The following is a 57292-nucleotide window of genomic DNA, read 5'->3' as shown; positions in this document are numbered from 1 at the left end:
GGGTCGAGCCACCGCTGCCCGATGAACTGCTGCGCCTGGTCGAACGTGAGGGTCCACGCCTGCACGGTGAGCAGGGCGGCGCCGATGTACGAGAAGTAGACGAGCACGGCGACGAGCAGGCCGAAGACCGCGTACGTCCAATAGCTGCCGCGGTTGACGATCGCCGCGAGCAGCGCGAACCCGACGAATGCGGCGATGATCGGCACCCAGTACACGGGCCGCGAGACGAACGTGACGAAGACGCTCGCCGCGTCGCCGCCCTGCGCGAGCAGCAGCAGGTAGGCGACGCCGGCGTAGAGCGCGGCGAACACGACCGCCCCGATCGCGGCGACGAGCACGCCGAACCCGCGGTTGCCGCGGTTGCGCGGCGGCGCGGGCGCCTGCACGTAGACGGTCTGCGGTGCCTGGACGTCGGCTCCGACACCGGGCGCGGTCGCACCGGCGGCGGCGGCACCCGCGGCGGCGGCGCCCGCGACGCCGGTCGACTCGTCGGCCGGCACGAAGGTCTCGCGGCGCACGGGCTCGGCAAGCGGCTCAGGCTCGCGCAGCGATTCGGCCGGAACCGGTGCGGGCAGGGCGTCTTCAGGCAGCGGGACGGCGCTCGCCCGCTGCACCGCCTCGTCGAGGGCAGCGCGCTGGGCGGCCTCGGCTGCGGCGCGCTCGGCAGCCTCGTCGATGACCGGCTCCGCGACGATGACGTCGGATGCCTCGGGCTCGACGACCGGGTCGGGCTCGACGGGCTCGGATGCCTCGTCGGCCGCGGGCTCGTCGAAGATCGTCGGCTCGTCGGCGAGGGCGTCGGCTTCGACGGCCACGGGTTCCGAGGGCTCGACGTCGGCCGAGGCCACGTCGACCGGCCCGGTGCCGAGCGCCTCGTCGGCGACTTCGGTGGACTCGGGATCGCGTCGTTCGGGGTCGGGCCCGTTCGTGGTGTCGCTCATCATCGCGCTCCTTCCGGGCGCGCTGGGCGCCGTCGGTCGCCGATCATGCTAGCAACGCGGACGCCGCGTGCCGCGGAACCACGCGGCATCCGCGCCGATGCTCAGCCGGCTGCCTCAGCGCCCGGCCCGCATGCCGTGTCCGTCGGGCACGGTGCCGTTCGGTCGTGCACGACGAAGGGCTCGCATCCGTACGGATGCGAGCCCTTCGTGCTCAGCGCCTGACGCGCCTCACGCTAGCTGTAGTTGCCCGGCGTGAAGTCGTCGTTCGTGAACGCGTCGAAGTCGACGAAGCTGAGGTCGCCCTCGCTGAACGTCGCGTCGTCGGCGAAGATGCGGTTGGGGTACCGCTCGGCACGAGCCTCTTCGGTCGCCTCGACCGTGACGTTGCGGTACTTCGCCAGGCCGGTGCCGGCCGGGATCAGCTTGCCGATGATCACGTTCTCCTTGAGGCCGACCAGCGGGTCGCTCTTGCCCTGCATCGCCGCTTCGGTGAGCACGCGGGTCGTCTCCTGGAAGGAGGCGGCCGACAGCCACGACTCGGTCGCCAGCGACGCCTTGGTGATACCCATGACCTCCTGACGGGCCGACGCGGTGCGCTTGCCCTCGGTGAGCGCGGCGCGGTTGATCTCGTTGTACCGCGAACGGTCGACGAGTTCACCCGGCAGCAGGTCGGTGTCGCCGTGGTCGACCACGGTCACCTTGCGCAGCATCTGACGGACGATGACCTCGATGTGCTTGTCGTGGATCGGCACGCCCTGCGAGCGGTAGACCTCCTGCACACCGTCGACCAGGTGCTTCTGCACCTCGCGCACACCCTTGACCCGCAGGACCTCCTTGGGGTCGACGGTGCCGACGATGATCTGCTGACCGAGCTCGACGTGCTGGCCGTCTTCGACCAGGAGGGTCGAACGCTTGAGCACGTTGTACGCGATCGGCTCGTCGCCGTTGTCGGGCGTGAGGATGACCTTGCGCTGACGCTCGGTCTCGTCGATCGTGATGCGACCCGGGGCCTCGACGATCGGCGACGCACCCTTGGGGGTGCGGGCCTCGAAGAGCTCCTGCACGCGGGGAAGACCCTGCGTGATGTCGTCGGCCGAGGCCGAACCACCGGTGTGGAAGGTACGCATCGTCAGCTGCGTACCGGGCTCGCCGATCGACTGGGCGGCGATGATGCCGACCGCCTCGCCGAGGTCGACCAGCTTGCCGGTCGCGAGCGAGCGGCCGTAGCAGGCGGCGCAGACGCCGACCGCCGACTCGCAGGTCAGCACCGAGCGCACCTTGATCGACTCGACACCGGCCGCGACCAGCTTGTCGATCAGCACGTCGCCGACGTCGGAGCCGGCCTCGGCGATGACCTCGCCCGCGGCGTTCACCGCGTCCGCGGCCAGCGACCGGGCGAACACCGAGTTCTCGACGTTCGGGTCGCGAACCAGTTCGCCGGTGGCCGCGTCGACCGCCGCGATCGGCAGGTCGAGGCCCTTCGTGGTGCCGCAGTCGTCCTCACGGATGATGACGTCCTGCGAGACGTCCACCAGACGACGGGTCAGATACCCCGAGTCGGCGGTACGCAGGGCGGTGTCGGCCAGACCCTTGCGGGCACCGTGCGTGGCGATGAAGTACTCGGCCACGCTCAGGCCCTCGCGGTACGACGAGATGATCGGGCGAGGGATGATCTCACCCTTCGGGTTGTTCACCAGGCCTCGCATACCGGCGATGTTGCGCACCTGCAGCCAGTTACCACGAGCACCCGACGTCACCATGCGGTTGATGGTGTTGTCGGGGTTGTTCGCGAACTCCTCCTGCATGGCCTTGGCGACCTCGTCGGTGGCCTTCGTCCAGATCTGGATGAGCTCCTGACGACGCTCGAGGTCGGTCGTGAGGCCCTTGTCGAACTGCGACTGGACCTTCGCCGCCTGCTTCTCGTACTTCGACACGATCTCCTGCTTCTGCGGGAGCTCGACGATGTCGGAGAGCGCGACGGTCACGCCCGAACGGGTCGCCCAGCGGAAGCCGGCGTCCTTGATGCGGTCGAGCGTCGCGGCGACCTCGGTCTTCGGGTAGCGCTCGGCCAGGTCGTTGACGATCTGCGAGATCTGGCTCTTGCCGGCCTGCTTGTTGAAGAACGGGTAGTCGGCCGGCAGCGCCTCGTTGAAGATCGCGCGGCCCAGCGTGGTCTCGAACAGGAACGGCTTGCCCTGCTCGAAGCCCTCGGGCTCGTCGCCCTCGGCGAAGTGCAGCCCGTCGAGACGGATCTTCACCTTCGCGCCGAGGTCGAGCTTGATGTCGCCCGGGCGGTTCTGGTCGAACGCGAGGATCGCCTCGGCGATCGACGAGAACGCACGGCCTTCGCCGTTCGCGCCGTCCCTCTGCGTGGTCAGGTGGTGCAGACCGATGATCATGTCCTGCGAGGGCAGGGTCACCGGGCGGCCGTCCGACGGCTTCAGGATGTTGTTCGACGCCAGCATCAGGATGCGGGCCTCGGCCTGCGCCTCGACCGACAGCGGCAGGTGCACCGCCATCTGGTCGCCGTCGAAGTCGGCGTTGAACGCCGCACACACGAGCGGGTGGAGCTGGATGGCCTTGCCCTCGACGAGCTGCGGCTCGAACGCCTGGATGCCCAGGCGGTGCAGGGTGGGCGCACGGTTCAGCAGCACGGGGCGCTCGCGGATGATCTCCTCGAGCACGTCCCACACCTGCGGGCGGCTGCGCTCGACCATGCGCTTGGCGGCCTTGATGTTCTGCGCGTGCTGCAGATCGATCAGGCGCTTGATGACGAACGGCTTGAACAGCTCGAGCGCCATCTGCTTGGGCAGACCGCACTGGTGCAGCTTCAGCTGCGGGCCGACCACGATGACCGACCTACCCGAGTAGTCGACGCGCTTGCCGAGCAGGTTCTGACGGAACCGGCCCTGCTTGCCCTTCAGCATGTCGCTCAGCGACTTCAGCGCACGGTTGCCGGTGCCCGTGACCGGGCGGCCGCGACGGCCGTTGTCGAACAGCGCGTCGACGGCCTCCTGCAGCATGCGCTTCTCGTTGTTCACGATGATCTCGGGCGCGCCGAGGTCGAGCAGTCGACGAAGGCGGTTGTTGCGGTTGATCACGCGACGGTAGAGGTCGTTCAGGTCGCTCGTGGCGAAGCGGCCACCGTCGAGCTGCACCATCGGGCGCAGCTCGGGCGGGATCACCGGCACCACGTCGAGCACCATCGCAGCCGGCGAGTTGCCGGTCTGCAGGAACGAGTTCACGACCTTGAGGCGCTTGATCGCACGGATCTTCTTCTGACCCTTGCCCTCGGCGATCTGCAGGTGCAGGTCGTCGGCCTCGGCCGCGAGGTCGAAGCTCTCGAGGCGCTTCTTGATGGCCTCGGCGCCCATGTAGGCGTCGAAGTACATGCCGAAGCGGTCCTGCAGCTCCTGGAAGACCGAGTCCTCGGGCTTCAGGTCGCCGACCTTGAGGGTGCGGAAGTCCTCCCACACGCGCTCGAGGTGCGCGATCTGCTCGTCGGCCGACTTGCGGACGCCGGCCATCTCCTTGTCGGCGGCGGCCTCGGCGCGCTTGCGCACGTCGGCCTTCGCGCCGTCGGCCTCGAGCTCGGCGAGCTCGGTCTCCTTGCGCTCCATCAGCGTGGCGATGCGCGCATCGCGCTGCTTGCCGATGGTGTCGATCTCGAGCCGGAGCTCGTTCTCGAGGCCGGGCAGGTCGGCGTGGCGGCCGTCCTCGTCGATGTCGATCACCATGTACGCGGCGAAGTAGATGACCTTCTCGAGGTCCTTCGGCGCCATGTCGAGCAGGTAGCCGAGACGGCTGGGCACACCCTTGAAGTACCAGATGTGCGTGACCGGGGCGGCGAGCTCGATGTGGCCCATGCGCTCACGGCGCACGGACGACTTGGTGACCTCGACCCCGCAGCGCTCGCAGACGATGCCCTTGAAGCGCACCCGCTTGTACTTGCCGCAGGCGCACTCCCAGTCGCGGGAGGGGCCGAAGATCTGCTCGCCGAAGAGCCCGTCCTTTTCGGGCTTCAGCGTGCGGTAGTTGATCGTCTCGGGCTTCTTGACCTCGCCGTAGGACCACTTGCGGATGTCCTCGGCGGTGGCCAGGCCGATACGAAGCTCATCGAACGTCGTTGCGTCGAGCAATTTCTCTCCTAGATTCCTGAAGTCGTTTCGTACCTGGCGGATCAGATCTCGTCGATGTTCGACGACTCGAAGCGCGCGGAGATGTTGATGCCGAGCTCTTCCGCAGCCCGGAAGGCCTCGTCATCGGTATCGCGGAGCGAGACCGCCGTGCCGTCGGCCGAGAGCACCTCGACGTTCAGGCAGAGCGACTGCATCTCCTTCATGAGCACCTTGAACGACTCGGGGATGCCGGGCTCCTGGATGTTCTCGCCCTTGACGATCGCCTCGTACACCTTGACGCGGCCGAGGATGTCGTCGGACTTGATCGTGAGCAGCTCCTGCAGCGCGTACGCCGCGCCGTAGGCCTCGAGCGCCCACACCTCCATCTCACCGAAGCGCTGACCGCCGAACTGCGCCTTCCCACCGAGCGGCTGCTGGGTGATCATCGAGTACGGGCCGGTCGAACGCGCGTGGATCTTGTCGTCGACGAGGTGGTGCAGCTTCAGGATGTACATGTAGCCGACCGAGACGGGGTACGGGAACGGCTCGCCCGAGCGGCCGTCGAACAGCTGCGTCTTGCCCGACGAGTCGATGAGCCGCTCGCCGTCGCGGTTGGGCAGCGTCGAATCGAGCAGACCCGCGATCTCGGCCTCGAGCGCGCCGTCGAACACCGGGGTCGCGACCTTGGTGTTCGGGGCGGCCTCGTGCGCCGCCTTCGGCAGGCGCTTGGCCCAGGCCGGGTTGCCCTCGACCTTCCAGCCCTGCTTGGCGACCCACCCGAGGTGGGTCTCGAGCACCTGGCCGAAGTTCATTCGACCGGGGATGCCGAGCGGGTTGAGCACCACGTCGACCGGGGTGCCGTCCGCGAGGAACGGCATGTCCTCGACCGGCAGGATCTTCGAGATGACGCCCTTGTTGCCGTGGCGGCCGGCGAGCTTGTCGCCCTCGGTGATCTTGCGCTTCTGGGCGATGTAGACGACCACGCGCTGGTTGACACCCGAGCCGAGCTCGTCGTCGCCGTCCTGCGCGTCGAACACCTTGACGCCGATGATCGTGCCCTGCTCACCGTGCGGCACCTTCAGCGACGTGTCGCGCACCTCGCGGCTCTTCTCGTTGAAGATCGCGCGGAGCAGTCGCTCTTCGGCGCTCAGCTCGGTCTCGCCCTTCGGCGTGACCTTGCCGACGAGGATGTCGCCGGGGCGGACCTCGGCGCCGATGCGGATGATGCCGCGCTCGTCGAGGTCGGCCAGCAGGTCGGGGCTGACGTTGGGAAGATCACGGGTGATCTCCTCCTTGCCGAGCTTCGTGTCGCGGGCGTCGACCTCGTACTCCTCGATGTGGATCGACGAGAGCACGTCGTCCTTCACGAGGTTCTGGCTGAGGATGATCGCGTCCTCGAAGTTGTGACCCTCCCACGGCATGAACGCGACGAGCAGGTTCTTGCCGAGCGCGAGCTCGCCGTTGTCGGTGGCGGGACCGTCGGCGATGACCTCGCCGACCTCGATGCGCTCACCGGCGTTGACCACGACGCGGTTGTTGTACGACGTGCCCTGGTTCGAGCGGTCGAACTTGCGCAGGTAGTAGGTCTGCGTGCCGCCCTCGTCGAGCTGGATGGTGACGGCGTCGGCCGAGACCTCGGTGACCACACCGGCCTTGTCGGCAGTGATCACATCGCCGGCGTCGATCGCGGCGTAACCCTCCATACCCGTGCCGACGACCGGCGAGTCGCTGCGCAGCAGCGGCACCGCCTGACGCTGCATGTTCGCACCCATGAGGGCGCGGTTCGCGTCGTCGTGCTCGAGGAACGGGATGAGGCTCGTCGCGACCGAGACCATCTGGCGCGGCGAGACATCCATGTAGCCGATCTCGTCGGCCGGGAACAGGTCGACCTCGCCGCCCTTCTTGCGGGCGAGCACGCGGTCTTCCTGGAAGTGGCCGTCGGCCTTCAGCGGCGCGTTGGCCTGGGCGACGATGAAGTCGTCCTCTTCAGCGGCCGTGAGGTAGTCGATCTGGTCGGTGACCTTGCCGTTCACCACGCGACGGTACGGCGTCTCGATGAAGCCGAACGAGTTGATGCGCGCGAACGACGCGAGCGAGCCGATGAGGCCGATGTTCGGGCCTTCCGGGGTCTCGATCGGGCACATGCGGCCGTAGTGCGACGGGTGGACGTCGCGGACCTCGACGCCCGCGCGGTCGCGGGACAGACCACCGGGGCCCAGCGCCGACAGGCGGCGCTTGTGGGTGAGGCCGGCCAGCGGGTTGTTCTGGTCCATGAACTGCGACAGCTGCGAGGTGCCGAAGAACTCCTTGATCGCCGCGACGACGGGTCGCACGTTGATCAGGGTCTGCGGCGTGATCGCCTCGATGTCCTGCGTGGTCATGCGCTCGCGGACCACGCGCTCCATGCGCGAGAGACCGGTGCGGACCTGGTTCTGGATCAGCTCGCCCACCGCGCGGATGCGACGGTTGCCGAAGTTGTCGATGTCGTCGACGTCGAGGCGGATCTCGACGTCCTTGCCGTTGCGACGGCCCGGCAGGGTCGCCTTGCCCTCGTGCAGCGCGGTGAGGTACTTGATCGTGGCGACGATGTCCTGCACCGTGAGCACCGAGTCCGTCAGCGGGGCCTCGAGGCCGAGCTTCTGGTTGATCTTGTACCGGCCGACCTTCGCGAGGTCGTAGCGCTTCGGGTTGAAGTAGAAGTTGTCGAGGAGCGCGCGCGCCGCCTCGGTCGCCACCTGCTCGCCCGGACGGAGCTTGCGGTAGATGTCCTTCAGCGCCTCTTCCTTCGTGAGGATGTTGTCCTTCTCGAGGGTGAGGGCGATCGACTCGTAGCCGGCGAACTCCTCGAGGATCTCCTCCGAGGTGAGGCCGAGGGCCTTCAGGAACACCGTGACCGACTGCTTGCGCTTGCGGTCGATGCGCACGCCGACCTGGTCGCGCTTGTCGATCTCGAACTCGAGCCACGCACCGCGGCTCGGGATGACGCGCGCGGAGTAGATGTCCTTGTCGCTCGTCTTGTCGGGGGTGCGCTCGAAGTAGACGCCGGGCGAGCGGACGAGCTGCGACACGACGACGCGCTCGGTGCCGTTGATGACGAAGGTGCCCTTCGGGGTCATCAGCGGGAAGTCGCCCATGAACACCGTCTGGGTCTTGATCTCACCCGTGAGGTGGTTCATGAACTCGGCGTTCACGTAGAGCGGAGCGGAGTAGGTCTTGCCCTTCTCCTTGCACTCCTCGATGGTGTACTTCTCGGGCTCGAGCTCAGGGTTCGAGAACGAGAGCTGCATGGTCTCGCCGAGGTCTTCGATCGGGGAGATCTCCTCGAAGATCTCCTCCAGACCGGTGGCCTCGGGCAGGTCCTGACGACCCTCTTCGATCGCAGCCTCGACGCGTGCACGCCAAGCCTCGTTGCCGACGAGCCAGTCGAAGCTCTCGGTCTGGAGGGCGAGCAGATCGGGTACGGTGAGGGTGTCGGTGACCTTCGCGAACGAGAGGCGGCTTGCACCGCGTCCGTTCTTCTGGGTGGGCGTCGATGCGTTGCGCGCAGCAGCCAAGGAAATGACCTCCGGGGCCCGATGAAGGGCCGTGTTCACTGTCGATGGTGGTGGAGAGTAGGACCCCTCAGACGGATGCATCTCCGGTGGTCGAGTGACCCCGGACTCGCATGGAAGCCGACCGCAATATGAAGGCAAGTTGGGTCTGGGAGCGCAAACCTCAACTATAAGCGATTCGACGCGCCATGTCCAGTCGGATTCTTGACCTCGTCGCCGATCTCGGGTATAACCCCGCGCGGACGGCTGTTCAGACGGGTCGCGAACGGGCATTCTTGGTGCACGCGGCAGTGCACAGCGGATGTGTCCGCCGCTCGACGAGGAGGCCGGATGCCCGATTCCGAGGCGGCAACGCACCAGGACGACGCAGGAACGCACCAGACGGATGTCACGCCCCGAACGGCCGGCGCGACGCGATTGCGAGGCATCCGAAGAGGTGCGGTCATCGCCCTCGTCGCCTCGCTCGCGATCACCGCGCTCATCGGCATCCTCGTGCTGCTGGGTTCGGATTTCGGCGACGCGCAGATGCGGGTCCTGCTGACCACGCTGCTGGTCGCGGGCTTCAGCGGAGTCGTGCTCTGCCACCTGGCGATCGCCGCACGGGCGGTGCGCGTGGTCGGCTTCGTCGGCCTCGTGGTCAGCGCGATCGCGCTCGTGCTCGGCGTCGTGACGATCTGGCTGCCGTGGTCGCCCGAGGTGGGCGGATTCCTCGACGTCGTCAGCCGCGGATTCCTCATCGCCGGCGTGGGGGCGGTGAGCCTCGCCCACGCCAACCTGCTCCTGCTGCTCGCCGGCCGTCGGCACCCCGCCGTCCGGGTGGCGCTCGGGATCACCCTCGCGGCGGTCGCGGCGGTCGCGGTGCTGATCCTCGTGCCCGTCCTGACCGAGTGGCCGTCGAACCTGGACTACTGGCGGGTGCTCGGCATCGTCGCCATCATCGACGCCCTCGGCACGATCGTGCTGCCGGTCATCGGCGCACTTCTGCGCGACCGGCCCGAGGCGGTCGTGCAGTCCGAACTCGAGCGCCGCATCGCGGGCCTCTCGACCGCGACGGGCCTCGATCGCGATACGCTCCTCGCGGCAGCCCTCGACGCGTTCGAGGCGGCGCAGGCGTCGGGGTCGCGGACGCCGTAGGGCGAGCGGCGCGGTCGCGCCGGTGGCACGATGCCGGTATGGGCATCGAGTTCGACGTGAACGGCATCGCCGGTGGGGTCACCCTGCTCGTCGACGGGCACGCGCAGTCGCACGTCGATCCCGCCGACCCGACGCGGCTGTTCTTCGAGTACGTGCGGCGCATCGGACACGTGATCGACGCGATCGGGCTGCCGGGCGAGCCGATCCGGGCGCTGCACCTCGGCGGCGGCGGGCTCACCCTCCCCCGCTACGTCGAGGCGACCCGGCCCGGCTCGCATCAGCTCGTCGTCGAGCACGACGCCGAACTGGTTCGGCAGGTGCGCGAGCGGCTGCCGCTTCCGGCGGGTGCCGATCTGGCGATCTCGGTGACGGATGCCTCGACGGCGCTGCCGTCCCTCGCGCCCGCGGCGTACGACCTCGTGGTGCTCGATCTCTACACGGGTCTCGAGCCGCCCGCGTTCACGACGGATCGCGGGTTCCTGGCTGATGCGCTCGATCGCGTCGCGGCGGGCGGCGTGCTCGTCGCCAATGTCGCGGATGCCGCGGGGCTCGCCCGACTGCGAGAACTCGCGCGGGTCGTTGCGCGCGTGCGGCCCGGGGCCGACCTGCTCGTCGCCGGCGACCCGACCGTGCTCGGCGGAGCCGAAGAGGGCAATGCGGTGCTCGCCGCGGCGCCCGACGGGCTACCGAGGCTGCTCGAGCAGCGCCTCCGCGAACGCGGTCCGCATCCCGCCGAGGTGCTCGTCGGCCCGCGGCTCGACTTCGTGCTGTGGGATGCGTGCTGAGCCTCGACCGGCGATCGGGGTGAGGGCGTAGCGTGGCATCCGTGCCCGACGCCCCAGAACGCCGCCTCGCCGAGAGCGGCTACCTCGCCCGCCTCGAGCCGTCGCGCCACCAGCCCGGCTCGTGGACCCTCGTCGTCGACGGCACTCCGCAGTCGCACGTCGACCTCGAACGACCCGAGTGGCTGGGCTTCGAGTACGTGCGCCGGATCGGGCACGCGATCGACCTCGTCGCCGCCGAGGGCGAGCCGATCACCGCGCTGCACCTCGGCGCCGGCGCGCTGACGCTGCCACGCTACGTCGCGGCCACACGCCCCGGATCGCGCCAGCAGGTCGTCGAGCTCGAACGCGACCTCGTCGAGTTCGTGCGCGAGCATCTGCCGCTGCCGCGCGGCGAGCAGATCCGGGTGCGCACGGGCGACGCACGCGAGGTGATGCAGAAGCTGCCCGCCGGTCTCGACGGAGCGGTCGACGTCGCGGTGGTCGACATCTTCTCGGGCGCGCGCACGCCAGCGCACGTGACGAGCGTGGAGTTCCACGAGCTGCTCGCCCGACGCATGCACCCCACCGGCATCGTCACGGTGAACGTCGCCGACGGCGCCGGGCTCGCGTTCGCCCGCTCGCAGGCCGCGACCCTGCAGCACGTGCACGCCCACGTCGCGATCGCGGCCGATGCGTCGATGCTGAAGGGCCGCCGCTTCGGCAACGTCGTGATGTACGCATCGGCGTCGCCGCTGCCCTTCGATCGGATGCCTCGCCTGCTCGCGAGCGATCCGGCCCCCGCGAAGCTCGTCGACGGTGACGAGCTGCGCCGCTTCGTCGCGGGCGCCCGCGTGGTGGTCGACGCGACGGCGGTGCCCAGCCCGCCGCCGGCCCGCTCGGTGTTCCTCTCGCGCTGACCCCCGCGCGTCGCGTCGGGTGCCGGCGTCGGCGTCACTCGTGGTGCCGAACCCGCGCGTGACGCCCCCCCCCCCCCGCGTCGGGGTCGCGCCTGACGCCCTCCCCCGGCGTCGGGGACGCTCGTTGTCGGGTCGTGGACGCTCGAGCGGCAACAAGCGACCCCGACGGCAGGGGGCGGGGACGCTCGTTGTCGGGTCGTGGACGCTCGAGCGGCAACAAGCGACCCCGACGGCAGGGGGCGGGGACGCTCGTTGTCGGGTCGTGGACGCTCGAGCGGCAACAAGCGACCCCGACGGCGGGGACGGGGGCGGCGGGGACGGGGACGGGGACGGGGGCGGGGCGGGAGCGGCGGGAGCGGCGGGGGCGGGGCGGGGCGGCGGGGATCAGGCGTGGCGGAAGCGCACGGGCTGGCCCGGCCGCAGCTGCGCCACGGCGTCGAGCGAAGCCTCGGCGACGACCGCGATCACGGGGTACCCGCCGGTCACCGGCCGATCGGCCAACAGGATCACCGGCAGCCCTGACGGCGGCACCTGGATCGACCCGGGCACCGTGCCCTCGCTCGGCAATTCGCCGTCGACGCGGCGCTCGATCGGCACCCCGTCGAGCCGCACGCCGACCCGATCGGCCGCAGGTGAGCAGCGCCAGGTCGCGTCGAACAGCGCCTGCCGCGAGGCATCCGTGAACCACTCAGCGCGCGGACCGGGCCGCAGCGCGAGGGTGACGGGGCCGTCGGGCGGCGGCGCGCCCGCGCCGTCGAAAGCGGGTACGGATGCCTCGGGCTCGGCGCCGAACCGCAGCACTCGACCGGCCGCAACCGGTCGGGGGCCGAGCCCGGCGAGCGTGTCGGTCGAACGCGACCCGAGCACCGGCTGCTCGTCGAGGCCGCCCCGCACCGCGAGGTACCAGCGCAGGCCGCGCTCGGGCGTGCCGAGCTCGAGGATTGATCCGGCGTCGGCGTGCGCGGCCGCGTCGGGTGCGATGCGGCGCCCATCGAGGCGCACCGCGCCCCACGCGCCGGTGACGGCGAACCAGCGCGAAGCGGTGAACCGCGCCCGGAACCCGCCACCGAGCAGCTCGAGGCCGGCCGCGTCGGCGGGTTTGCCGACCAGGCGATTCGCGAACGCGAGAGCGCCGCGGTCGAGCGCACCCGACGGCGCGACCCCGAGGTGCGCGAAGCCCGGCCGACCGAGATCCTCGACGAGCGCGAGCGGGCCCGGCTCGAGCACCTCGAGCGCGGGAGCCTCCGTCGCGCTCGTCGCCTCGAGCCCGGATGCCGCGCTCACGCGCCGACCCGCTCGAATCGCACCGACCGCCCGGGAACGAGCAGCGCCGGGACGGCCGCAGTCGGATCCCACACCGCCGACTCGGTGCGGCCGATGAGTCGCCACCCACCGGGGGTCTCACGCGGGTACGCGCCGGTGAACGCCCCGGCGAGCCCGACCGATCCGGCGGGCACGCGCGTGCGCGGCGACGCGAGCCGGGGCACCTCGAAAGGCCAGCCATCGCCGACCAGGTAGCCGAATCCAGGCGCGAACCCGATGAACGCGACCCGCCACCGCGTCGAGGTGTGCCGCGCGACCAGTTCGTCGGGCGTCACGCCGAGCGACGCGGCGGTCTCGGCGAGGTCGGGTCCGTCGTAGACCACGGGCACGACGAGCGGTTCGGGCGAGGTCTGAACCGAGGCATCCGCGCCTGCGGTCGCACCCGTCGCACCCGACGCACCCGACGCACCCGACGCACCACCCGGCGCGCCCGCGACCGTGCGCCGGATCCACCGCTCGGCCGACTCGAGGGGCAGGCGCAGCGGGTCGATCACGACGAGCACGGTGCGAGCGGCGGGCACCAGTTCGACGAGCCCCGCGGGCCGATCGGCGTCGAGCGCGTCGTGCAGGGCGAGCACCTCGGGCAGGTCGGCGCACTCGACGAGCAGGGCGTGCTCGCCACTCGGCAGGATGCGCCGGGTCACGCCGCCGGCTCCGTCGCGAACGACCGCACCGCGAACCCGGCGGCCTCGAGTGCGTCGCGCACCGCCCGGCCGATCGCCGCGGCCCCAGGGGAATCGCCGTGGAAGCAGATCGAGTCGACGTCGTCGCGCGCGGCGAGATCGACCGCGCGTCGGCCCGCCGCAGCGGGATCGGCGAGCACCGCACCGGGCTCGCCTCGCGGCACGAGCGACCCGTCGGGCCGTACGCCGCGATCGGCGAACGCCTCGCGAGCGAACCGCAGCCCCGCGGCGTCCGCGGCCCGTTCGAGCGCGCCGCCCGGCGCGCCCAGCACCGCGAGGGCCGGATCGAATGCGGCGATCGCCGCCGCATGGGCGCGCGCGGCGACCTCGTCGACGCCGAGCCGGTGGTAGAGCGCGCCATGCGCCTTCACGTACCGAACCCGCTGGCCGGCCGCACGCGCGAACCCGTCGAGCGCCTCGAGCTGGGCGACCAGCTCGGCCGCGAGCTCGTCGGCCGGCGTGCCGAGCTCGCGGCGTCCGAATCCGTCGGGGTCGCGGTAGCCCGGGTGCGCGCCGAGCACGACGCCGTGCACGATCGCGAGCTCGACCGAACGGCGCATGGTGTCATCGTCGCCCGCGTGGAACCCGCACGCCACGTTCGCGCTCGACACCACGCCGAACAGCGGTTCGTCGGCGATCGGCCGTGCGGGCGTCGACTCGCCGAGATCGCAGTTCAGGTCGATCCTCGCGGGCATCCTCCCATTGTGCCGCCGTCGGCGCGACACTGGACAGATGGGATCGGCCGAAGCACGGCGCGCGACGAGGCATCCGCCCGCCCGCCTGCACCCGCCCGCCCGCCTCCGCCGGTCCGCCCGCCTGGTTGCGCCTACCGTCGCGCTGCTCGCCGCCGCCGCGCTCGCCGCGTGCAGCGCCGGGCCGACGCCCACGCCGAGCGTGCTCGCCTCGCCCGAGGCATCCGGGCCGGCGTCGCCCTCGCCGGATCCGACGCTCACCGCACCGGCGACCCCGTCGGCTCCGCCCGTGCCGATGCAGCAGGCGGGCGCGCCGTCGACGATCGCGACCGGACTCGTCTCACCCTGGTCGGTGGTGCGCCTGCCCGACGGCGGCGTGCTCGTGAGCGAACGCGACACGGCGCGCATCGTCGAGGTCGGCGGCGACGGCTCGCTGCGCACGGTCGGCGACGTGCCGGGCGTTGCACCGTCGGGCGAGGGCGGGCTGCTCGGCCTCGCGCACCGCCCGACCGACGGCACCGACCCGGCCTATCTGTACGCGATGTTCACCGCGGTCGACGACAACCGCATCGTGCGCATGCCGCTCAGCGGCGGGCCCGGCTCGTACGCGCTCGGCCCCCCGCACGACGTGCTCACCGGCATCGCGAAGGCGGGCAACCACAACGGCGGGCGCCTCGCATTCGGCCCCGACGGATTCCTGTACGCGACCACGGGCGATGCGGGCGTGCGCGAGGCGTCGCAGGACCCGGCCTCCCTGAGCGGCAAGATCCTGCGGATGACCCCCGAGGGCGCACCCGCGCCCGGCAACCCGTTCGGCAACCAGGTCTGGAGCCTCGGACACCGCAACGTGCAGGGCATCGGGTGGGATGCCTCGGGCGGCATGTGGGCCAGCGAGTTCGGCCAGAACACGTGGGACGAACTCAACCGCATCACGCGCGGCGGCAACTACGGCTGGCCCGTAGTCGAGGGCATCGCGGGCGACGGCCGGTTCAGCGACCCCGTGCTGCAGTGGCCGACGTCGGAGGCCAGCCCGAGCGGGCTCGCCATCGTGGGCGACACGGTGTTCCTGGCCGCGCTGCGAGGCGAGCGGATCTGGGCGGTCTCGCCGGCGACGGGCGGGCCGGATGCCTCGGGCACGGCGCCGACCCCGGCGTCCTGGTTCCCCGGCGAGTTCGGACGCATCCGCGACGTGGTACCCGGCCCCGGCGACGAACTGTGGTTCCTCACGAACAACACCGACGGGCGCGGCTCCCCCGGCCCCGACGACGACCGCCTGCTGCGCGTCCCCCTCGCACCGGTGTCGTAGACACCTCGCCCGACCGCGGTGCGGTGTCACCGGGCCGGGGCTATTCTTCGTGCATGGCGGATCTGGACGCGGTGCGGAGGTGGGCTGACGCCCTCATCGCGTTGCACCTCGACCCCGCCGAATGGAGCTTCGGCTTCGACCACGCCAAGAAGCGTGCGGGCCTGTGCAACTACACGCACCGCCGCATCACCGTGTCGCGCTACCTCGCCGCCCGGTACACCGACGACGAGGTGCACCAGATCCTGCTGCACGAGGTCGCGCACGCGCTCGCCGGCGAGCGCGCCGGGCACGGGCCCAAGTGGGCGCAGATCGCCGCGGGCCTGGGGTACGTCGGCCGGCGCACGCACGACGGCGCGGTCGTCTCCGAGCTCGCACCCTGGGTCGGTCGCTGCCCCGCGGGCCACGTGCACTACCGCTACCGGCAGCCGGTGCGAGCGCTCAGCTGCGGGCTGTGCCGCCGCGGCTTCGACCGTGCGAACCTCATCGTCTGGCGCCGGCGCGAGATCACGCCCGCGATGCGGCGGCTCGCAGCGAGCGCGACCGGGGCGAGCACGACCGGCGAGTCAGCCCTCCCGGGCGACGCGAGCACCTCGCCGCAGCCGCTTAGATAGAACGGTGACCGTCTCCACCGTCTCCGTCCCCGTCGGCCAGTGGATCGTCTCCCCCGACGGCCAGCGCTGGTGGTTCGACTCGGGCTCGCTCGCGCTCGACTTCGGGTACACGGGCGGGCTCGCCGTCGAGGGGTCCGTCGGCGAGCAGTTGCACACGCCCGACGACCTGGGTGCCTGGCTGCGCGATCGCTTCCCCGTGGCGATCGGCGCGGCGCGCACGCGCGACCTGTTCGACGCGACCATGCTGCGCGACGCGATCTCACGGCTCGCGCTAGCGGCCAGTCGCGGGCAGGAGCTGCGCGGCGACGACATCGACGTCATCAACCTGGTCGCCGCGACCCCCGATATCCCGCCCACCCTCGCGGGCGGTTCCCGGCAGGCCGGGCGGTCGGTGCAGACCGTCGGTCAGGCGATGTCGACGATCGCGCGCGACGCCGTCGACCTGTTCTCGCCCGACCGACTGGGTCGGATCCGCGCGTGCAGCGCCGACGACTGCGGCATGGTCTACCTCGACACGTCGCGAGCGGCCACGCGTCGCTGGTGCTCGATGCAGCGCTGCGGCAACCGCGCGAAGGTGCGAGCGCACCGGGCCCGCAAGCTGGCGAAGGCAGCCTAGACCGAAGCTCCGGCTCGCACGACGCGCGCTGCGTCGGACGCGTCGAGCTGGGCCGCGGCGAGCACCTGCTCGTGCGTACGGCTCGACTCGGCGGCGGCACGGCCCGCGGCCGACGCGGCCGTGAGGTGCCGAACCGCGCGGCGCAGCCCGGCGAACGACGCGCACACGACGGCGGCCTCGGGCGAGGTGTCGTCGATGCCGAGCGTGGTCAGCGCGTCGATGACCGCGCCCGCGGCGAGCAGGTCGATCGCGTCGAAGCCCTCGCCGCGATCGGCGGCGACGATCGCGAGGTAGGCGCGGCGACCGAGCCGCTCCTGCTCGGCGAGGATCCATCGGGCGGTCGCGGTCGCGTCGACGAAGCCGGAGACCACGACGGATGCCTCGGCGCCCACAGGTGCCGCCTCGACCGCGGCGAGCGCGGCGGCGGCGGCGGTCTCGTCACCGGCGAGCGGTTCGGCCCACACCACGATGTCGACGCCGTCGGCGATGCGCGCGAGGCCGGCGGCACCCTGCTCGAAGCGGACCTGGTACCTGGACTGCGATGCGGACGAACTCACCCGAGCACCCTACCGGCGGCGGCGCCGGCGCTCATGTCGGCCGCGTCATATTTCTCCCGCGCTCAGCGCGCCGTGCGTTCAGCGCGCCATGCGCTCAGCGCGCCGTGCGTTCAGCGCGACAGGTCGTAGCGGGCGAGCGCATCGGCGTCGGCGGCGCGGGCGGCGGCTCGGCGGGCGGCGTCGAGCGCGGCGACCGGGTCGGGCTCCTGACGGGCGACGACGAGTTCGCGCTCGGCATCGGCCAGGCGGGTGCGTGCGTCGGCGCCGACGCGGCCGCGTCCGCGATCGATGACGGCGGATGCCTCGCGCAGCGTGTGCTCGGCGATCGACAGCGCCCCGGCGAGCGCGGACCTCGCGCCGTCGAGCCGCCCGCCCGCACGGCGCACCTCGGCGAGCGCCGTGTCGAGCCGGTCATGCAGCGCCCGCAGGCGTGCCTGACGCGCGACGGGGTCGGGCAGGCCGGTCGGCGCCTGGGCGAGGGCGGCCGAGCACGCGGCGATCGCGGCGCCCAGCTCCTCGGCGGCCGCCGACAGCCGCGGGTCGGCCAGGTCGCGCGCCGCCGCATCCGCCTCGGTTCTGGCCGCGGCGAGCGCGGCCGCGAGCCGCTGCTCGTCGTCGGTGAGCGCGGCGGCCGCGTCGTCGAGGCGCCGCTCGGCGGACTCGGCGTCGGCGAGTTCTCGCTCGGCGCGCGCGAGCACCGCCTCGAGCCGCGAGACCGCGGCTGCGTCGAGGGCACCCGTGGTCGACGCCGCCCCGGCGTCGATCCGCAGCGCCTCGGCGAGCGCGGCGGCCGCGCGGGCCGCAGCGTCGCGCGACGACGCGAGGGCCGACTCGGCGTACCGCGTGGCGACCGCGTCGAACTGCGTGAGCGCCTCGGCGTGCCGTGCCTCGAGCGCCGCGGCGCGTTCCCGAAGCTGCGGCAGGCGCCCGACCGCGTCGCGCTCGGCGGCCCGCGCGGCGGCGGCCGAGGCATCCGCTCGCTCGACGATCTCGAGCGCCGCCGCGCAGAGTTCGGCGATGCGCCGGCTCCAGTCGCGCCGTTGCGCGGCCGTGTCGGGGATCGCATCGTCGAGGCGCTGCTGCAGCAGCATGGCCTCGCGCAGCGGGCCGCGCGCCCGCTCGACCTCGGCCCGGAACCGGTCGGCGGCCTCCGCGCCGAACCCCGCCTCGACGAATGCCGCCTCGCGCTCGGCCTCGCGCACCGCCTCGTCAGCACGCACGATGAGCACCTTCGCGTCGACCTCGTCGCGACGCACGCCGGCGAGCGCACGCTGCTCGCGCCCGGCGCCGAGCCGTCGCACCCCCACGACGGCACCTGCCGCGATCAGCGCAGCGGCCCCGAACACGACGAGCGAGGGAACCCACCACAACGCGTCCGACATGCCGGGGAGTCTAGGCGCTCGCGCCGACCTCGTGCCCGCGCGCTTCCGCCCGCGCACACTCCAGCGCCCCCGCCCACCCGCCCGCGATCGAGTGGGCGAAGAACGCCGCACCCAGCCCACCCACGCCGCGTTCATTGCCCACTCGATGGTGGGGCACCTACGCTCGGCACATGCGGGTGCTTCTCAAGCTGAGGCTCGACTGCGATGCGGATGCCGCGTGGCGCGCGATCCGCAGCCCATCGGTGCTGCGCGAGGTCGTCGCGCCGTGGCTCGACTTCTCGTCGCTCGAACCCGGCGGCCTGCCGACGACCTGGCCGGTCGGCACGCACCGTCTGCAGACGCTGGTCTTCCGGCGGTGGCCGGTCGGCGAGTCGTTCGTCGACGTGTCGTACCCCGGCGGCCTGCCCCGCGGCGTGCGGATGCTGCGCGACGGCGGCGGCACGATCACGCGCGGGCGCGCCGGGCTGCGCTCGTGGGATCACCGGATGGCGATCTCTCCCCTGCCCGACGGCCGCACGCTCTACCGCGACCGGCTGCTCGTATCGACGGGATCCCCCGCCGCCGACGCGGCGCTCTGGTACCCGGCGTGGTCGTTCTGGCAGTGGCGCGGCGCGCGCCTGAAGGCGCTCGCGCCCGGCTGGGCGTTCGATCCGCCCGGCACCGCGGATGCCGCGGAGCACGCCGGCACCGAGGCATCCGAGGCATCCTGGGCATCCGGCGGCCCCGACGCATCCGGAGCCGACCGATGAGCGCCACCCTCGCCGCCCTGCAGCTGGCCGATTGGCGCCGTCGCGTCGCCGGCCTCTACGCGGGCGTGCGCCAGCTCAGCGTGCGCGACCCGCGCGCGGGGCACGACCTGTGGAAGTCGGGCCGCGACGAACTGTTCGCCGGGCATCCGCAGTCGCCGCTGCTGCCCGACGACCGCGCCCGATTCACCGGGCTGACGGTCGGCACCTACGACCCCGACTGGCGGTTCGAGCTCAGGGTGCGCCGCCCCGAAGAGACCGTGCGCATCACGGTCGACACGGCCACCGACGGCACGATCCCGATGCTGCTGGTCGGCACGGTGCGACTGCCGTACCTCGGCACGCTCGACGTCTGGCGCATCACGGGCTACGCGGGCGGGTTGTTCCTGCCGGTGAAGGACTCCCTCGCCGGGGCGCCGGGCGGCACCTACGGCGGCGGGCGCTACCTGCTCGACACCATGAAGGGCGCCGACCTCGGCCCCGGCGCCGACGATGACAGCCTCGTCATCGACTTCAACTTCGCGTACAACCCGTCGTGCGCGTACGACCCGTCGTGGTCGTGCCCGCTGCCGCAGGCCGGCAACACCCTCCGCGAAGAGGTGCCGGTGGGCGAGCGGATGCCTCGCTGAACGCGTCGTCCAGGTGCATCCGCTATGGTGGTGCACGGCCGCCGTTCGTGCGGCCTGCGTCGTAGACACGCTTTCCGGGCTTCCGGCCCGATGGATTTCATACGGCGAACGGATGCGCCGACCGGCGCCTTCGCCCATTTCTCACCGCAGGGTTCGCGCCACGATGCGCGCCCGGGCGTGGCATCCGGCTGCGCCCTGAACCCCGGTGCCCACCCGAACAGGACCTCATGACCGACCTGACCTTCGGCGCGCTCGGCGTGCCCGCCCCGCTCGTCGCCGTGCTCGCGGCCGACGGCAAGACCTCCCCCTTCCCGATCCAGGCCGACACCCTGCCCGACACGCTCGCCGGCCGCGACGTGCTCGGCCGCGGCAAGACCGGCTCGGGCAAGACCATCGCCTTCGCGCTGCCCATGGTGGCGCGCCTCGGCACGAAGCTCGCCGGCGGCCGCCGCCGCGCGGGTCGCCCGCTCGGCCTCGTGCTCGCCCCGACCCGCGAGCTCGCGACCCAGATCGACGCGGTGCTCGCACCGCTCGCCGCCGCCTACGACCTGAAGACCACCACGATCTTCGGCGGCATCAACCAGAAGCGCCAGGTCGACGCGCTGCGCGCCGGCGTCGACATCGTCGTCGCCTGCCCCGGCCGACTCGAAGACCTCATGAAGCAGGGCCACGTCACCCTCGACGCCGTCGAGATCACCGTGCTCGACGAGGCCGACCACATGGCCGACCTCGGGTTCCTGCCGGGCGTCACGCGCATCATGGACAAGACGCCCACCGACGGCCAGCGCCTGCTGTTCTCGGCGACGCTCGACAACGGCGTCGACAAGCTCGTGAAGCGCTTCCTCCACAACGAGGTGCTGCACTCGGTCGACGAGGCCACCTCGCACGTCGCGGCGATGACCCACCACGTGTTCGAGGTCGCCGACACCGACCAGAAGAACGAGCTCGTGCGCACGCTCGCGAGCGGCATGGGCCGTCGCATCCTCTTCATGCGCACGAAGCACCAGGCGAAGAAGCTCGCGAAGAAGCTCACCGAGCAGGGCATCCCCGCGGTCGACCTGCACGGCAACCTGTCGCAGCCGCAGCGCGACCGCAACCTCGCCGCGTTCGGCGACGGTTCGGTGCGCGTCATGGTCGCCACGGATGTCGCGGCCCGCGGCGTGCACGTCGACGACATCGAGCTCGTCATCCACGTCGACCCGCCGATGGAGCACAAGGCGTACCTGCACCGCTCGGGCCGCACCGCCCGCGCGGGTAGCGAGGGCGACGTGGTGACCATCGCGATGCCCGCTCAGATGGGCGACCTCAAGAGCCTGCTGCGCAAGGCCGCGATCCAGGTCACGCCCCAGCGGGTCTCTCCGTCGTCGCCGAGTGTCACCGCGCTCGTCGGCCAGGTGGCGCCCTACGTGAAGCCGGCCCCGAAGTCGGCCGCGCCCCAGCAGGGCGGCGGGCGGTCGCAGGGTGCGAACGCGCAGCGCAAGCGCGCGGCGCGCGGCGGCCAGGGCCAGGCGGCGGATGTCTCGAGCCCGCGCCGGCGCGACCGTTCGGGCCGTCCGGCCGAAGCCAAGGCCAGCGCCCCGAAGCGCGGCCAGGGCCACAGCCGTGGCGCGCAGACCACGGGCGCCCAGCGCCAGGCGTCGGGCCAGCCCACCCAAGCGGCGGGCGCGAAGCGCGGAGCATCCGGTTCGCAGGGCCGCACGTCGGCGAAGCAGCCGCTTCGCGTCGGCAGCCTCGTGAGCCCCAGCCGCAACCAGCGCACGAACCGCCGCGCGCAGGGCTGAGCCCAACCGACCACGAACGGGGTGGGGTGCCGTCCGGCACCCCACCCCGTTCGCCGTGCGGACGCTCAGTAGCTCGCGTAGAAGGTGCCGAGCACCTGGTCGATGCCCTCGAGGTCGGCGTCCGAGATCCCCTGCGCCGCCACGATCGTGGTGTAGGTGCCGTCGTAGTCGGTCGCGCCGACCACCACGTAGGTGGTCGATCCGCCGCAGCCGGTGAAGATCTCCCAGACCCCGGTGTGGAACCCGTCGTCGAACGGCTCGCGCCCGGTCGACGTGCAGCCCTCCTCGGCCGCTCCCGACGAGACGAGATCGGCCGCGGCATCCGGCGACATCACGACGCCGGGCGTGGCGTAGACCGTCGCGCCCGGGGTGCTCCAGGTGCCCTCGAAGCCGGCGAGGTCGGGCGCCGCCGACGCCGCCTGCCAGGTCGTGCCGTTCGCGTCGGTGACCGGCGCGCCGTCGATCTGCGACCACGATGCGGGTGCGTCGAACGTGACCGCGCCCGAGTCGTCCGCGACCGTCACGGTGTCGCCCGTCGGCTCGCCCGCCGAGCCCGACCCGACCACCGGCACGGCCGTGATCGGCTCGCCGTTGAACTGGCCGCGGTAGTACGCCTCCTCGGCCGGGCGGTACAGCTCGACCGACAGCGTGGCATCCTGCCCGTGCGTGCGCAGCACGTCGCAGTACTCGGTGAGGGTGCCGTTCACGCCGAGGCTGACCCCCTCCATGGTGGTGAGCAGGTCGCCCGGCTCGACGCCGGCCTGGTCGGCGACCGAGCCCGACTTCACCGAGTTGACCCAGATGCCGAGCCCGGTGCCCTCCTCGTCGACGAGCGCCTCGCCGTTGATGCCGAGCGAGAGCACGTCCGTACCGTCGACGAGGTCGCCGATGACCTCGAGCACCGCGTCGCGGTGGATCGCGTAGTTGTAGTCGAGCGCGTCGTTGCCGGCGTAGTTCACCCCGACGAGCGCGCCGTTCGCGTCGATCAGCGGGCCACCCGAGTTGCCGCCGCGGATGCGCGCGTCGTGCTCGATGACCGAGTCGATCGACGCCCACGGCGTCTCACCCCCGGTGACGGCCTTCGACACGATCCCCTTGGTCTCGGTGAAGGTCGGGTCGCCGAGCGGGAACCCCGCGGCGTACACGTCGAGCGCGGTCTCGATGTCGCCCTTGCGCCAGTCGAGGAACGGATACCCGGAACCCTCGAGCTGCACGACGGCGAGGTCGAGGCATTCGGACGAGCCGAGCACCTTGGCGCTCAGCTCCTTCGTGGTGTCGCCGCCACGCCAGACCTTGATCGTGCCGGCGCCGGTGACGACGTGGTTGTTCGTGACGGCCAGACCGTCGGGAGTGATGAGGAACCCCGATCCGCGACCGGCCGCCTCGTACCCGCCCTCCTCGGGCGAGACGAACGTGCCGACGGATTCGAGCTGGATCGTGGCGGACTGGACGCCGTCGAATCCGACGGGGCCACCTCCGCCGCCGATGGCGAAGCATCCGGAGAGGCCGACCGCGATGGCGCCGGCTCCGGCGGCAGCGGTCATGACGGTGAGTGTGCGTGTGGGCATGGTCGCAAGCTACGGATGCCACGGACTCCCGGTCACCGTGGCCACCCTCGATCGCGCGGCGGGCGGCACTGAACCGCGGCTCGGTGCCGCCACTGAGACCCCGCCCGATCGCTGCGCCCGGCCGCACCTGCGTGCACCCCGCGACGGCTCGATTTCGTATGCGAGGACGCCTCGCCTACCCTTGACCGACATGAGCACCGACGTCGTTGCCCAAGCAGTCATCCGCCCCATCCGCGACTCCGACGCGGAGGCACTGGGTCGCGTGCACGCGACCTGCTGGCACGAGACCTACGACCACCTGATCAGCGCCGCCGCGTTCGAGCACCTCTCGCCGCGCCGCATGGCCGAACTCTGGAACCACCTCGCCGAGCGCGGCGAGGAGTACCTGCAGTACGCCGCCGTCGTCGACGGCGAGATCGTCGGCTTCGCGGGTTCGGGCCCGGCACGCGACGAGGACGCACCGCGGCCGCGCGAGCTGTACTTCATCTACGTGCTCGACGCCCACCACGGCACGGGCATCGGCAAGCAGCTCTTCGACGCCGTCATCGGCGAGGGCGAGGGCGTCTACCTGTGGGTCGCCGAGGACAACCCCCGCGCGCACCGGTTCTACGCCCGCAACGGGTTCGTCGCCGACGGCGCCAGTCAGGACGTGCCGTTCCTCGGCGAGGAGATCCACGAGGTTCGCCTGGTGCGGTAGCGCCCATCGGCCGATCGGCTGAGTCGCCCGCACGTCAACCGGCCGGTCGGCCGATTGACGCGTTCGGTCCCGCGCGGGATCGTGGGCCGAAGCGAAGGGATGAGCCGATGGACGAGCACCGCACCGCCGAATCCACCTCGACCGAGCCCGCGAGCTCCGCCCGCATTCCGCCGCGCTGGTTCGTGCGCACGGCGTGGGTGGTGCACCGTGGGCTGTACCGGGTGAGCGCCGGTCGCTTCGGCCTGCGACCGCCGCAGCCGGGGCGCTGGGGCATGATGCACCTCACGACCGTCGGCCGCCGGTCGGGCCGCGAGCGACCCGTGATCGTCGCGTACTTCGAGGACGGACCGAACCTCGTCACGCTCGCGATGAACGGGTGGGCGGCGCCCGAGCCGGCGTGGTGGCTCAACCTGCAGGCGAACCCCGATGCGACGGTCGTGGTCGACGGCGGGTCACGCGGCGTTCGCGCCCGTGCCGCCGAGGGCGCCGAGCGGTCGCGGCTGTGGGCGACCTGGCGAACGTACGGTGACGACCTCGACGTGCACGCGTCGCTGCGCCCCACCGAGACCGCGGTCGTCGTGCTCGAGCCGCGCGGCGGTGCCTGAGCGACGGTGCGCCGGGGAATCCAGAATCGGGCGGCACGGGGTTTCCGCGCCGCCCGACCCTCTGGTGCTGGTCAGTTGAACTCGACCAGGTAACTCGGGATCGTGTCGACCCCGCTCGCCTCGTCGCCGATGTCGTTGACGACGTGACGGATGATGCCGTTGCCGCCGAGCGAAACCGTGAGCAGGTTGCGCAGGCGCACGCCCGGCTTCGCCGGCGCCTCGATCCCGCTCTGCGTCACGATGCTCGGATCGACGTTGTTGTAGGCATACACGCCGACACCCCAGGCCTGATGCTCGTCCACCTGGTCTCCGACCTTGTAGCTCGCCCAGCCGAGCGTGTCGCCGTTCATCCAGGCGGCCTGGTTCGGTGGGTCGTAGGCGAGCTCGGACTGGTAGAACACGGTGCGTCCGCGTTCGCCGTTCCAGACCGTGTTGTGCTGCTGGTAGTGCTCGACGAACAGGCCGTACGCCGTCACGTCGTCACCGTCCACCACGAGCCCGCGGTCGGCGGTGTTGAGGTTCCAGCCGATGCCGTCGCCGTGATCGCCCCGCCATGACCAGATGTGGTCGATGAGGGTGTCGTCGGCGTGCACGACGAGGGCGTCGTCGACCTTGCCGGCGACCGCCCCGCCGACGCGGAGGAACACGTCGTGCAGCGAGATCGGGTCGTCGGAGTGGTCGGCCGACGAACCGGGCTCGCCGACCTCGAGCAGCACGGGCGCGTGCGAGGTGCCCGCGTCGAAGAGCACCCCGGCGATCTTCACGCCGTCGACGTCGGCGACCTTCATGGCCGCGACGCCGCCGTCGTTCACGATCGTGGCGTAGCCGAGGCCGAGCACGACCGTGTCGGGCCGCGTCACCCGGATCGTCTCATCGACGTGATAGACGCCCGGCGTGAGCAGCAGGTTCAGCCCCTGCACGAGCGCACGGTTGATGCGCTCGGCGGAGTCACCCGGCTGCGCGACGTAGAACTCGTCGATCGGAATCGACTCGCCCGACGTCGCGCCGCCCTCCCACGTGGTGCCGCGGGTGTCCGCGGCGAGCGCGGGCACGAAGACGGCCCAGTCGTCGGCGTCCCAGTAGAGGTACGGCTTCTCGCGCACGAGCGGGCTGCGGTCGAGCACGGTGTGCGATGGGTTCGGGAAGCTCGGCGCGGGTGAGCCCTCGACACCGCTGAACACCATGTTCCATACCGAGCCCTCCCAGCCGCCGAACGTCGAGTCGCGACTCAGCCACTGCTGTTGCGAGTACGAGCGCACCACGCCGTCGACCTTCGAGTCGGCGATGAACCCGCCGCTCGACCAGCCGTAGCTCGACGGAGCGAGACTGAGGTCGCCGAGCACGTGCACGCGCCGCATCGGCGCCGCCTGCGACACGGCCCATCGGGCCTCGCCGGTGTGCGGCACGATCGAGAGGTTCTCGACCGAGCGCCAGAAGTTCTGCGTCGCGTTGCCGCCGAACCACTGCGCGTCGACCCATACGCCGCCGTTGATGCGCACGTCGTCGGGGTTGCGGCCCGCGCCCGAGATCGCGGTGTCGAACCCGATGTGCGCGTGCACGTCGTAGCTGCCGGGCTTGAACAGGAACTGGTCGCGGCGCGTGCCGAACTGCGCGGTCTCCTGCGCCTGGAACGCCGCGTCGAGTTCGGCCTGGATCTGCGCGTCGGGTGTCGCATCGTCGTAAACGTGCACGTTCGGCCCGAGGTCGCCGCCGCCGTCGATCGGGTCGCCGGGGTCGGTCGGGTCGGTGGGATCGGTGGGATCGGTCGGCCCGTCGTCGGGCGATCCGAACACGCGCGCCTCCCAGAGCGAGTAGCCGTAGCCGGTGCCGCGCCGGGTCAGCTCGAGGCGCACGTAGCGCCCGTCCCCGTCGAGCTCGACCGACTGGGTGCCGCCGGTACCGTCGTCGACCCGGCCGACCTCGTCCCATGCCGCCGTGTCGTCCGACGCCAGCACGCGGAATTCGGCGCCGTACGCCGCCTCCCAGACCAGCTCGAGCCGGTCGAGCTCGGCGCGCTCGCCGAGGTCGATCTGCAACCACTGCGCGTCGCTGAACGTGCTCGCCCAACGGGTGCCGAGGTCGCCGTCGACCGCCGCAGCGGCCGGCGTGTAGTCGGCGTTCTCGACCGACGACGCGGTCACCGCCCGACCCTGCGAGAGCAGCTCGGGCTCGGCCGCTTGGGCCGGCGCAGCCACCGCAACGAACCCGGCCGGGACGAGCAGCGCGATCGCCGCCGCGGCGGCGGCCCGGAGCATCCGTGTCCCTCGCCGCGGGCTCATCGTGCGCCCCCTGCGCTCGCGGCCGTTGCGGCCGTCGCGGCCCTCGCGGCCGTCGGCAGCGTCTCGGGCACGAGCTGGTACTGCTCGTCGAGCACGGTGCCGCGGTGCGGCTTGTACAGGTCGTAGCCGCGCGGGTTGCACTGCAGCCCGCCGTTGATGCAGTGCTCGACCAGCCGCTCGAGCACCTCGGGCTCCCAGGCGTTGAAGAAGTCGTAGTGCCACGACTGGTCGCTACCGCTCGCGAGGTGCACGTCGGAGAGGTCGCCCGACACCGGCCAGGCGATCTTGAACTCGATCATCGGCACCGCGACGGGATGGCTCATCGGGCATTGCCCGTTCACCGGGTACGCCATGTGCGCCCCGTGGCCCATGTGGGCCGACTCCTCGGGCGTGAGGTGCATGCCGTCCCAGCAGGACGGCGCCTGGTAGCGGATGTTCAGCTCGGTGCCCGGGTCGCAGTAGTCGGGGATCTCCCAACTCTTCGAGAGGTCGCCGCACTCCCAGCCCTCGACCGCGCCGGGTGCGGTGCGGAACGAGTCGACCGTGGCCATCATGTCCCCCGCGACGAACCGCAGGCCCTGCGGGAACGGCACGACCTTGGTGTAGTCGTCGATGCCCGACTTGTAGTAGATCGTCATCGGGATGTCGGGCTCGATGGGCGTGTCACCGCGGTAGAGCGCGGGGAACCAGTACGAGGAGTGATCCTGGGGCACCGTGCAGGTCGACGCGGTGTTCGCGAGCAGCGACTCGGTGGTCGTGAACGCGTCGGTCGAGCGGTTGCCGACGAAGGTGTGCAGGTGCGAGGCGCCGGCCCGACCCGGGAACACGATCGGGTCGTCGGGCAGGAAGTGCGAGAACTCGCAGTTCGCCTGGAACTCGTGGTGCGTGACCTCGTCGTTCCACGCCGGCGGGTCTTCGGGGTCGACGACCTCGCCGTCGCCGTAGACCGAGAACTCGAACAGCGAGTAGCCGTAGCCGGTCGCCCGCTCGCTCGCGACGAGCTGCACGTAGCGGCCCGCGCCGAGGAACTCGAGGGTCTGCACGCCGCCGATGCCGTCGGTGACGGTCGCGACCGTGTGCCAGGTCTGCTGGTCGTCCGAGACCTGCACGACGAACGACTTCGCGTACGCGGCCTCCCAGTCGAGCACGACGCGTTCGAGCGGATGACTCGCGCCGAGGTCGATGCGGATCCACTGGTCGTCGGAGGGAAGGCTGGCCCACCGCGTCGCGCGGTCGCCGTCGACGGCGAACCTCGGGCCGAGGTTGCCGGCCTCGGAGGTGGATGCGGCGGTGAGGGCGCCGCGCGAGAGCAGCGTGGCGGGTGCGGCCGCCGCCGCCTGCGCGGCGACGATCGAGGCGGATGCCACGGCGAGCGTGGCGAGCACGGCGAGCGCCGCGGCGAAGGCGCGCGGGCGCCGGACGGCGCTGGTCGGTACCGCGGCGGCGGTGCCGGCGTCTCCGCCCGCGCTCGAGGACGGTGGTGCATGGAATCGAGAGGTCATGCGATGGCTTCCTTGACTCGGAGGCATGGCGAACTCGCGCGTGGTGCGCGGGTTCGAGAGGTCGGCCGAACGGCCTGGGCTCGGGTCGACGTGCTCAGGGCACGCCTGCGACGGAACGCGGTGGTTCCGAAGGGCGGAGTGACGTTGCGCCGGCGGTGGTGCCGGTGCTCCCGGGGCGGAGGCGGGAGAGAGCGCTCCGCCCCGGGGCCGGATCAGTTGGTGCGGTAGATGCCCACCTCGTAGAGCGAGAAGCCCCAGTCGGTGCCCCGCTCGGTGAGATTCAGCCGCACGTAGCGGGCGTTTCCGGCGGCCTGGACGTCGTCGATGCCGCCGTCCCCGCCCGTCACGGTCTGGATCGTCGACCAGTTCGTGCCGTCGTTCGAGGTCTGCACCTCGTACGACTTCGCGAACGCCGACTCCCAGATGAGCTGGATGCGGTCGAACGCCGTGGGCTGGCCGAGGTCGACCTGGACCCACCCGGTCGGCGCCCACTCGCTCGACCACCGCGTCGACTGCTCGCCGTCGAACGCACGGCCGGGCGTGTAGTCGTCGCCCCACACCTGGAAGCTCGACGCGGTGGCCGGCTTGCCGAGCGCCACGTTCGTGCCGTCGATCGCCGGGGCGACCACCCGGAACGACCGGGTCTCGACGCCGACGTTGCCCTGGCCGTCTTCGACGTACACGTACGCCTTCCAGACGCCGAGCTTCTGCGGCGCGGTGATGGTGATGCGGTTTCCCGCGCGCTGGTGCTCGACGAACTGCACGCCGCCGGCGCCGTCGATGTACTTCGAGTTCACGAAGGTGACGTAGTTCAGCGGATCGCCGTCGGGGTCGGTCACGTCGAGCGTGACCGTGAACGGCTCGCCCGCGGTGATGGCCGAGGAGCCGGGGATGTCCATGCCGGTGATGCGCGGCGGCGTGTTGCCGTCGGCTGCCGACCCGTTCCACATGTCGGCGACCGTGTAGTAGCCGAGTCGCTTGTTGCCGCCGGGGATGACGTTGAACCAGACGCCCCCGAAGTCGCCCTCGAGCCCGAAGTGGAAGAACGTCGCCCCGAGTGCCACGCCGTCGTGCTCGCGCAGGCAGCGCCACGAGTCGACGTACGCCTCGCCCTTCTCGAGGTCGGTGGGCTCGTCGGGCACGCCGTTCGCGTCGTCGGGCACCTCCCACTCGCCGGCCGCGCCGCCCTCGGTGACGATGTAGGGCTTGTCGTAGCCGCCGTCGACCCAGGTCTGCTCGATGTTGCAGACGTCGCCGTACGAGTTCACCGACAGCAGGTCGAGCGCCGGGGTGTTGGCCCGGTAGTACGGCCAGGCCCCGGTCCACGCGTCGGTCGAGGTGACCGGATGGTTCGGATCGATCTGCTTGATCGCGAGTGCGACCTCGTTGACATAGGACGCGTACGCGGTGCGCTGGGCCTCGAGCTGGTCGCCCGAGTAGCAGTTCTGCAGGCCGAGCAGCGACTCGTTGCCCACGTTCCACATGAGCGTTGCGGGGTGCGACTTGTACGTGTTCACCCAGTTCAGGATGTCGGCCTTCGTCGTGTCCTTGTAGTTCGCGTCGGTCGTGTAGTCGATGCATCCGCCCGAACCGGGGCCGCCGCCGGGCAGCAGCCAGAAGCCGTTGATGACGCGCACGCCGTACTGGGCAGCGACGTCGAGCAGTTGCACGGTGTCGGCGCCGGTTCCCCAGGTGCGGGTCGTGTTCGCGCCCATGGCGGTGAAGTCGTCCATGTACTCGCCGGCTTCGCCGAACGACGGACCCCACGTGAAGCCCTTGACCGTGTACGGCTTGCCGTCGACCGAGAGGTCCCAGTCGCCGTGACCGCCGGTCACCCGCACCACGCTGGGCTGGGTGAACGGGCCGGGCTGGTTCGGATGCCCCGCATCGACCGGACCGCCGGGTTCGGGATCGGGGTCGGGGCCGGTGGTGCCGTCGCCCGTGGTGCCGAAGACGGCGAACTCCCACAGCGAGTAGCCGTAGCCGTTGGCCCGCTCGGTGCCGAGCAGGCGAACGTAGCGGCCCGCGCCTTCGACATCGAGCGACTCGACACCGCCGGGGCCGCTTGTGGTCGAATAGATCGTCGTCCACCCGCCGGTGCCGCTGTCGGACACCTGGATCTCGTACGAACGTGCGTACGCGCCTTCCCAGCTGAGGTCGACGCGGTCGATCGACGCGCGGGCGCCGAGGTCGACCTGGATCCACTGGGGGTCGCTCCACTGGCTCGCCCAGCGCGTGCCGGGGTCGCCGTCGAACGCGGCGGACGCCGGCGTGTAGTCGGCGTTCTCGACCGACGACGCCGTCGCCGGCTTGCCCTGCGAGAGGTTGGCGGGCGCGGCGGAGGCGGCCGTCACAGGGAGGGCCGCGGTCGTCGCGATGAACACCGCGGCGAGCGCGGTGGCGAGGATCCGGCTGCGGCCGGATCGGGACCGCGCTGAGGCGGTCGGGGTGTGAAGGGTCACGTGCGTTCTCCTTAGGCCGATCGCTCGATCGGCCGGGTCGTCTCGTCATTGAGCAGGACCATCGCTGCACTCGTGATGCGTGGGATAGCGCTCTTACACCAGATCTCCGAGTATTCCCCTCGGTTTTGTCCCCTGTCAAGGGGGCAACGATGCACGCTCCTGCGCCGATTCGGTTCAGCTCGCCGGGTCGACCAGAGGCGTCGCTCGCCCGGAATTCCGCGGATCAGCGCATCGCAGCAGTGCGTCGCCGAAGACTCGCCGGGACATCCGAACGCTTCGCGTCCGCTTCGGATCGCGCTTTCCCGTATCACCCGGAAACCCGGCGCCCCGGTGCCTGTTGCGCATCCCAGTTGGGAACCGTTCCGAGAATCGCTCGCACCTGGTGCGATTCCTCGGGAACCGCGTTCCCCAGCGATGCTAGGTTCGATGAATGGAGAAACCGCACGGCACTCGGGCTCCCACGCTCGACGACGTCGCGCGCGTCGCCGGTGTCTCGCGCGCGACCGTGTCGCGCGCGCTCCGCGACACCAGGCGGGTCGCACCCGAGCTCAAAGAGATCGTCGGCCGAGCCGTCGCCGAAACGGGGTACGTGCCGAACCGGGCCGCGCGTTCGCTCGCGAGCGGGCGCACCGGCACCGTCGTCGTCGCGATCTCGGGCACCGATGCATCGGATGTCACGGGCGCCGAGTACGACCTCTTCGCCGACCCGTTCTTCAGCCGGGTGATCGGCGGGCTCCTCCGCACCCTGCGCACGCTCGACGCGCAGTCGTTGCTGCTGCTGGCCGAGTCCGACGCCGACCGGGCGAACGTGCTCGCGACCGTGCGGCAGGGCGTCGCCGACGGTGCGGTGCTCGTCTCGACGCGCGCCAACGATCCGCTGCCCGGTGCGTTCGCCGATGCCGGCCTGCCCGCGGTCGTGTTCGCCCGCCCGCCGGGCGGCGCGGCCCTCAGCTTCGTCGACGTCTCGAACTACGACGGCGGCCGCCTGGCCGCCGAGCACCTCGTCGCCCGCGGTGCGCGACACGCCGCGCTCATCGCCGGCCCGCTCGACGTGCCGAGCGCCGAATCCCGCGCGCGGGGGTTCCTCGACGCGATGACCCGTCACGGACAGGCGTTCCCGCACGTCGCCGCCGGCGAGTTCACGCTCGAGAGCGGCGAGCGGGCGATGGCCGAGCTGCTCGAGGCCGACCCCGCCGTCGACGCGGTGTTCGCGTCGAACGACCTCATGGCGCTCGGCGCGATCCACGCGTTGCAGGCCGAGGGCCGACGCGTCCCCGAGGACGTCGCCGTGGTCGGCTTCGACGACTCGGTCATCTCGACGATCGCCCGGCCGACGCTCACCACCGTGCGGCAGCCGATCGAGGAGATGGCGGCCGAGATGGCCCGCATGCTCATCGATCAGGTGCGCGACCCCGATCGCGCACCGACCTCGGTGGTCTTCGATCCAGTGCTGGTCACGCGCGGCAGCGCCTGACGGCGCCCGCCTACCCGAGCGCGCCCGCCGACGCCAGCGCCCGGCGCACCAGCACCCCGCGACCGCCCTCGAGCTCGTCGCCGACGGCCGAGCTCGCGGCCTCCGCCGGAGGCATCCAGGTGACCTCGAGCGCGTCCTGGCGCGGCTCGCACGTGCCCGTCACCGGCACCACGTAGACGAGCGACACCGCGTGCTGCCGCTCATCCGAGAACGGCGAGATGCCCGGCATCGGGAAGTACTCGGCGACCGTAGCCGGCACCGGCGAGGCCGGCAGCAGCGGGAACGCCATCGGCCCGAGGTCCTTCTCGAGGTGGCGGAACAGCGCGTCGCGCAGCGTCTCGCCGTACATCACCCGCCCCGAGACGATCGTGCGGGTCATCTCGCCGACGGAGTTCGCGCGCAGCAGCAGCCCGACCTCGGTGATCTGTCCGAGCCCGTCGACCCGCACCGGAACCGCCTCCACATAGAGCAGCGGCAGCCGCCCCCGCACCTGCGCGAGTTCGAGATCGCTCAGCCAGCCCGGGTTCGTCGGCGGCGTCTGCGACGGCTCATCGGGATGCCAGTCGGGATCCGGGGTTCGCACGCTCATGGGTCGATTCTGCCCCACGCCCGTTCGCGCGGCGTGATTCCCGTACGATGCCGTGATGCGCATCGACGACGAGGCCGTGCTGTGGTCGGCCGGTTCCGCCGACCGGATCGGCCGACCGCTCCTACTGCTCCTGCACGGGTACAACTCGCACGAGGGCGACCTGTTCGGGCTCGCGCCGTACCTGCCGCTGCAGCCGGTCATCGCGTCGCTGCGCGCGCCGATCGACGCGGGGTACGGCTTCGCCTGGTTCCCGCTCTTCGATCACGGGGCGGATGCCGCGGCCGAGACCGCTGACGCATCCACCACGGCGATCGTGGACTGCCTCGACCGGGTCGCGCCAGAGGCATCCGGCATCGGCCTCGTCGGGTTCTCGCAGGGCGGGGCGATGGCGCTCGAACTGCTGCGTCGCGATCCCGACCGCTTCGCGTTCGCGGCCGCGCTCGCGGGATTCGTGCTGCCCGCCGAGCGGGCGGGCGATGCGCGCCTCGCCGAGGTGCGTCCGCCGGTGCTGTGGGGCCGCGGGTCGGCCGACGAGGTGATCCCTGCCGACCTCGTCGCGCACACGCAGGTGTGGCTGCCGCAGCACGTCGAGCTCGACGCACGCATCTACGAGGGGCTCGCGCACTCGGTCGACGACCGCGAACTCGGCGATCTCGTGGGCTGGCTGCGGGCGCGCTACGGCTGAACCCGTGCCCTCGTGCCCCCGCGCGGCACTTCACTACACCCACGGCTGCGCCAGTTCGGCGGGTTCTGCGCCACCCCGGATGGCGCAAAGGGCGCCGAAGTGGCGCAGCGGGCGGAATCCTCGCCGCAGGTCAGCGCCCGCGGCCGCCCGACTCGGCCTCGCGCATCGCCGCGCGACCGCGGTCACGGTCGGCGACACGCAGCTTCTCGGCACGCACCTCGGCCTGGGTCGCGCGCTCGCGCACCAGCCACTCGGGCGGCGCCGCGAGCAGTGCCTTGATCTCGGCGGTGGTGAGCGGCTCGGTGATGCCGCCGCGCGCCAGGCCCGAGTTCGAGATGCCGAGCTTCGCGGCGACGACCGGGCGCGGGTGCGGGCCCTCGCGGCGCAACGTCTGCAGCCACTCGGGCGGGTCGGCCTGCAGCGCGTTGTACTCGTCGCGTGTCACGGGGGCCGAACGGAACTCTTCGGGCGTCGCCTCGAGCAGCACCCCGAGCTTCTTCGCCGCGGTCTCGGGCTTCATGGTCTGGGCCTGCTTGCTCACCCTGCCACCGTAGCCGATCGGCCCGATAACCTGATCGGATGGCGCTTCGGCTCGACTACGTGCAGGGCGTGAGCCCCGCGAGATGGCTGCGCGCCTGGGCCGAGCGCCGACCCGACCTTCCGCTCGAGGCGCGGCGCGTCGACGAGCCCGTGCAGCTCGACGCGCTCCGCGCGGGCGAGGCCGACCTCGCGTTCGTGCGGCTTCCCGTCGACGACGACGGCCTGCATCGCATTCCCCTGTGGGACGAAGTGGCCGTCGCCGCGCTGCCGAAGGAGCATCCGCTCGCCGAGGCCGACACGATCACGCTCGCCGATCTCGCCGACGAGCCCGAGGCTCCGGTGCAACCCGACCCCGCGATGACGATGGAGCTCGTCGGCGCCGGCACCGGCTACGCGATCGTGCCGCACTCGCTCGCGCGCCTGCACCACCGCAAGGACGTCGTCGCGGTTCCGGTGACCGACGCCCCGTCCACCCGCATCGCCCTCGTCTGGCGCATCGAGCGCGACGACGCCGACATCCAGGAGTTCGTGGGCGTGGTGCGCGGGCGGTCGGCGCGCAGTTCGCGCGGCGCCGACGGCGCAGAGCAGGCGGATGCCTCGAAGCCCGCGTCGCGCGCCGCCGAGCGGTCGGGCGCGGCGAAGGCGACGAAGCAGGGCGGGGCGAACAAGGCCGGCGCGAAGCATCCGGGTCGGAAGCCCGTTCGCGGATCCGCCGGCCGCAAGCCGAAACGCGGCGGCGGTTCCACGCGGAAGCGCCGCTGAGCCGAGGTTCCGCGATGACCGAGCCGATCGACGCGAGCACACGGTCGTGGGTGCTGCACGTCGACCTCGACCAGTTCATCGCTGCAGTCGAGGTGCTGCGCCGTCCCGAGCTCGCGGGCAAGCCGGTGATCGTCGGCGGGCGGGGCGACCCGTCCGAGCGCGCGGTCGTGTCGACCGCATCGTACGAGGCGCGGGAGTTCGGCGTCGGCTCGGGCATGCCGCTGCGGATCGCGGCGCGCAAGGCCCCCGGCGCGGTGATCCTTCCGGTCGACGCCGAGCGCTACGGCGAGGCATCCGACGTCGTGATGGCGACGCTGCGCGCACAGCCGCGCGCGACCGTGCAGGTGCTGGGCTGGGACGAGGCGTTCGTCGGCGTGCGCACCGATGATCCCGAGCGGTACGCCCGCGACATCCAGGCTGCGGTGCTCGCGGCGACCCGGCTGCACTGCAGCGTCGGCATCGGCGACACGCTCGTTCGGGCGAAGATCGCGACCGGATTCGGCAAGCCGCAGGGGGTGTTCCGGCTCACCCGCGAGAACTGGTTCGAGGTGATGGGAGGCCGGCCCACGATCGACCTGTGGGGCATCGGGTCGAAGGTGTCGCGACGGTTGGCCGGGCTCGGCATCGCAACCGTCGCCGGGCTCGCAGGTGCCGAACTCGACACGCTCGTCGCCGAGTTCGGGCCGCGGATGGGCCCCTGGTATCGCACGCTCGGCCGCGGCGAGGGGGAGCGCGAGGTGGATGACACGCCCTGGGTCGCCCGCGGTCGCAGCCGCGAGACGACCTACCAGCAGGACCTCGCCGACCCCGCGCAGGTCGAGGCCGCGCTCGTCGAGCTCGCCGGCCATGTGCTCGACGACATCGCCGCCGAGGGTCGGCCGGTCGTCGGCCTGACGCTCAAGGTGCGGTACGCGCCGTTCCTGACCAAGACGTACCAGCGCAAGATCCCGGTGACCGGCGACCGCGAAGCGGTGACCGCGGCGCTGCTCGGCCTCGCGTCCGACCGCATCGAGCCGGGCCGGCCGATCCGCCTGCTCGGGGTGCGCGCCGAGATGACGATGCCCGACGAGGCCCGCGAGCCGCACACCCCGACGCGCGGCGGCTGGTGAAGGCCCGCACGCCGACCCTCGACTCCACCGGGGTCGCTCGTGGTCGCTTCGCACGCACCCGAGCGGCAACGAGCGGCCCGCGAGGGCGCGGCGCGTCGGTGCGTCGGTGCGTCGGTGCGCCGGTGCGCCGGTGCGTCGGTGCGTCGGTGCGTCGGTGCGCCGGTGCGTCGGTGCGCCATCGTCCGACGTGCACGGCGCGTCACGCAACTGGCACTCGTCCGCCCGGCGCGGGACGATGGGGGCATGCCCGCCGACCACCGACCCGTGCTGCTCGTCACGGTGCGCCCCGAAGCGGCCGCCGCCGACGCCGAAGCCGAGTCGGTGCGGTTCGCCGCCGACCTGCCCGCCGAGCGGGTCGTGCAGCTGCGCCTCGACCTCGACCCGCTCGACTCGATCGACCTCGACGGATTCGCCTCGGTGGTCGTGGGCGGCAGCCCGTTCAATGTGACGACGCCCGAATCCTCCAAGTCGCCGGTGCAGCGCCGCGTCGAAGCCGACCTGGTGCGGCTGGCCGAGCACGGGCTCGTCCGCGATCTGCCGGTGCTGTTCACCTGCTATGGCATCGGCGTGCTCACGCGCGTGCTCGGCGGCGTCGTCGGCCCCGAATACGGCGAGGCCGTCGGCCCGGTCGCGGTCGCGCTCACCGAGGCGGGCCGCACCGACCCGCTCACCGCCGGGCTGGCCGCGCCGTTCACCGCTCTCGTCGGCCACAAGGAGGCGACGACCGACCTGCCCTCGGGCGCCACACTGCTCGCCGGGTCGTCGACCTGCCCGGTGCAGGTGTATCGCGCGACCGGCTCGCGTGTGTACGCGACCCAGTTCCACCCCGAGGTCACGACCGACTCGTTCAGGGCCCGCGCGACGCTGTACCGCGACTACGGCTACTTCCCGTCGTCCGAGCTCGATGCGATCGCCGAGGTCGTGCGCGGCACGACCGTCACCGAGCCGCTGCGCCTGCTGCAGCGGTTCGTCGAGCTCGCCGCCGAGTAACGCGGCCTCAGCCCGCTCGGCCCGTGGCGGCCTGCGCCGCACCGTCGATCGCGGTCCGCCGCGGGCGCAGCAGCAGCCGCGATCCGACGCCGAGCACCACGCCGACGATCGCGATCCGCAGGTCGAGGAAGAATTCCATCACGAGGAACGTCGGGATGAACGCGAGCACGGCCGCGACGACGACGGCGGCGGCTCCCGGCCGACGCCTGCCCTCGAGGATCGCCGTGGGCACGCGTTCGAAGCGCACCAACCACATCGAGATGCCGAGCACGATCGCTGCGACCACGATGAAGACGATCGGGCGGGTCAGCCACCACGCGACGCTCGCCGGCTCGGGTGCCGCTCCGGGGATGACGAGCGTGAGCCCCATCACGGCGATGATCACGGGCAGGTGCCAGAGGTAGATCGTCATGGCACGGCTGCCGACCACGTAGGCGACCGCCTGCACCGGGCGCGTGCGCATGAACGCGTCGAGGGGGCGGTGCAGCGCCGCGAGCAGCGACGCCTGCGCGATGCCGAGCAGCATGAGCGGCACGGTGGGCGGGTTCAGGTTCACCAGCATGTCGGCGCTGTACCATCCCGCCACGACGGGCGGCGCGATGAGCAGCCACGCACCGGCCGCGAGCGCGACGAGCGTCAGCGCACGGCGGCGGAAGAACCATCCATCGCGGTACCAGAACCCGAGCTGCTGCACGAACAGCCATACGAACAGCAGGTTCACGAGGCCGATATCGACGATGCCGGTCGCGATGCGCGCCAGGTCGACGACGATCGCGCCCGCGGCGAGTACGGCCATCGTCGCCCCCGGGGTGTGCTCGTGCAGTCGGGCCATGAGCGGCACCAGGACCTGGGCGAGCAGGAACGCCGCGAGGAACCACAGCGGCGAGCCCGTGCCCGCGGCCACGTAGGCGAGCATCGCCGGGTCCACGCCGGACGCGGTCGCGGCGCCGATCGCGACGGCGAAGAACACGAACAGCGGCAGCGTCGGCGGCCCGAGCCGCAGCGTGCGCCCCCGCACGAAGTCGACCCAGTCGCCGCCGCGACGCACCAGGCTCCGCCACGCGACCAGCCCCGTGAACCCGCCCGCGACGAAGAAGAGCGGCATGATCTGGCCGATCCAGGTCGCGCCGGCGAACCCCGCCTGGGCTTCGAGCGGGCGCGACATCACGATCGCGCCCGTTGCGTCGAAGCCCACACCGATCATGAGCAGGTGGATGATCACCACCAGCACCACGGCGGTCACGCGCGCGAGGTCGATCACGAGGTCGCGGCCCGCGGGCGCGACTGGTGCGACCGGATGCCTCGACCCGGGCTCGTTCGATACGGGCTCGCCGGAGCCGGACTCGCCGGAGCCGGACTCACTCGGGACGGTCGTCGGTGACCCCACGCGGTTCCTCCGGATGATGCGACGGTCGGGCATCGCCGGCACGGGCGCGGCGTGCACGCAGTCTACGGCCACGCATGGCACGCTCGCCTCGTCAGGATGCGCCGGGTGCGGCGAGCAGTCCCGGGCGATTGCGGCGGCGGACGGATCGGCGTACAACCGATGTGGGAGGGGCACCTCATGTTCACGAGTCCATATGCCGACGTCGATATCCCCGAGGTCCCCGTCTACGACTACGTCTTCGGAACCCTCGCCGATGAGGATCTCGGCCGCGTCGCGCTCATCGACCCCGCAACCGGCGCTGAGACGACCTACGGCACCTTGCGTGCACAGGTCGACGCGTTCGCCGGGGCGCTGGCCGCGCGCGGTGTGACGACCGAGACGGTGCTGGCCATGCTGTGCCCGAACGTTCCGGCGTTCGCCACGGTGTTCCACGGCATCCTGCGTGCGGGCGCCACGGTCACGACGATCAACTCGCTCTATACCGCCGGCGAGATCGAACGGCAGCTGACCGACGCTGCGGCCGCCTGGCTCATCACGGTCAACGCGCTGCTGCCGCAGGCCGCGGCGGCCGCCGCGGCCGCCGGCATCCCCGACGATCAGGTCATCGTGCTCGATGACGCCGCCGGGCACCCCGGCCTGCGCGAACTCCTCGCCGAGGGCCGCCCGGCGCCGGATCCGAGCTTCGACCCGGCCACGCACGCCGCGGTGCTTCCGTACTCGGCGGGCACGACGGGGGTGCCCAAGGGCGTCATGCTCACGCACCGCAATCTCGTCGCAAACGTGCAGCAGGTCCGCCCGGCGTTCGATCTCGAGGCGGGCGACCGCATGCTGGCCGTCCTGCCGTTCTTCCACATCTACGGCATGAGCATCCTGCTGAACTTCCCGCTCAAGCAGCGAGCGACCGTGGTGACGATGCCGAGGTTCGACCTCGTCGAGTTCCTCACGAACATCGAGACGTACCGGTGCACCTACCTCTACATCGCTCCACCGATCGCACTCGCACTGGCGAAGCATCCCATCGTCGACCGATTCGACCTCTCCAGCGCACGCATGGTGGCCTCGGGCGCCGCGCCGCTCGACGGCGAGACCGCCGAACTGGCCGGAAACCGCATCGGAACCCGGCTGCTGCAGGGCTACGGCATGACCGAACTCAGCCCGGTGGCGATCACTCTGCCGGTGGACCGCCCCGACATCCCCCTGAGCTCGGTCGGGGTGATGCTGCCGAACCAGGTCTGCAAGCTCGTCGATCCTGCCACGGGCGCCGACATCGTGGAGTTCGAGGCCGACGGCACGACCCGGCCGGGCGAGCTGTGGGTGAAGGGTCCGAATGTGATGAAGGGCTATCTGAACCGGCCCGACGCCACGGCCGAGACCGTCGATGCCGAAGGATTCCTGCACACCGGCGACATCGCCGTCTACCACGAGAGCGGGTACTTCACGATCGTCGACCGCGCGAAGGAGCTCATCAAGTACAAGGGCTACCAGATCGCACCCGCCGAACTCGAAGCCCTGCTGCTCGGCCACCCCGAGGTGATGGATGCGGCCGTCATCGGCGTGCTCGACGACGACCAGCAGGAGATCCCCAAGGCGTTCATCGTGGCCGCGCCCGGCAGCGCACTGACCGAGGAAGAGATCACGGCGTTCGTCGCCGAGCAGGTCGCGCCGCACAAGAAGGTGCGCCGGGTCGAGTTCATCGACGCTATCCCCAAATCCAGCGCCGGCAAGCTCCTTCGCAAAGACCTTCGCGCGCGGGAGGCCGCCGCCACCTGATGCGGTTCGCCGTCGCGGGCATCACCCGCGACGATCGGCTACTGCCCGCCGCTGACAACCTCTCCCGGTCGCGGCTCGACCGTCGACGAAGCCGGAGGAACCGGCGCGACCACCGTCAGGTACGAGGGAGGATGCCGCAACGACGCGACACCCAGCAGGCGCTCCACCGGCCCGGGGCCGAGCGTACGGTTCCAGATCAGTGCGAACGGCACGCACACGACGAGCACTCCGATCAGGATCCACCACGCGTACGGGCTCTCCCAGTCGCGCCAGAGCGGGTAGAGACGGTCGCTGACGCCGACCTCGATGCCCTGCCACCCGAAGTGCAGGGCGGCGACCCACAGCGGCGTGAGCAGCAGCACGTGGAGCGTGTACACCGACAGCGACAGCATGCCGATGTCGATGAGCGGCCGGCCGAGCTTGGCGGCCCAGAGCCGTACGCGGAACGGTGCGAGATCGAAGGCGAGTGTGGTCACGCCCCACAGCCCCACGGCCGCCGCGGTGGCGAGGCCGGCGGCCGACCACGTCCAGAAGCCGGTCCATCCCGCCGCGGTCTCCAAGGGTCGCAGTACGGTCAACGAGATCACGGCGAGCACCAGTCCGGCGCCGAGCATCACGAAGGTGGGAGCGAGGCGGCCGAACTGAATGCGGTGCAGCAGCACCCCGAGCAGCAGCACGGGCACATAGCCCAGCACCAGGTAGTCCTCGCTCAGTAGCAGCAGCTGGAGGGGCGAGTACGCCATCCAGACGGCCGGGGAGTCCGGCCCGGCGAGCAGCAGTTCGATCGGCAGACGGACGATCGGCCCCACCACGAGCCACGCGACGATCGCGGTGACCAGCCATCTGGTCCGCAGGAACAGGAACGGCGTGGCCAGCACCATCGTCAGCCCCAGGTTCTCGAGCACGACGGGCACACCCGAGAAGTGCAGGCTCAGCAGCACACCCAGCAGGATGATCAGCACCGCGCGCCGCAACCAGGTCTTCACGTAGGCGATACGCGGGCGTTGGGCCGCGCGCGCGAGAGTGATGCCGGCCGACAGGCCCATCACGAGCACGAAGACCCGTGCGTCGAGGACCTCGAAGATGCCTTCGTCGTCGCCGGGGTCGATCGGGAAGTACGCCGCCGAATGGTCGACGATCATGCCCAGAATGGCGAACCCCCGGAGCGCGTCGAGCGACAAGTAGCGCACGCTCTGCATCGTAGAGACGGTGCCGCTCGGGTGTCCAGAGTCGCTGCGGCTCCGCGCGCACCGCAAAACCCCCGCGATCCCAGTGTTTCCACGGGATCTGCGGGGGTTTCAGCTGGCGGTGACGGTGGGATTTGAACCCACGGTAGGGGGTTACCCTACACAACTTTTCGAGAGTTGCACCTTCGGCCGCTCGGACACGTCACCGGGATCGAGTGTAGACGGCGGCGACGGCTCGGCCAAATCGGGCTCGGGCGAATCGGTCGCGGGCGAATCGACGGTCGGCGGGAGTCGCGACATCCGATGTCCGAGGCGCGCGGTACTGTCACCGCATGGCCCGCCCCGCACCGACCTTCCGTTGCTCCGAGTGCGGGTGGTCGACCATCAAATGGGTCGGTCGATGCGGCGAGTGCCAGCAGTGGGGCACCGTCACCGAGGCGGGCGCCGCCGCACCCAGCCGCATGCCGACGGCGATCATCCCCGCGGGCGACCGGCGGGCGCGACCGATCGCCGAGGTCGAGGCCGAGCACACCGCGCACCGGGCCACCGGCATCGGCGAGTTCGACCGGGTGCTCGGCGGCGGCCTGGTCGCGGGCGCCGCGATCCTGCTCTCGGGCGAGCCCGGCGTCGGCAAGTCGACGCTGCTGCTCGAGGTCGCCGCCCGCGTCGCGAGCACCGGGCGGCGCGTGCTCTACGTCAGCGCTGAGGAGTCGGCGGCGCAGGTGCGCCTGCGGGCCGGTCGCACGGGCGCGCTCACGCCCGAACTGTACCTCGCGAGCGAGACCGACCTGGCCACCGTGCTCGGGCACGTCGACGAGGTCTCCCCCGACCTGCTCGTCGTCGACTCGGTGCAGACCGTCGCCAGTTCGCTCTCCGAGGGGCTGCCCGGCCAGCCGAGCCAGGTGCGCGAAGTCGCCTCGACCCTCATCCGCGTCGCGAAAGAGCGCCAGCTTCCGCTGCTCCTCGTCGGCCACGTCACGAAAGACGGCACGATCGCCGGCCCCCGCCTGCTCGAGCACCTGGTCGACGTGGTCTGCCAGTTCGAGGGCGACCGGCAGACGTCGCTGCGATTCGTGCGGGCGCTGAAGAACCGATTCGGCCCCACCGACGAGGTGGGCTGTTTCGAGATGACCGGCGACGGCATCGCCGAGGTTCCCGACCCGTCGGGGCTGTTCCTCAGCCGCTCGCGCACCGCGGTCAGCGGCACCTGCGTCACCGTGGCGCTCGAGGGGCGGCGGGCGCTGCCCGTCGAGGTGCAGGCGCTCGTCGTCGAGACCAAGGCGCCCCAGCCGCGTCGCGTGGTGAACGGGGTCGACCCGTCACGTGTCGCGATGATCCTCGCGGTGCTCGAACGACGCGCGGGCCTGCGGCGCATCGGCGAGCACGACGTCTACGTGTCGACCGTGGGCGGCGTGCGCCTCATCGAGCCGGCCGCCGACCTCGCGATCGCCATCGCCATCGCCTCGGCCGTGCGCGACCGCGCCGTGCCGCACGAGCTCGCCGCATTCGGCGAGATCAGCCTTGCCGGCGAGATCCGCCCGGTCACCGCGGCGAAGCAGCGCGGCGCCGAGGCACGCCGACTCGGGTACACACGATTGCTCGACGTCGACGCGGGCAGCGTGCACGCCGCGGTCGAGCAGGCGATGCGTGCCTCCTCCACGACGCGCGAGCGCGAACTCGACGCGGCGTTCTGAGCGGGGCATCCCGCCGCGCTGCGCCGCCACTGTGCGCATGACGGTGCGCTCCGCCCGAGCCATCCGGTCTGCGCCACTTCGGCGCCGTCCGCGCCAGCGAAGATGGCGCAGGATGCCGCGAACTGGCGCAAAGCGGCAGCGGGGAGCGCGACCGCTGGGCGGGGCAGGTGGCGCGCGCGCCGCGCCGCGCGGACGGCGCAGACGCCACCACCACCGAGGCGGCTACACGTCGAGCGCGCGCAACAGTTCGCTCGGCGACGCCTGCATCGGATGCGGCCCGGCGATGTCGAGAAACACCGTGGTGATCGTCGCCTCGTACCGCTTCAGGAACGTCCGCAACCACGCGGGGCTCTGCAGACCGACGGCCGGAGGCAGGTTCGCGGGCTTGTTCGCCGCATCACTGAACAGCAGCAGCGCGACCTCGCCCGTGTTCGGGTCGCGGTAGGTCCACACTTCGCCGCCGTCGAGCGGGTTGTCGCGCGGCCCCGGTTTGATGAGCGGCACCACGGTGTTGCCGTGGCGCAGTGCGAGCGCGACCGCCGCCATGTCCTGCTTCTCGAGCGCCTCGGCGAGTGCTTGCGAGCGGAACTCGAGGGTCTGCTGCTGCGGCTTCTTTCGCGCCTTGCCTGCCATCCGTCCAGCGTAGCGAGCGTGAAGATGCCACTGCGGCCGCGGTCGATCCCAGGGCCCGGCGGCGTCGCGCGGCCGCGGGGTTCGGCGGTCGCGAACCGTCGGGGGGTGGCATAGCGTGAGACGATGACGAGCCCGACCGAAGACGGCTTCGCGCGCGCGGCGGCTGCCGCGACCACGGTGCCGATGCTTCCCTGCGGCGACGTCGACGAACTGGTCGCATTCTGGACCGAGCTCGGGCTCGAGCTCACCTACCGGCAGCTGCGTCCGAACCCGTACGTCGCGCTCCGAGCCGGTGCCATCGACCTGCACTACTACGGGATGCCCGGCTGGGATCCCGAGGCGAGCCACTCGACCTGCGCCATCGCGGTTCCCGACCCCAGGCCGCTCCACGAGCGGTTCCGCGAAGGTCTGCGCGCCCGCTACGGGCGCATACCGCTCAGCGGGTTCCCCCGCATCACCAGGCCGCGCGAACGCGCGAACAACGGCGGCCTCAGCGGCTTCAGCCTGATCGACCCGGCCGGCAACTGGATCCGGGTGACGCGAGCGGCCGAGTCACCCGTGCGGGCGGGCGACGATGACACCACATCGTGGACGACGACCGCGGAGACCCCGCTCGCGCGGGCCGTCGAGAACGCAGTTGTGGTGGGCGACTCGCACGGCGACGCTCAGCAAGGGCGGAAGATCCTGGTCGGCGCACTCCGGCGCCATGGGGATGCGCCCCCGGCCGATCGGGCGCGTGCGCTCGCATACCTGGTCGAGCTGGCCCTGCGGTTGCACGACACGGATGCCGCGCATCGCGCGCTCGCCGATCTCGAGGGCGTGCCGGCCGACGGCGACGGCGTCGTCCACGCGGCTCTGAGCGAGGCACGGGAGACGCTGGCACAGGCCGACCCACCGGAGGACGCGGGCTCGCGGGCGTGAGGCGTCGGGCGACGATCGGCCGGCGCTCAGAACAGCATGAACTGCTTGCTCGCCTCCGACTCGATGCCGTCCACGCTCACGTCGAGGTGGTAGGACGCTCCCCCGGCGGGCACCGCCTCGCGGGGCTGGTCGCAGGTGTCGGGGCTCGACCGGGTGCGATCCCAGATGATCGGAACCGACGAGCTGATCGGGGTACCGGGGGCGAGCAGCACCTCGGCGTCGACCTGATCGGTCTGGCAGTCGGTCGAGACCCAGTACTGCTCCTCGCCGCTGCGGATGGTGAACACCTGGGCGGTGGTTCCGGCGTTGAGGACGCAGGCGTTCGTGCCGGTGTTCGTGATCGTGACCGACAGCTGCGGCTGCTGGTCGGCCGCGTACTCGGTACGGTCGGTGACCGCCTCGACGAGCACCTGATCGGGTTCGCACGGGTCGCCGTCGGCCGCGGTCGGTTCGGTCGGGATCGCGGTCGCCGGTTCCGTCGACGACGGCGGGGCCTCGGTCTCGTTCGCAGCGGCCGGGCCGCCCTTCGAAGCCGGCTCGCCCTGACTCGCCCCCGGTCGCACCACGATGAGCACGATCGCGACGATCACGGCGACCAGGCCGAGCAGCACGACCAGGCGCCGCCGACGGTAGACCGCGGGCGAGACCCGGCCCTGCGGGGTGCGATTCGTCGACATGTGCACAGGGTACGTCCGAGGTGTGCCCGCCCCGCGCCGCACGCTCGGCGTGCCGAGGCGCCGCCGCCCGTCACGCGTGCTACAGCAGCTTCAGCATGCGCGTGTTGCCGAGCGTGTTCTGCTTCACTCGCGCAAGGTCGAGGAACTCGGCGACGCCCTCGTCGTGCGAGCGCACCAGCTCGGCGTACACGTCGGGGTCGACGGTCTCGTCGCCCATGTCCTGGAACCCGTTGCGCCCGAAGAAGCCCACCTCGAAGGTCAGGCAGAACAGTCGACTGAGTCCGAGCTCGCGCGCGTCGGACTCGAGCGCGGTGAGCAGCGCATGCCCGACCCCGCGGCCGAGCCACAGGTCGGCGACCGCGAGCGTACGCACCTCGCCCAGGTCTTCCCACATCACATGCAGGCCGCCGCAGCCGATCACCTCGCCAGCGGTGGTCTCGGCGACGCGGAACTCCTGCACCGCCCCGTACAGGTCGACCCGCTCCTTGCCGAGCAGGATGCGTCGGGTCACGAGCGGCTCCACGAGGGCGAGGATCGAGGGGATGTCGCTCGTGCGCGCCCGGCGCACCGTGAAGTCGGCCACGCACCGAGTGTAGTCGCGCGGTGTGCGGCCCCTCGAACTGGGGGACCCCAGGCGGCGGCGCCCGAAATAGCATGGCGCAGGTGACCCAAGCACCCGACTCGGCACGCAGTGCGCCGCCGCCGCGCCTGCTCGGGCTCGACGGGTGGCGCGGTCTCGGGGCACTCGGCATCGTGATGGGCCACATTGTCATCTCCACCGTGAACGCCAGCGCCATCTCGGCCGCCTTCACCGCGGTGCAGCCGCTGCACGCGTGCCTGACGATGTTCTTCGTCCTCTCGGGCTTTCTGATCTACCTCCCGTTCGCGTCGGCGCTCGTCTCGGGCCGGCGGCTTCCGCGCACCGGCCGGTTCCTCGCCAACCGGGCGCTTCGCGTCTTCCCCGCGTACCTGGTCATCTTCCTGGTCGTCAACTTCGTCTTCGCGTCGTCCAACACGACGAACGTGCAAGTGGCTGCCGTGGCCGAACAGTCACCGCTGGGCACGATCTCAGATCCGGGCACGCTGGCGGCGAACCTGCTCCTCGTGCAGTCGCTGAGTCCTGACTGGATCAGCACCGGCATCCTCCCGGCCTGGTCGCTCACGTCCGAGCTCGGGTTCTACCTGGCGGTTCCGGTGCTGGCTGCGCTCGGGGTGTTCATCGCGCTTCGCGTCAGGGCTCCGCGTGTCGTCGCGGTCTTCGTGCCTGGCGTGATCCTGCTGGCGCTCGGCCTGGCTGCGAACATCACCCTGGTCGCGTCGTCGGTCGGGCTGGACGCCGACGCGCTCGCCGCGCGCACGTGGGGGCGCACGTGGGAGGCGGTGCTCCTGCACAGCACCATCGGGTGCGCCGACGGCTTCGGCATCGGAGCTCTCGCCGCAGCCGTGCTCGCGATGCTGCAGTCCGGCAAGCTGCGGCTGCCCTCACCAACCGTCGTTCGCGCGTCGTGGGTGATGGTGGCCCTGCTCGCCGCGATCGCGCTCACCTTCCATGTGAACGACCTGGTCTGGGCGTTCACGCTGACGACGGCGGTCGGCTCCGCGATCGCGATGCTGCTGCTCGCGATCGCGCCGGCGGTCGGCGACCCGAGCCGGAACGTGCTGGTCCGGCTGTTCGAATGGCGACCGGCCAGGTTCCTCGGGCTCATCTCGCTGAGCCTCTACCTCTGGCACTACCCGGTGCTGTACTGGGTCCACCAGCACGGACTCCGCATCCACGACTATCCGTCACTGCTCAGCGTCGGCAGCCTGGTCGTCGCGCTCTCGCTCGTCCTGTCGACCGCGACGTACTTCCTCGTCGAAGCGCCGACCTCGCGAGTCCTCCGACGCCGCAGGCCCTCGGCAGGTCCGGAGCTCATCGCCGTGGGTGCGGCGACCGCGCACCCCGCGCGGCCGCAGACCGATGGCCCGGTCGTGCCCGTGGTCGTTCCGCAGGCGAGGCTGATCGGCCGCATGACCGCAGCGTTCCGCCGCGGCACCGCCGCCTGACCGCACGGCCTCCGGCGCAGTCGCACCGAGCCCGCGGACGCGGACGACGCGCACGAGCGAGGGGCGGATGCCACGTGGCATCCGCCCCTCGCTCAGGCAACCGCCGCGCTACTCGCCCGACGCGGCCGCCAGGTCGGGCGTGGCCGAGCCGGTGCCGATCGCGGCCCCGGTGTTGACGCCGACGCCCACGGGCAACGCGCGCTGCGACGTGGTGAACACGAACTCGCCGTTCGTGAAGTCGACGTGCACGTGGTCGCCCGAGTTGAGCTCGCCGTGCAGGATCTTCTCGCTGAGTCGGTCTTCGACCTCGTGCTGCACCGCGCGGCGCAGCGGGCGGGCGCCGAGCGCCGGGTCGAACCCGACCTCGATCAGCCGCTCCTTGGCCGCGGTGGTGAGCTCCACGGTCATGTCGCGGTCGAGCATGCGCTCGGCCAGTCGCTTGATGAACAGGTCGACGATCTGCAGCAGTTCGGGCTTCGAGAGCTGCGGGAACACGATGATCTCGTCGACGCGGTTCAGGAACTCGGGCTTGAAGTGCTTCTTCAGCTCTTCGTTCACCTTCGCGCGCATGAGGTCGTACCCGGTGCGCGAGTCGCCCTCGATCTGGAACCCGACCGGGCCGCCCGAGATGTCCTTCGTGCCGAGGTTCGTGGTCATGATGATCACGGTGTTCTTGAAGTCGACCACGCGGCCCTGACCATCCGTCAGACGCCCCTCCTCCAGGATCTGCAGGAGCGAGTTGAAGATGTCGGGGTGCGCCTTCTCGATCTCGTCGAACAGCACGACGCTGAACGGCTTGCGCCGAACCTTCTCGGTGAGCTGGCCGCCCTCTTCGAAACCGACGAACCCGGGAGGGGCGCCGAACAGCCGAGACACGGTGTGCTTCTCGCCGTATTCGCTCATGTCGAGCGAGATCATCGCGGCCTCGTCGTCGAAGAGGAACTCGGCGAGCGCCTTGGCGAGCTCGGTCTTGCCGACGCCCGTGGGGCCGGCGAAGATGAACGACCCCGAGGGGCGCTTCGGGTCCTTGAGTCCGGCGCGGGTGCGACGGATCGTCTTCGAGAGTGCCGAGATCGCCTCCTCCTGGCCGATGACGCGCTCGTGCAGCGCCTTCTCCATGAAGACCAGGCGCGAGCTCTCCTCTTCGGTGAGCTTGAACACCGGGATGCCGGTGGCCTGGGCGAGCACTTCGGCGATCAGGCCCTCGTCGACGACCGCGGTGGTCGTGACGTCGCCCGACTTCCACTGCTTCTCGAGGCGCAGGCGCTCGCCGAGCAGGTTCTTCTCCTCGTCGCGCAGCGATGCGGCCTTCTCGAAGTCCTGTTCCTCGATCGCCGTCTCCTTCGCGGCGCGGACGACGGCGATCTTCTCGTCGAACTCGCGCAGCTCGGGCGGGCTCGACAGGATCGAGAGGCGCAGGCGTGCGCCGGCCTCGTCGATCAGATCGATGGCCTTGTCGGGCAGGAAGCGGTCGCTGATGTACCGGTCGGCGAGATTCGCCGCCGCGACGATCGCGCCGTCCGTGATCGACACCTTGTGGTGCGCCTCGTAGCGGTCGCGCAGGCCCTTCAGAATGTTGATCGCGTGGGGCAGGCTCGGTTCGGCGACCTGGATCGGCTGGAATCGGCGCTCGAGCGCGGCGTCCTTCTCGAAGTGCTTGCGGTACTCGTCGAGCGTGGTCGCTCCGATGGTCTGCAGCTCGCCGCGGGCGAGCAGCGGCTTCAGGATCGAGGCCGCGTCGATCGCGCCCTCGGCGGCACCGGCACCCACGAGGGTGTGGATCTCGTCGATGAACACGATGATGTCGCCGCGCGTGCGGATCTCTTTCGTGACCTTCTTCAGTCGCTCTTCGAAGTCGCCGCGGTAGCGGGAGCCGGCGATGAGCGAGCCGAGGTCGAGCGAGTAGAGCTGCTTGTCCTTCAGGGTCTCGGGCACCTCGTTCTTCACGATCGCCTGCGCGAGGCCCTCGACGACGGCCGTCTTGCCGACGCCGGGCTCGCCGATCAGGACGGGGTTGTTCTTCGAGCGGCGCGACAGGATCTGCATGACGCGCTCGATCTCTTTCTCGCGCCCGATGACCGGGTCGAGCTTGCCCTCGCGCGCGGCCTGCGTGAGGTTGCGGCCGAACTGGTCGAGGATCTGCGAGCCGCCCTGCGGCTGCTGCTGCTCGTTCGCGCCGACCTGCACCTGCTCTTTGCCCTGGTAGCCCGAGAGCAGCTGGATGACCTGCTGGCGCACGCGGTTGAGGTCGGCGCCCAGCTTCACGAGCACCTGGGCGGCGACGCCCTCGCCCTCGCGGATGAGGCCGAGCAGGATGTGCTCGGTGCCGATGTAGTTGTGGCCGAGCTGCAGCGCTTCGCGCAGGCTCAGCTCGAGGACCTTCTTCGCGCGCGGCGTGAAGGGGATGTGCCCGGTGGGCGGCTGCTGGCCCTGGCCGATGATGTCTTGAACCTGTTCGCGCACCGCGTCGAGCGAGATCCCGAGCGACTCGAGCGCCTTTGCGGCCACGCCCTCACCCTCGTGGATGAGGCCGAGCAGGATGTGCTCGGTGCCGATGTAGTTGTGGTTCAGCATCTTGGCCTCTTCTTGGGCCAGGACGACGACACGACGGGCTCGGTCGGTGAATCTCTCGAACATGCTCAACTCCTCACGACCCCGGTGCGGACGGGGCGTCGTTAGAACGAGCGTAAACATCTCGGCTGCGAGATACGCGGGTGTTCGCCGTGGGCGCAGCGCCGATCGATCAGCGCAGGCCGAGCGAGGCTTGCGGATGTCGCGCCCGGTGTCGTACCGTATCGATCATCGTTACTATCGATTTTCGATATGAAAGGCTGACGGATGTCTCAGACCACGAACCCGTTCCGACTGCGGCCGAGCGACCAGGTGGGCATGTTCCTCACCATCGCGATCGCGGCGGTCGCCATCGGCACGACCGCGTGGATCGCGATCTCGCGGCTCGTCGAGGTGCTGCCGGGCCGTGACGTGCCGGTGCTCGTCCCCTTCATCGGCGAGCCGTCGACCCTGCCCATCGGCCCCGACGGGGCATCCGTCGAGGTCGCCGTCGAGCAGGCCGTCGTGACCGTCCCCTCCCCGGCCATCGCCACGCAGTTCGCGCTCGTGGCCGAGCCCATCGTCGTCGGCTGCTCCATCATCGGCGCGATCGTGCTGCTCGCCCTGCTCGCCTGGAACCTCGCGCGCGGTCGCGCGTTCACGCGGGCGAACACCCGCATCATCTGGTGGGGCTCGGCCGTCGTCACCGGCGGCTGGGTGTTCGGCACGGTCTTCCAGACCATGTCGGTCAACGGTGCACTCTCGGCAGTGAGCGAGTACACCTACGACGGCATCATGTTCTCGACGAACTGGGCGCCGTTCTTCGCCGTGCTGACGCTCGCGGTCATCGGCGCCGCGTTCCAGATCGGCGAGCGCCTCCAGCACGAGGCCGAGGGGCTCGTCTGATGGCGCCCGCCGATCCCGACGAGGCATCCGACGTCCACTGCCGGCTCGACGAGCTGCTCGCCGAACGCGGCATGACCCTCGCGAAGCTCAGCGAACTCGTCGGCGTGACCGTGGTGAACCTCAGCGTGCTGAAGAACGACCGGGCCCGTGCCATCCGCTTCTCGACGCTGCAGGCCATCTGCGACGTGCTCGGCTGCGAGATCGGCGACCTGCTCGTGCTGCGACGCGAGAGGCCGCCGCACCCGACGGGTGCGACGGCCTCCGACGCGGACGAACCGCTCGCGGGTTGACCGCTACTTGACCGGAACCGTCACCTCGGTGTCGGCCACCTGCACGGTGAGCTCTTCGGTGGTGGTGATGTTCATGGGCGTCCAGAAGACGGTGGTGTGCGGCACGAAGTCCATCGTGCACATCCCGTCGCCGTACTCCTTCAGCGAGATCGCGACGGTGTTGCCCTGGCCCTTGGGCTCGACGACCGAGATGCGCTCGCCGATCGGCGCGCACGTCGACGACCCCCACACGGTGACGGCGATCTTGCCGCCCTGCTCGAGCCACATCGCGACCGGCCGGCCGTCGCCGCCCTCCTGCTCGGCCTCGCCCGCACCGCCCTCGTCGTCGCCGGCCGCGTGCTCGACGACGGGCAGCCCCGGGAAGTGCTCGACCGACGAGGTGCCGGGAGCGCACGCGGAGAGGACGAACACGGAGGCGAGCGCGGCCGCGGCGAGCGCGACGCGGCGAACGGAGGTCGAGGATGCCATGCCGACATCGTAGCCCGTGACGCTTCCGCATCGGGGTCGCTCGTCGCCGCCTCAAGCCACTCCAGGCGGCGACGAGCGACCCCGACGGCACGCGGCGCAGGCGTAGCATGCCGCCATGAGCAACCTCGAACGCGACCCCGTCGAACTGCTCTGCCCGCCCGAGCAGCCGACGGCGCCGCTCGTGCGGGTGCTGACACCGCGGGACGTGCCGCTCGGCGGCCCGCGCGCGATGGCCGTGCGACGCACCCTGCCGCAGCGCGGCCGCACCACGATCGGCGCCTGGTGCTTCGCCGACCACTACGGCCCCGACGATGTGGCGCAGACCGGCGGCATGGTGGTTCCGCCGCACCCGCACACCGGCCTGCAGACCGTGAGCTGGCTCTTCGAGGGCGAGATCGAGCACCGCGACTCGACGGGCGTGCACGCGTACGTGCGGCCGGGCGAGGTGAACCTGATGACCGCGGGTCGGGGCATCTCGCACTCCGAGGTGTCGACCGCGGCGACCTCGACCCTGCACGGCGTGCAGCTCTGGGTCGCGCTGCCCGACACCGCCCGCCGCGCGCTGCCGTTCTTCGAGCACGCCGAGACGGTACCCGTCGAGGTCGACGACGCGATCGTGCGGGTGTTCGTCGGGTCGCTGCCGTACGTCGAGCCCGAGGCATCCGTCACCGTGTTCTCGCCGCTGGTCGGCGCCCAGATCGAGCTGCCCGCCGGAGGCGAGGCATGGATCGACCTCGACGAGTCGTTCGAGCACGGCATCCTGGTCGATCGCGGGCCGGTGCGGGTCACCGTGCGCGCGCTCGAGGGCGAAGCGGATGACGCACCCGACGACGCCGACCCGCTGGCCGAGACCGGGCACACCGCGACGCTCGAGTGGAGCGAGCTCGGGTTCGTTCCGGCCGGGCACGACGGCGTGCGGTTGCGGGCGACGGCGGATGCCCCGGTGCGCGTCGTCCTGCTCGGCGGTGCGCCGTTCGGCGAGGAACTCGTGATGTGGTGGAACTTCATCGGCCGCAGCCACGACGAGATCGCCGAGGCCCGGGCGCGCTGGCAGGCCGACGTGATCTCGGGCGGCGAGCCCGACGGGCCGTTCGGCACCGTCGCGGGCTACGACGGCGAACCGCTGCCGGCCCCCGAGCTGCCGACGGTGCGCCTGCGCCCGCGCAGCTGAGGGCGCGCACCGCCGATCGCGGACCGTCGACGACGGCGAAGGCCGCCGCCGACCGGCTGGGGGTCCGGTCGGCGGCGGCCCGTTCACGCGGGGCCCGAGTGGTTACTCGGCTTCGCCCGCGCCCTGCGCCCGGCGCCGTGCGATCAGCACGGCGGCCGCGCCGATCAGCAGCACGCCGGCGCCGATCGCGATCGGCAGGGCGAGCTCCACGCCCGTGCCGGCGAGGCCGCCGGCCGCCGACGAGCCCCCGCCGGCGCCGCCACCGCCGCTGCCGCTGCCGCCGGTACCGCCGGTGCCGCCACCCGTTCCGGGCCCGCCGGGGCCGGGCTCGTTCGGGACCTCCACCTCGACCGGCACGACCGTCAGGTCGTCCCATCCGAGCAGCTCGCCCGACTCGGTGAGCACCGCGACCCGGTGCTCGCCGATCGTGGTGTCCGCCGGGATGGTCGTCTCGTAGCCGTCGCCGACGACCGCGGCCGTGCCGAGCGACACCGGCGTCGAGAAGAGCACGGTCTCGAGAACCGCACCGTCGTGCTCGGCGCCCACGGTCACGCGGATCGTCTCGCCGGGCTCGGCCTTGTCGGGAACGCTGATCGTTCCGCGCACATCATCGGTGAGGTCCTCCTCGATGACCGGCGGCACGACCGCCGCTCCCTCATCGCCCGCGGCCCAGAACAGGCTGCGCGCGATGTCGGGGTAGCTGCCGACGGGGTGGGTGCGGTAGTTCACCGACGTGCCGAGCAGCACGACTCGCGAGCCGGTCGGACCGGTCGCGGAGACCACCGACGCCTTGCCCGCGGCATCCGCCTGGGCGCGACCGTTCGATGCCGCCCAGTGGCCGGCGATGAACGGTGCCTCGCCGGCGTAGGTCTGCTCGACCGCGGCGTTGTCGCCGAGATCGGTGTACCAGACCGCCGGGGAGACGAACGCGGTGTCCTTCGCGTAGGTCGACAGCAGCCCGCCGTCCGCGTCGGAGACCCGCACGATGCCGTTCGACCCGCTCGTACCGCTCGTGGCGGTGACCGCGACGAGTCCGAACGTCGTGGCGAACGATGAGATCGCGGTGCCCTTGCCGACCACGCCCTTGCCCGCGTCCAGGAACTCCTGCACCTTCGCGGCACCGCCGGCGTTGCCGCCGGTGAAGGCGAGATTGGCGCCGATCCAGAGCACGTCGACCTCACCCAGGTCGATCTCGCCCGACGTGATCGACGACGCGCTCAGCAGCCGGATGTCGGTGAAGCCGAGCCGCTGCAGGGTGACGCGGTCGTCCTGGGTGCCGGTGTAGCCGACCACGAGCCGGTCGAGCGCCTGGCTCGGCTCGGTGCGCAGTCGCAGGCCGTCGCTCGCGGTGAACGCGACGCCGTACGCGTCGGCGACCGTCTGCGCCGCCGCCCGGTCGGAGCCGCGGACGATCACGCCGCCGTCTTCGAAGGCCGACACCGCGACGCCCGCGTCGAGCAGGGCGTTGATCGCCTGGTACTCCGCGGCGCCCGCTGTCGCGAGCTCGAGGTAGGCGGCCTCGGGCACCGATCCGGTGGCCGCTGCGGCGTCGACGGCCTCGACCGCGACGGGCAGCGAGGCATCCGTCGTCGAACCCACCGCAACCACGTCGGCGCCCCAGAGCAGCGCGAGGCTCCACGCCGAGATGTCGTACATCGCGGCCGTGCGGTCCGTGATGTCGGTGCCGTCGGCGAGCAGCACGTTCGCCATGCCGCGCAGCGGCTGGTGCATGTCGACGACGTAGCTGCCGGCCGGGTACTCGGCGCCGTCGGCCGAGAACGCCGCGGTCGCCCGCGACACCTCGACGCCGTTCGCGATGAGCTGGTCGACCAGGCGCGCCGCGTCGGTGTCCGAGCGCTGGCCGTCGCCCATCGGGATCACGTAGGCACGCGGGAACTCGGCACGGAACACGTCGCTCTCGTCCCAGATCTCGGCCCACTGGTCGGGGCCGGGCACGGTCGCCGGGTCTGGATCGGCCGGGATCGTGCGCAGTTCCTCACCCGCGGCACCCCGGCGGAAGATCTCGATCTGGTTCTCGAGCAGCGCGTCGGCGTTGGTCGCGACGTAGTCGACCGCGGTCTCGATGACGACCTTCGCGACCTGCACGTTCACGAGCGTGTTCGCCTGGTTCGTCTCGGCATTGTTCGTGCGGCCGAGCGGCAACTCGACGGTGTTCGTGACGGCGCCCTGGTAGGCGATGAACTGCGGCGTGAAGATCGGCGGCCAGTCGTCCCAGCCGGCGCGGATGTCGCGGTAGGGGATCTTGATCTTGCCGGTGTTCTCCGTGGTCGCGTTGCCGTTCGCCGCGAGGTACGTGTTGCCGGGGATGTTCGCCTCGACGACGGCCTGCTCGATGTCGAGCGCCGCCTCGTAGGCGTGCGGCAGGAAGAGGTCGTACTCGTAGTTCTCGCCGTGCGGCGGGCCGCAGGGCTCGATCTGCAGCACGTTGGTGTACCCGTGCAGGTCGACGTAGAAGGTCGGCTGGATCACCCCGGCGAGGTCGCGAATGATGCGGGCCTCGGGCGTCACGCCCGTGATCATGTCGCGGTTCGCATCGAATCCGTCGCCGTTCGCACGCTGGCCGAGCGCGCGCCCGTCGGGGTTGTTCGTGACGGTGAAGTAGATGCGGTAGCCGTCGAGCAGCTCGCCGACTTCCTCGATCGGCGCGGTCGCGAGGTACTCGATGTAGGGCAGCACACCGTCGGTGCCCTCCCACTCGTTGCCGTGGATGTTCGCGTTGAACCAGATGGGCACCTTGTAGCCGGCCATCAGCTCGGCATCGGCGGCCGCTGCGGCCGCGTCGTGCTTGATCTCGCTGCGCCACTCGGCCTGTTGCGCGGTCTGCGCGGGCGTCTCGGGCGCCGTGATCGTCACGAGGTGGATGTCACGGCCGAGCACCGACTGGCCGACGACCTGCACCGAGATGCGGTCGCTCTGCGCCTGCAGCTGATTGAGCCTGGGCGCGATCTCGTGGTACGGCACCGCGCCGCGCGCGATCGAGGCGTCGTCGGGCAGCACGTCGACGGGGGCGAGCACCGTCTGGGCGGGGTAGGACGCCGGTGGTGCGACCAGCGGCGAGATCGGGAAGCTGATGGGCAGCGCGCTCGGGGTCGGCGTGGCCGCCTGCGCTGGCATGACTCCGGTGAACAGCGTGGCTGCGGCGAGCGCAGCCACCCCGGCCCCGGAGACGACGCGTCGGAACGTCATGGATTCTCCAGTTCGATTGCGGGGTGTCACTTGGGGTGCTACCCGGCCTGGATCTGCAGACCTCGGGTGTTCGCGCGTTCGAGCGGGTGGCAGGAAACGCGCGTTTCAACAGTCAATCACGCAGCCAAACTGTGTTGTCACGACTTCTGCGCAGATTTCATGCGTACTTCGGCGAATCGCTGCATCATTGTTGCAAGCATTGTCTCAGCCCGCGCACGCCGATCACCGCCGATCGCGGGCCGGTTTCCGAGCGAGCCTCACGTGGCGGGACGATGCGATGCTATGGAGCGCGTGTTGCAGGAACGTGTCGGCCGCGCGACGATCGCCGCCAGGGTCGCGGGCACCCGGGTCGGGGCCGACGCGCCCGCACCTCGCGGGCGGTGCGCTACTGCAGCGCGCTCGTGAGCCGCGCCAGATTGTCGAGCACCGTCGAGCGCAGCGGCTGCTGCAGCCACTCCTCGAGCGTGAGTTCGCGGCTCTCGCGACGGTACGACGCCTCGACCTCGCGCATCTCTCGCACGAACGAGGCGCCGCGCACGAGCAACGAGACCTCCATGTTCAGCTCGAACGAGCGGATGTCCATGTTGCTCGACCCGATGACCGCGACGTCGTCGTCGATCGAGAAGTGCTTCGAGTGCAGGATGTACGGCGCCCGGTACATGTAGATCTTCACGCCCGCGCGCAGCAGCGCCTCGTAGTACGAGCGCTGCGCGTGGTAGACGAGCGCCTGGTCCCCGATCTCGGAGACGAACAGCTCGACGTGCACGCCGCGCTGGGTCGCGCCGCTGATCGCGTACAGCATCGCCTCGTCGGGCACGAAGTACGGGCTCGTGATGATGACCTGCTCGCGTGCTGCGTACAGGAGCGCGAGGAACAGCTTCAGGTTGTTCTCGTTCGAGAACCCCGGCCCGCTCGGCACGACCTGGCAGTCGAGATCCTGTGCGGCGCCCTCTTGCTCGAACGCCGACACGAACTCCTCACGGCGCGGGGCCTCGCCCGTCTCGAGGTACCAGTCGGTCGCGAAGATCGCATCCAGCCCCGACACGATCGGGCCCTCGACCTTCGCCACGAGCTCCTTCCACTTGAGCCCGCGTCGCAGGTTCGACGGCTTGTTGTAGCTGCGGTCGATGATGTTCTGCGACCCCATGAACCCGACCTCGCCGTCGACGACGAGGATCTTGCGGTGGTTGCGCAGGTCGGGTCGCTGGTACTTGCCCTTGAACGGCTGCACGGGCAGCATGAGCTGCCACTCCACGCCCATCTCGGTGAGCTTCTGCAGGGTCGCGCGGTAGCCCTTCACCCGGTACGAGGCGACGTGGTCGAGCAGCACCCGCACCTCGACGCCGCGCGCGGCGGCCTCGCCCATCGCGTC

46 protein-coding genes and 1 tRNA gene (2 of these 47 running past the window's edge) are annotated in these 57292 nt (G+C 71.3%); 23 read left to right on the top strand and 24 right to left on the bottom strand.

The window, feature by feature from the left end; genetic code table 11:
* The 3 genes from FLP10_RS12390 to rpoB all read right to left on the bottom strand — a co-directional run.
* On the bottom strand, positions 1–941 hold the 5' portion of the coding sequence (locus FLP10_RS12390) for a hypothetical protein (RefSeq protein WP_149161139.1). It extends 157 nt beyond the left edge of the window; only the first 941 of its 1098 coding nucleotides appear in the window; the start codon lies at positions 939–941; its stop codon lies beyond the left edge, outside the window.
* 233 nt (positions 942–1174) lie between these two features.
* On the bottom strand, positions 1175–5080 hold the full coding sequence (gene rpoC / locus FLP10_RS12385) for a DNA-directed RNA polymerase subunit beta' (protein ID WP_149161138.1): 3906 nt from the start codon (positions 5078–5080) through the stop codon (positions 1175–1177).
* 41 nt (positions 5081–5121) lie between these two features.
* Positions 5122–8613 (bottom strand): DNA-directed RNA polymerase subunit beta, encoded by a 3492-nt coding sequence (gene rpoB / locus FLP10_RS12380; protein WP_149161137.1) that lies wholly within the window; start codon positions 8611–8613, stop codon positions 5122–5124.
* 327 nt (positions 8614–8940) lie between these two features.
* Between rpoB and FLP10_RS12375 the strand changes: the two genes are divergently transcribed.
* The 3 genes from FLP10_RS12375 to FLP10_RS12365 are packed head-to-tail and all read left to right on the top strand — an operon-like array spanning position 8941 to position 11425.
* Positions 8941–9744, top strand: a complete 804-nt coding sequence (locus tag FLP10_RS12375) for a hypothetical protein (protein WP_149161136.1) — start codon at positions 8941–8943, stop codon at positions 9742–9744.
* Positions 9745–9782: 38 nt separating this feature from the next.
* Entirely contained in the window at positions 9783–10529 is a 747-nt protein-coding gene (locus FLP10_RS12370) for a spermidine synthase (RefSeq protein ID WP_149161135.1), read from the top strand.
* Positions 10530–10570: 41 nt separating this feature from the next.
* On the top strand, positions 10571–11425 hold the full coding sequence (locus FLP10_RS12365; protein ID WP_149161134.1) for a spermidine synthase: 855 nt from the start codon (positions 10571–10573) through the stop codon (positions 11423–11425).
* Between the two features lie 384 nt (positions 11426–11809).
* Here FLP10_RS12365 and FLP10_RS17755 read toward each other — a convergent pair whose 3' ends face one another.
* Genes FLP10_RS17755 through FLP10_RS12350 form a run of 3 tightly spaced genes read right to left on the bottom strand, consistent with a single transcriptional unit; the run spans position 11810 to position 14126 of the window.
* Positions 11810–12709: a 5-oxoprolinase subunit C family protein gene (locus FLP10_RS17755; protein ID WP_149161133.1), complete on the bottom strand. Its 900-nt coding sequence runs from the start codon at positions 12707–12709 to the stop codon at positions 11810–11812.
* Complete coding sequence (locus tag FLP10_RS17750; RefSeq protein WP_149161132.1) at positions 12706–13392, bottom strand: 5-oxoprolinase subunit B family protein; 687 nt, start codon at positions 13390–13392, stop codon at positions 12706–12708. The genes FLP10_RS17755 and FLP10_RS17750 overlap by 4 nt, the downstream gene beginning before the upstream one ends.
* Positions 13389–14126: a LamB/YcsF family protein gene (locus FLP10_RS12350; RefSeq protein ID WP_149161131.1), complete on the bottom strand. Its 738-nt coding sequence runs from the start codon at positions 14124–14126 to the stop codon at positions 13389–13391. Before FLP10_RS12350 ends, FLP10_RS17750 begins: the two co-directional genes overlap by 4 nt.
* 37 nt (positions 14127–14163) lie before the next feature.
* On the opposite strand from FLP10_RS12350, the gene FLP10_RS12345 reads away from it, so the two are divergent.
* The 3 genes from FLP10_RS12345 to FLP10_RS12335 are packed head-to-tail and all read left to right on the top strand — an operon-like array spanning position 14164 to position 16656.
* Complete coding sequence (locus tag FLP10_RS12345) at positions 14164–15429, top strand: PQQ-dependent sugar dehydrogenase (protein ID WP_149161130.1); 1266 nt, start codon at positions 14164–14166, stop codon at positions 15427–15429.
* 53 nt (positions 15430–15482) lie between these two features.
* Complete coding sequence (locus tag FLP10_RS12340) at positions 15483–16040, top strand: SprT-like domain-containing protein (RefSeq protein ID WP_149161129.1); 558 nt, start codon at positions 15483–15485, stop codon at positions 16038–16040.
* Positions 16041–16044: 4 nt separating this feature from the next.
* On the top strand, positions 16045–16656 hold the full coding sequence (locus FLP10_RS12335; RefSeq protein WP_246150018.1) for a CGNR zinc finger domain-containing protein: 612 nt from the start codon (positions 16045–16047) through the stop codon (positions 16654–16656).
* On the opposite strand, the gene FLP10_RS12330 is transcribed toward FLP10_RS12335, so the two are convergent.
* Entirely contained in the window at positions 16653–17213 is a 561-nt protein-coding gene (locus FLP10_RS12330; RefSeq protein WP_149161128.1) for a hypothetical protein, read from the bottom strand. The genes FLP10_RS12335 and FLP10_RS12330 overlap by 4 nt on opposite strands.
* A 110-nt stretch (positions 17214–17323) precedes the next feature.
* Positions 17324–18595: a coiled-coil domain-containing protein gene (locus tag FLP10_RS12325; RefSeq protein WP_149161127.1), complete on the bottom strand. Its 1272-nt coding sequence runs from the start codon at positions 18593–18595 to the stop codon at positions 17324–17326.
* Positions 18596–18765: 170 nt separating this feature from the next.
* On the opposite strand from FLP10_RS12325, the gene FLP10_RS12320 reads away from it, so the two are divergent.
* The 3 genes from FLP10_RS12320 (at position 18766) to FLP10_RS12310 (ending at position 21751) form a co-directional block, all read left to right on the top strand.
* The gene (locus tag FLP10_RS12320) at positions 18766–19344 is read left to right on the top strand and encodes a hypothetical protein (protein ID WP_210418399.1); all 579 of its coding nucleotides are present in this window, start codon (positions 18766–18768) and stop codon (positions 19342–19344) included.
* Positions 19341–19970: a DUF1684 domain-containing protein gene (locus FLP10_RS12315; protein ID WP_149161126.1), complete on the top strand. Its 630-nt coding sequence runs from the start codon at positions 19341–19343 to the stop codon at positions 19968–19970. Before FLP10_RS12320 ends, FLP10_RS12315 begins: the two co-directional genes overlap by 4 nt.
* A gap of 227 nt (positions 19971–20197) precedes the next feature.
* The gene (locus FLP10_RS12310; RefSeq protein WP_149161125.1) at positions 20198–21751 is read left to right on the top strand and encodes a DEAD/DEAH box helicase; all 1554 of its coding nucleotides are present in this window, start codon (positions 20198–20200) and stop codon (positions 21749–21751) included.
* A 65-nt stretch (positions 21752–21816) separates the two neighbouring features.
* Here FLP10_RS12310 and FLP10_RS12305 read toward each other — a convergent pair whose 3' ends face one another.
* Positions 21817–23319 carry a S1C family serine protease gene (locus FLP10_RS12305; protein WP_149161124.1) on the bottom strand — a complete coding sequence of 501 codons (1503 nt, stop codon included), beginning with the start codon at positions 23317–23319 and terminating at the stop codon, positions 21817–21819.
* A 190-nt stretch (positions 23320–23509) separates the two neighbouring features.
* Between FLP10_RS12305 and FLP10_RS12300 the strand changes: the two genes are divergently transcribed.
* Positions 23510–24016 carry a GNAT family N-acetyltransferase gene (locus FLP10_RS12300; protein ID WP_149161123.1) on the top strand — a complete coding sequence of 169 codons (507 nt, stop codon included), beginning with the start codon at positions 23510–23512 and terminating at the stop codon, positions 24014–24016.
* Positions 24017–24123: 107 nt separating this feature from the next.
* Positions 24124–24621 (top strand): nitroreductase/quinone reductase family protein, encoded by a 498-nt coding sequence (locus tag FLP10_RS12295; RefSeq protein ID WP_149161122.1) that lies wholly within the window; start codon positions 24124–24126, stop codon positions 24619–24621.
* A gap of 71 nt (positions 24622–24692) precedes the next feature.
* On the opposite strand, the gene FLP10_RS12290 is transcribed toward FLP10_RS12295, so the two are convergent.
* From FLP10_RS12290 to FLP10_RS12280, 3 genes are all read right to left on the bottom strand, one after another.
* Positions 24693–26876, bottom strand: coding sequence for a discoidin domain-containing protein (locus FLP10_RS12290; protein ID WP_246150017.1), 2184 nt, complete (start codon positions 26874–26876; stop codon positions 24693–24695).
* A 20-nt stretch (positions 26877–26896) separates the two neighbouring features.
* Positions 26897–28402, bottom strand: coding sequence for a DUF1996 domain-containing protein (locus tag FLP10_RS12285; RefSeq protein WP_149161120.1), 1506 nt, complete (start codon positions 28400–28402; stop codon positions 26897–26899).
* A 212-nt stretch (positions 28403–28614) separates the two neighbouring features.
* The gene (locus FLP10_RS12280) at positions 28615–30864 is read right to left on the bottom strand and encodes a discoidin domain-containing protein (protein ID WP_149161119.1); all 2250 of its coding nucleotides are present in this window, start codon (positions 30862–30864) and stop codon (positions 28615–28617) included.
* A 430-nt stretch (positions 30865–31294) separates the two neighbouring features.
* Between FLP10_RS12280 and FLP10_RS12275 the strand changes: the two genes are divergently transcribed.
* On the top strand, positions 31295–32338 hold the full coding sequence (locus FLP10_RS12275; protein WP_149161118.1) for a LacI family DNA-binding transcriptional regulator: 1044 nt from the start codon (positions 31295–31297) through the stop codon (positions 32336–32338).
* 10 nt (positions 32339–32348) lie between these two features.
* On the opposite strand, the gene FLP10_RS12270 is transcribed toward FLP10_RS12275, so the two are convergent.
* A complete protein-coding gene (locus tag FLP10_RS12270; RefSeq protein WP_149161117.1) occupies positions 32349–32927 on the bottom strand; it encodes an NUDIX hydrolase family protein in 579 nt (192 codons plus the stop codon).
* Positions 32928–32982: 55 nt separating this feature from the next.
* Between FLP10_RS12270 and FLP10_RS12265 the strand changes: the two genes are divergently transcribed.
* Positions 32983–33612 carry an alpha/beta hydrolase gene (locus FLP10_RS12265; RefSeq protein ID WP_149161116.1) on the top strand — a complete coding sequence of 210 codons (630 nt, stop codon included), beginning with the start codon at positions 32983–32985 and terminating at the stop codon, positions 33610–33612.
* A gap of 130 nt (positions 33613–33742) precedes the next feature.
* Here FLP10_RS12265 and FLP10_RS12260 read toward each other — a convergent pair whose 3' ends face one another.
* Positions 33743–34132: a DUF5997 family protein gene (locus FLP10_RS12260; RefSeq protein ID WP_149162245.1), complete on the bottom strand. Its 390-nt coding sequence runs from the start codon at positions 34130–34132 to the stop codon at positions 33743–33745.
* A 59-nt stretch (positions 34133–34191) separates the two neighbouring features.
* On the opposite strand from FLP10_RS12260, the gene FLP10_RS12255 reads away from it, so the two are divergent.
* The 3 genes from FLP10_RS12255 to FLP10_RS12245 all read left to right on the top strand — a co-directional run bounded on the left by FLP10_RS12255 (position 34192) and on the right by FLP10_RS12245 (position 37013).
* Positions 34192–34914 carry a LysR family substrate-binding domain-containing protein gene (locus FLP10_RS12255; RefSeq protein ID WP_149161115.1) on the top strand — a complete coding sequence of 241 codons (723 nt, stop codon included), beginning with the start codon at positions 34192–34194 and terminating at the stop codon, positions 34912–34914.
* A 14-nt stretch (positions 34915–34928) separates the two neighbouring features.
* On the top strand, positions 34929–36023 hold the full coding sequence (locus FLP10_RS12250; protein ID WP_210418398.1) for a DNA polymerase IV: 1095 nt from the start codon (positions 34929–34931) through the stop codon (positions 36021–36023).
* Positions 36024–36266: 243 nt separating this feature from the next.
* Entirely contained in the window at positions 36267–37013 is a 747-nt protein-coding gene (locus FLP10_RS12245; RefSeq protein ID WP_149161114.1) for a glutamine amidotransferase, read from the top strand.
* Positions 37014–37020: 7 nt separating this feature from the next.
* On the opposite strand, the gene FLP10_RS12240 is transcribed toward FLP10_RS12245, so the two are convergent.
* Positions 37021–38400, bottom strand: a complete 1380-nt coding sequence (locus FLP10_RS12240; protein ID WP_246150016.1) for an acyltransferase family protein — start codon at positions 38398–38400, stop codon at positions 37021–37023.
* Positions 38401–38577: 177 nt separating this feature from the next.
* Here FLP10_RS12240 and FLP10_RS12235 point away from each other — a divergent pair, with 177 nt between their 5' ends.
* Positions 38578–40170 carry an AMP-binding protein gene (locus FLP10_RS12235; RefSeq protein ID WP_149162242.1) on the top strand — a complete coding sequence of 531 codons (1593 nt, stop codon included), beginning with the start codon at positions 38578–38580 and terminating at the stop codon, positions 40168–40170.
* Between the two features lie 38 nt (positions 40171–40208).
* Here FLP10_RS12235 and FLP10_RS12230 read toward each other — a convergent pair whose 3' ends face one another.
* Both FLP10_RS12230 and FLP10_RS12225 read right to left on the bottom strand, forming a co-directional pair.
* Positions 40209–41360: an acyltransferase family protein gene (locus FLP10_RS12230; protein WP_168209192.1), complete on the bottom strand. Its 1152-nt coding sequence runs from the start codon at positions 41358–41360 to the stop codon at positions 40209–40211.
* Between the two features lie 113 nt (positions 41361–41473).
* Positions 41474–41564, bottom strand: a tRNA-Ser gene (locus FLP10_RS12225).
* Between the two features lie 125 nt (positions 41565–41689).
* Here FLP10_RS12225 and radA point away from each other — a divergent pair.
* Positions 41690–43051 (top strand): DNA repair protein RadA, encoded by a 1362-nt coding sequence (radA, locus tag FLP10_RS12220; protein WP_149161112.1) that lies wholly within the window; start codon positions 41690–41692, stop codon positions 43049–43051.
* Positions 43052–43273: 222 nt separating this feature from the next.
* On the opposite strand, the gene FLP10_RS12215 is transcribed toward radA, so the two are convergent.
* Positions 43274–43684 (bottom strand): dehydrogenase, encoded by a 411-nt coding sequence (locus tag FLP10_RS12215; RefSeq protein WP_149161111.1) that lies wholly within the window; start codon positions 43682–43684, stop codon positions 43274–43276.
* A gap of 123 nt (positions 43685–43807) precedes the next feature.
* On the opposite strand from FLP10_RS12215, the gene FLP10_RS12210 reads away from it, so the two are divergent.
* On the top strand, positions 43808–44605 hold the full coding sequence (locus FLP10_RS12210; RefSeq protein WP_210418397.1) for a VOC family protein: 798 nt from the start codon (positions 43808–43810) through the stop codon (positions 44603–44605).
* A 26-nt stretch (positions 44606–44631) separates the two neighbouring features.
* Here the strand turns inward: FLP10_RS12210 and FLP10_RS12205 are convergent, their stop codons facing one another.
* Together FLP10_RS12205 and FLP10_RS12200 are read right to left on the bottom strand one after the other, a co-directional pair.
* Positions 44632–45282: a hypothetical protein gene (locus FLP10_RS12205; protein WP_149161110.1), complete on the bottom strand. Its 651-nt coding sequence runs from the start codon at positions 45280–45282 to the stop codon at positions 44632–44634.
* A 79-nt stretch (positions 45283–45361) separates the two neighbouring features.
* Positions 45362–45865: an amino-acid N-acetyltransferase gene (locus tag FLP10_RS12200; RefSeq protein ID WP_149161109.1), complete on the bottom strand. Its 504-nt coding sequence runs from the start codon at positions 45863–45865 to the stop codon at positions 45362–45364.
* 80 nt (positions 45866–45945) lie between these two features.
* Here FLP10_RS12200 and FLP10_RS12195 point away from each other — a divergent pair, with 80 nt between their 5' ends.
* Entirely contained in the window at positions 45946–47328 is a 1383-nt protein-coding gene (locus tag FLP10_RS12195) for an acyltransferase family protein (protein WP_168209191.1), read from the top strand.
* Positions 47329–47436: 108 nt separating this feature from the next.
* On the opposite strand, the gene FLP10_RS12190 is transcribed toward FLP10_RS12195, so the two are convergent.
* Positions 47437–49965, bottom strand: coding sequence for an ATP-dependent Clp protease ATP-binding subunit (locus tag FLP10_RS12190; RefSeq protein WP_149161107.1), 2529 nt, complete (start codon positions 49963–49965; stop codon positions 47437–47439).
* Between the two features lie 201 nt (positions 49966–50166).
* Here FLP10_RS12190 and FLP10_RS12185 point away from each other — a divergent pair, with 201 nt between their 5' ends.
* Together FLP10_RS12185 and FLP10_RS12180 are read left to right on the top strand one after the other, a co-directional pair.
* Complete coding sequence (locus FLP10_RS12185; protein ID WP_149161106.1) at positions 50167–50784, top strand: hypothetical protein; 618 nt, start codon at positions 50167–50169, stop codon at positions 50782–50784.
* Positions 50784–51074: a helix-turn-helix domain-containing protein gene (locus FLP10_RS12180; protein ID WP_149161105.1), complete on the top strand. Its 291-nt coding sequence runs from the start codon at positions 50784–50786 to the stop codon at positions 51072–51074. The genes FLP10_RS12185 and FLP10_RS12180 overlap by 1 nt, the downstream gene beginning before the upstream one ends.
* Positions 51075–51077: 3 nt before the next feature.
* Here the strand turns inward: FLP10_RS12180 and FLP10_RS12175 are convergent, their stop codons facing one another.
* The gene (locus tag FLP10_RS12175) at positions 51078–51542 is read right to left on the bottom strand and encodes a hypothetical protein (RefSeq protein WP_149161104.1); all 465 of its coding nucleotides are present in this window, start codon (positions 51540–51542) and stop codon (positions 51078–51080) included.
* Positions 51543–51657: 115 nt separating this feature from the next.
* Between FLP10_RS12175 and FLP10_RS12170 the strand changes: the two genes are divergently transcribed.
* On the top strand, positions 51658–52713 hold the full coding sequence (locus FLP10_RS12170) for a pirin family protein (protein WP_149161103.1): 1056 nt from the start codon (positions 51658–51660) through the stop codon (positions 52711–52713).
* Positions 52714–52815: 102 nt separating this feature from the next.
* Here FLP10_RS12170 and FLP10_RS12165 read toward each other — a convergent pair whose 3' ends face one another.
* Both FLP10_RS12165 and cls read right to left on the bottom strand, forming a co-directional pair.
* Positions 52816–55920: a M14 family zinc carboxypeptidase gene (locus FLP10_RS12165; protein ID WP_149161102.1), complete on the bottom strand. Its 3105-nt coding sequence runs from the start codon at positions 55918–55920 to the stop codon at positions 52816–52818.
* A 385-nt stretch (positions 55921–56305) separates the two neighbouring features.
* On the bottom strand, positions 56306–57292 hold the 3' portion of the coding sequence (gene cls / locus FLP10_RS12160) for a cardiolipin synthase (protein ID WP_149161101.1). Its footprint extends 489 nt past the window's final position; only the last 987 of its 1476 coding nucleotides appear in the window; its start codon lies off the right edge, out of view; its stop codon occupies positions 56306–56308.

Origin of the sequence: Agromyces intestinalis, assembly GCF_008365295.1 — a bacterium.
In the GTDB taxonomy this organism is placed as follows: domain Bacteria; phylum Actinomycetota; class Actinomycetes; order Actinomycetales; family Microbacteriaceae; genus Agromyces; species Agromyces intestinalis.
This window is presented reverse-complemented; position numbering and strand designations above follow the sequence as displayed.

Bases quoted from the DNA above. Each gene is read 5' to 3' on its own strand.
- FLP10_RS12290 (WP_246150017.1), bottom strand. From the start codon at position 26,876: ATGCTCCGGGCCGCCGCCGCGGCGGCGATCGCGCTGCTCGTCCCGGCC.
- FLP10_RS12310 (WP_149161125.1), top strand. From the start codon at position 20,198: ATGACCGACCTGACCTTCGGCGCGCTCGGCGTGCCCGCCCCGCTCGTC.
- FLP10_RS12285 (WP_149161120.1), bottom strand. From the start codon at position 28,402: ATGACCTCTCGATTCCATGCACCACCGTCCTCGAGCGCGGGCGGAGAC.
- FLP10_RS12350 (WP_149161131.1), bottom strand. From the start codon at position 14,126: ATGCCCGCGAGGATCGACCTGAACTGCGATCTCGGCGAGTCGACGCCC.
- FLP10_RS12260 (WP_149162245.1), bottom strand. From the start codon at position 34,132: ATGAAGCCCGAGACCGCGGCGAAGAAGCTCGGGGTGCTGCTCGAGGCG.
- FLP10_RS12265 (WP_149161116.1), top strand. From the start codon at position 32,983: ATGCGCATCGACGACGAGGCCGTGCTGTGGTCGGCCGGTTCCGCCGAC.
- FLP10_RS12315 (WP_149161126.1), top strand. From the start codon at position 19,341: ATGAGCGCCACCCTCGCCGCCCTGCAGCTGGCCGATTGGCGCCGTCGC.
- FLP10_RS12210 (WP_210418397.1), top strand. From the start codon at position 43,808: ATGACGAGCCCGACCGAAGACGGCTTCGCGCGCGCGGCGGCTGCCGCG.
- FLP10_RS12255 (WP_149161115.1), top strand. From the start codon at position 34,192: ATGGCGCTTCGGCTCGACTACGTGCAGGGCGTGAGCCCCGCGAGATGG.
- FLP10_RS12180 (WP_149161105.1), top strand. From the start codon at position 50,784: ATGGCGCCCGCCGATCCCGACGAGGCATCCGACGTCCACTGCCGGCTC.
- FLP10_RS12305 (WP_149161124.1), bottom strand. From the start codon at position 23,319: ATGCCCACACGCACACTCACCGTCATGACCGCTGCCGCCGGAGCCGGC.
- FLP10_RS12170 (WP_149161103.1), top strand. From the start codon at position 51,658: ATGAGCAACCTCGAACGCGACCCCGTCGAACTGCTCTGCCCGCCCGAG.
- FLP10_RS12320 (WP_210418399.1), top strand. From the start codon at position 18,766: ATGCGGGTGCTTCTCAAGCTGAGGCTCGACTGCGATGCGGATGCCGCG.
- FLP10_RS12325 (WP_149161127.1), bottom strand. From the start codon at position 18,595: ATGTCGGACGCGTTGTGGTGGGTTCCCTCGCTCGTCGTGTTCGGGGCC.
- FLP10_RS12245 (WP_149161114.1), top strand. From the start codon at position 36,267: ATGCCCGCCGACCACCGACCCGTGCTGCTCGTCACGGTGCGCCCCGAA.
- FLP10_RS12205 (WP_149161110.1), bottom strand. From the start codon at position 45,282: ATGTCGACGAATCGCACCCCGCAGGGCCGGGTCTCGCCCGCGGTCTAC.
- radA (WP_149161112.1), top strand. From the start codon at position 41,690: ATGGCCCGCCCCGCACCGACCTTCCGTTGCTCCGAGTGCGGGTGGTCG.
- FLP10_RS12175 (WP_149161104.1), bottom strand. From the start codon at position 51,542: ATGGCATCCTCGACCTCCGTTCGCCGCGTCGCGCTCGCCGCGGCCGCG.
- FLP10_RS12295 (WP_149161122.1), top strand. From the start codon at position 24,124: ATGGACGAGCACCGCACCGCCGAATCCACCTCGACCGAGCCCGCGAGC.
- FLP10_RS12235 (WP_149162242.1), top strand. From the start codon at position 38,578: ATGTTCACGAGTCCATATGCCGACGTCGATATCCCCGAGGTCCCCGTC.
- FLP10_RS12375 (WP_149161136.1), top strand. From the start codon at position 8,941: ATGCCCGATTCCGAGGCGGCAACGCACCAGGACGACGCAGGAACGCAC.
- FLP10_RS12270 (WP_149161117.1), bottom strand. From the start codon at position 32,927: ATGAGCGTGCGAACCCCGGATCCCGACTGGCATCCCGATGAGCCGTCG.
- FLP10_RS12190 (WP_149161107.1), bottom strand. From the start codon at position 49,965: ATGTTCGAGAGATTCACCGACCGAGCCCGTCGTGTCGTCGTCCTGGCC.
- FLP10_RS12370 (WP_149161135.1), top strand. From the start codon at position 9,783: ATGGGCATCGAGTTCGACGTGAACGGCATCGCCGGTGGGGTCACCCTG.
- FLP10_RS12165 (WP_149161102.1), bottom strand. From the start codon at position 55,920: ATGACGTTCCGACGCGTCGTCTCCGGGGCCGGGGTGGCTGCGCTCGCC.
- FLP10_RS12300 (WP_149161123.1), top strand. From the start codon at position 23,510: ATGAGCACCGACGTCGTTGCCCAAGCAGTCATCCGCCCCATCCGCGAC.
- FLP10_RS12340 (WP_149161129.1), top strand. From the start codon at position 15,483: ATGGCGGATCTGGACGCGGTGCGGAGGTGGGCTGACGCCCTCATCGCG.
- FLP10_RS12185 (WP_149161106.1), top strand. From the start codon at position 50,167: ATGTCTCAGACCACGAACCCGTTCCGACTGCGGCCGAGCGACCAGGTG.
- FLP10_RS12345 (WP_149161130.1), top strand. From the start codon at position 14,164: ATGGGATCGGCCGAAGCACGGCGCGCGACGAGGCATCCGCCCGCCCGC.
- FLP10_RS12275 (WP_149161118.1), top strand. From the start codon at position 31,295: ATGGAGAAACCGCACGGCACTCGGGCTCCCACGCTCGACGACGTCGCG.
- FLP10_RS12215 (WP_149161111.1), bottom strand. From the start codon at position 43,684: ATGGCAGGCAAGGCGCGAAAGAAGCCGCAGCAGCAGACCCTCGAGTTC.
- FLP10_RS12250 (WP_210418398.1), top strand. From the start codon at position 34,929: ATGACCGAGCCGATCGACGCGAGCACACGGTCGTGGGTGCTGCACGTC.